The following is a 57,671-nucleotide window of genomic DNA, read 5'->3' as shown; positions in this document are numbered from 1 at the left end:
TTGCAGTGAAGGACAGTGCCGGTAACACGTTTACTGCGCATACTGAACATGATGTGCTGGTGGATACCCATCTCAACGCCGCCATCCATCTCGACAATGTGGCGGGGAACAATGTCATCAATGCCCAGGAGTTTGACCATGTTTCTGTCACCGGCACGATTGACCGGGATACCGATGCACAGCTGGGCGATCATGTGATGGTGACGGTCAACGGCAAGTCGTTCCCGGGTGTGGTTGGTGTGATTAACGGTCACCTGGGTTACGACATTCCCGTTGATAAAGCGTTACTGCATGATGGGAAAAACACCTTTGATGTGAGTATCAGTGCGACGGATAAAGCCGGTAACGCCATCACCGTTCATGACTCACATGATGTGCTGGTGGACACCCATGCCGATGCCAAAATCACTATCAATAATGTCACCGACGATAACCACATCGACTCGCAGGAAGCACGTCATCATCTGACTCATATTACCGGCCAGATTGACAGCGCCGATGTGCATGACAATGAACATATCAATGTCACCATCAACCACAAACATTATGACGTGGTACTGCACGAAGAAAATGGCCATCTGACATATGACGTTCCGGTTAATACCCATGAACTGAATGTCGGTAAAAATAGTGTGGGTGTTTCAGTGATTGCTCACGACGATCATGGCAACACCAACGTTATCCATCAAAAGTCAGATTTCACAATGGATGATCCATCCCATCGTGGTAAGCATGACGTTGATACTTCGGGCAAAGCGCATCATGCAGCGCACGGCCATGATCACGGCTTAAGCAATCTGTTCGATGACAGTAATGATTCGCTTTCTTTCAATCTTAACCATGATGCCAAAGCTCATTCGGGCCGTGACGACGCTAAAGTCTTTACCGGAAAAGATGACAGCAACGAAGCGAAACACGATCTCAGCAGCCTGGCGAAAGAACTGCACGAGAACCCGGACATTACGCACCACATCAGAGGTGGTGATGATCACGGGCAAGGCAAAGGCCTGGCGTCCGCAGCGACACACTTACCGGGTGCACCACACGCGGGTGACGCAGGAACGATGCACGACTCAGGTGGTTCATCGCACTACTCGCTGGATCACTTAATCGCCAAGCCAGAACATTACTCACACTAAATGATAATCACCGCCCTTCACCGGGCGGTGATTTCACATGCCGTACTGGCAATAAAAGAAAGGTACTGGAAATGTATTACGTTCAACGTAATGAAGAAGGGCAACTGACACGGGTTGAGAACGAGCCGTTTACCGGAATGACAGGCGAAGTCTTCACGCAGACGCCTGAAATCACCGCCTGGAATAACGCCCGCAACGTGGTGGATGAAAGCCTGCAACATAAAGAATTGCTGCAACGCAGTGACCTGGAAATGGTCCGCGTTCTGGACGACCTGATTTTCCTGCTGATTCAAAAAGGGGTGATTACGATCACCGACCTGCCGCCGATGGCGCAGGTGAAGCTGATGAATCGTGCGCAGGCGCGCCAGGGGTTGGGTGGGTTAGAGGATCTTTTAAACAGTGATGATCAGGGGATTTTTTAAATAGCCATCATATTTCGAGTTGTGTTGGCGGGGGCGCTACGCTTGCCCGCCCTACGCGCTGGGTTTCGTAGGGTGGATAAGCGAAGCCTCATCCACCATTTTTTTACAGGTTAAAACGGTGCCGGTTCGCCGAGTAGCTGCCCCATCGCGCCATAAATCCCCACTTCTTGCAGCACGCGCAGTTCCCCTTCGGTTTCAACACGCTCGGCAATCAGCGGCAGGTCAATATTGTTGGTTGCGCTGTGTAACACGTCGATAAACAAGCGTTTATCGCTCTCAATATCAATGTGGCGGATATAGCTGGAATCAATTTTCAGGTACGCCAGGCCCCATTGCGACAGGTGCCCAATCATATCGAAGCGGCTACCGAAGTGTTGCAGGCCAAGGCGGCAGCCAAAATGATTTAGCGACTTGATAAATACTTCCATTTGCTCAGGTTCCGGCAGTTGGTTCTCGTCCAGCTCCAGAATTAAACGACCAGCAAGCTGCGGGTTCGTCTTCAGTGGGTTAAGCAGCTGCTTGATAGTCGCATCATTTGCCAGAGAACTTCCTGACAGGCTGAGCGCCAGATAACCCGGATAGTTTTTCAACTGCTTCAACGTCAGATTCAACATCACCCGATCAAGGCGTTGGCTCCAGCCAAACCGGTGGATCCACGGCAGGAAACGACCGGCAGGAATGCTGTTGCCTTTTTCATCCACGATGCGCGACAGCACTTTGTAATGAATCACTTTCTGCGTGTTTTTGCAGTCCACAACCGGCTGGAAGAATAACTGGAACTGCTCTTTGCTCAGTGCATTCTCAAGACGCGTAAACCACAGATGCTGATCTTCATTGGCTGCATCAGTTTGAACCACAGGGAACAGGTTGGTCTGATGCGTGGTATGGGTTTCGGCTTCCATCAATGCGCGGTCGGCCTGAACAATCAGCGACTGCGGGGAATCCCCATAACTAAACGGCACCATTCCCGTATGCGCGACCGGGTTAATGTCAGACATGCCGGTTGCGTAGAAGGCGGCAAGTTGCTGATTGAGCGAGTTCTGCAAAGTCAGCATTTCATTGTGCGTTACGCCAGGGCAAAGCAGGGCGAATTCGCCACCGCGAATACGGGCTAGAATGCTGTCGGCATTGGCATGTTGGTTCTTCACGACATTCATCATATCGGCAACATGCTTCAGCAAGTTATCGGTATGCGGGCCGCCAAAACGCTGGTTCAGGCCACCGAGATCCTGAATGCGCAATAACAGCAAATAGCCTGATGCCGTTTCTTCATCGCTTAAACGGGTCTGCATCTGTAAGTCGAAAGCGCGACGGTTAGCGATACCGGTCTGGCTATCGAGATAGGCTTCATTGTGCAGACGTTCGCTGTGCTCGGCCTGATCTTCAAACAGTGATTTAAGTTTAGCGACCATCAGGTTCATGGCCTCAACAACGCGGCGCAACTCCGGCGTTTTCGGTAAGTCGAGCTGAGTGAGATATTCGCGGCGGGTAATCGCCTGGGATTGTTTGACCATATAATTGAGCGGGCGTAACTGGCGGCGCAAAAGTGCGGCACCCGCCAGAATACAAACCGCTGAACAGGCCAGCATCCACAGCAGGTTCGCCAGCGTGCTTTCCCATAAGCGCTTGATAGCAAACACCGGGTTGCTCAGGACTTCGACGCGAGCCGCCTGCTGCCAGCCCCGCATAATCGTCGCTTCACCGGCTTGCGGTTTCACATTCACCAGGGCGACAAACCAGCCCGGCACTTCGGGAATAGACAACGACGCGCTGCGCTCAAGAATCGTTTTGCCGCTCGACTGATCGATGACACGGATGGCATCGTAGTAGCCGCTATCGAAAATTGAACTGACCATTAACTCGATCATCGCGGGATCGTCAACGTGCGGGGTGAGCGAAAGGCCCAATGCGGTCGCAGCATCCTGCGCGTGAGAAAGCAGCTGGTTATTGTATTGCTCCCGGGAACTTTCGAGATTCACAATAAAACTACCGCTGAAGATGATCAGCATAAATAGAAAGATAGCTATTAGAAGCTGTTTGAAAAGTGACACAGGTTTATCCTATTCATCAATCGGGAATCCTTCTTCCCGCATTTTTTTCAACACATCCTGCCATCGAGAAAGACGCTTACTATCCCCGACACGTTTATTATTCTGACTTCCTGGTAGCCACAACCCGCTATCATTAAATGAATAAACAGGTAATAAATCTGAACGCTGTGTTGCAGGTAAAATGTTATCCGTCAGACTATCAAGAACGATGGGAATCGCATCCGGTGACGCGTACCAGGTTAATACCATATGCGCCCGATTCAGACGTAATGCTTTAACGTAGGTAATACGTAACTTTTCTCCTGAAACACCTAAGTGACGTAATGTGAAATATTTAGCGATAGCATAATCTTCGCAATCTGCTTCGCCTTTGCGCAGCGATTCTACGGGCGTTGCCCAATAATCAGTGCTATTCCAGATTTCAATATCTTCACGGTAATGCAATTGCTGGTTAAAAAAATGATTCACCGCATTTAATTGCGCGAGTTCAGTTTGGCTCCGTTGGTTCAATAACAGTTGCTGCCACGCATTTATACGCTGCTCGCCATCCTTTGTTGCCGGGCCATAGAGCTGATCGGCACGTTGTTGAATGGTCGTGAAATCCCAGGCTGCACGTAAAGAGCCTCCCGCCAATAGTAACAACAGCACACCAGAAAAAATCAGAGGCGCTAATAATCTGGTGCGAAAAAATAACCTGACTGAGTTCAATTACACATCCGAATAGAGCCAATAACTGTTTAGTTTCGCTGTAGGTTTTTCGGCATCACTTTTTGTGTCAGCCACTTGTGAGTCAACTGAGTATTGACGGGGGATTCAAAGATGCGCCCAAGTGTCTTATCTACAAAAGCAACAAACTGTGGGTCTTCCTTCCTCATCATAATGGCATATTTCATTTTTTCACCCACAACGTCCTGGGAAACAGAGAAATCTTCAGGATGCTCATTTTGATTGATAATAGGATACGCCAGGATGTCATCGAGAATGATCGCGGCAGTACGTTTTTGCGCCATCATATCAAACGCATCTTGCACGGTATCTGAAGTGATTATCGAGATACTCAGATGTTTCTCACGGTTCACTCGATTGAACTCTAACAAATCTTTAGAACCGCGCGGCACGCTGACGGTACGGCCTTTTAAGTCTTCAAGCGTATGGATATTATTCTGGCGTAGCGAAATAATACGCATATGGGCGACAAAATAATCAACAGAGAAGGAGACGCTTTTCTTCCGCTCTGGCGCATCGGTGTTAACGCTGCAATCCAAATCTATTTTACCAGAGTTAAGTGAGTTCACGCGTTCGGTAAATAGAGTAGGAATGTAATGAACGGCGAGATTCTTTTTCCCCAGAGAAATACGCAATTCATCAGCAATCATATTGCATAGGGAGATGGTGTACCCGGTCACTTTGCCACCCACATCCCGAAAAGAGAAAGGCTCAAGCTGACGATAACCAATGTTTAACGCATTACTTTCTTTAATATGATCAAGCGTGGCAGAAGTGCCATCGGCCCTGAGATAATTGGGAGCCAATATCAGAGGTAACAATGCCAACGCCCTCAGAAGAACCTTGAGCCCGGTGTTAAATGACTTTTTCATGTTAGTACGCATAAAGTGTTGTAGATGTTGTGAGTTTTTTAAGTTCCGCCGACATTGGAATATTTAGATTAATAGCGTTCGGTGGAATAGGAGACTGGAACCATCGTTGGTACAGTTTCTGAAAATCTTTGCCGGTAATAAGTGTTTTGAGCGTGTTATCGAGAAAATTTTTGAATTCACTGTCATCAAGCGGCAGCAACAAGCCTGCGGGAATCGGTGGGCTTAACGTCTGATCTGATATTTCAAACTCATCAGGCGTCGGGGACATCGCGATCATACCTTTAAGTATCGCCGTACTTGAAATTAAAGCCGGTAACTCACCACTTTGAAGTTCCTGGAATGCACCTTTGTTATTGTTATCAAGCTCAATATTTAAATTGAGATCGTTCGTTCTATTGATGGTGTGGATTTGCTCGACATAAATAGTGCCGCTTTTAACCAGGACACTGTGCCCGGCTAAGTCGTCAATGGTATCGGTATGGTTATTTTTGCGAGTAATGAAACGCGTGCTGGAGAAGAAAAATGGGAATGAGAATTCGGCTTTTTGATGACGCAATTCAGAATAAAAACCAGGGATGCACATGATATCAGTAGCATGATTTTTAATGAGCACGAACTGTGACGCGGTACTGCTTTTTATCCAGCGAACTTTAAGGTCTTTCAGCTTCAGTTTTACTTTGATTGCATCAACGAGTTTATTGCATATATCAATGGAGTAACCCACCGGCCGCTGCCCTTCAATGTATGAAAAGGGAAATGCATCATCCTGATAACCCAGCGTAATTGTCTTTGTCTCGGCTATCTTATCCAGTGTGTTTTTGCTGTGTACGCCATGTGCGTGGCACACCGGAATACTGAGCAAAAAGAGTCCCAAAAACCAGATGACTGACAGGTTTGTAGGGTGGATAAGCGTACGCGTCATCCACCATTTCGGTGAACGGTGTCGGATGGCGTTACACTTATCCGACCTACGAAATAGCCCAGCAAAAAGGGTTTTAACAGACATCGCAGATTTCCCCGTCGATGACTTTATTGCCAAACGTTGGCTCCAGATCTTTCTCAGGTAATGGGCGGCTGTAATAGTAACCCTGTACATTCTGGCAAGAAATTCGGCGCAAAATAGTCCGCTGCTGCTCCGTTTCAACTCCTTCTGCCGTCACGCTCATGCCATATTTCTGGGCAAATTGAATCAGCATTACAACCAGGTACTGGCTGGCACTTTCTTGCTCCAGTTTCATAATCAGGGTGCGGGCGATTTTAATGCGCGTGAACGGATAAATAAGCAGATAATCCAACGCCGCATATCCGGTTCCCAAATCATCCATCGCAATAGAAATACCCATTTCACGAATTTTTCTGAATACCGGCAACGCAATAGACTGATCCAGCTTTTCTGATTCAGTGACTTCAATTTCGAGGCGGTTTGCCGCCAGGCCACTTTGTTTTAACGCATCAACAATAATGTCTATCAGGCCAGGGCCATGTAATTGATAGGCCGAAATATTCACCGCGACTTTGGTGGATTCAGGCCATTTCGCCGCAGCCATACAGGATTGTCGGATAATCCATTCGCCCAAACGAATAATCAGGCCGGACTCTTCCGCAATATTAATGAAGTAATCCGGGAATATCAGTCCCTTAGTAGGATGATTCCAACGGATAAGCGATTCATAACCACAAACCGTTTCATTTTCCAGATCGATAATAGGCTGGTAGTGCAGCACGAACTCATTATTATCAATGCCGTTAATGATTTCCTGATTCACGAACACACTGTTGGTGTGCTTCATCATCATGCCGTCTTCAAAGAAGTGGTAGCAACCGCGTCCGCTATGTTTTGACGCGTACAATGCCAGGTCAGCATTGATCATCAGCGTCGTGGCACTGTTGCCCTGAGAAGGGGCGGTGACAATACCCACGCTACAACTGATGGCGAAAGAGTGGCTACCGTAGGTAAACGGAATACTCAAAGCACGGACGATTTTTTGCGACAGTGCTCCAGCTTCCTGGCAATTGTCTTCCCGCACACTCTGCAAAATAGCAAATTCATCGCCGCCTAACCGCGCAGCAAAGTCCATTGGGCCGAGCAACAATGACAGGCGCTGTGCGACACCGATCAGAACTTCATCGCCCGCCGAGTGGCCGAAGGTGTCGTTGACCGGTTTAAAGTTATCAAGATCGATCAGCAACAAGTTGAAAGACTGCCCGTTTTGATTCATTTCGCGAATGCATTTATCCAGTGCCTGACTAAAAGAAGCGCGGTTCGGGAAGCCGGTCAGCGAATCATGGTGAGCCATGTACTCCATTTTTTGCGACATATCCTGCATTCTTTGCAGGTAATCGCGTTCAACCATCGCAATACGGAGTTTTTCAATCGCTGCTGCTAATCTGCCGATTTCGTCATCCTGATCTAAATAAGGGGTAATAAGGTCGGTTTGCTCGTGGGCAATGCGGGTCAGGGAGTTGATGAGCAACGGTACCGGGCGGAACAGGCGGCGCATAAACAGCGTCACCAGAGCCAGCGTACCTAACAAAATTAGCGCCAGAATGATCAGTGTTTTCTTCAGCATCGCGTCATAGGCGGCATAGAGCTGTTTTTTATTGCCGATGCTGCTGACTAAACTACCCAGAATTTCGCCTGATGGAGTCAGAATAGGCACGGCGCTGATAAAGCAATCCTGGCCGTTAATCGAGGCAAAACCAATGTAGTAATTCCCCAGGACGTCAGTGGCTCTTTGTCCTTTGAAGCTGATTTTTTCTTCTGTTGATTCTGAATTATTGCTGATGCCCTGGAAGCCTTTATCCGGCGTATAAAGGAAAAGCCACGTCGGGTTACGGGTTTGCACCGCGGCCAGAGCTAATACATCGACAGGGTTATAACCGGTTTGAATCACTGAGTCCGGGTCGCCGATTTTGTGCTCCGACACAATGCGTGTGATTTGGCCGGTCGAACTGGTTCCCACCGCGACGTTGGTATAAACATTGCGGACGATATAGGTAATGATTTGCGCATTCGCTTCAGCCTGATGTACCCACTGTTGGTACGAAAAGCTATCAATCAGACCCCAACCCGCACAGGCACCTGCCCCGAAAGCAATAAGGATACCCGCCAGCAAAAACTGGGTTATTTTCCCGGCGATAGAATGGTGCCAACCTTTTACGCTTTTAAGCGAGAAAAAACTTTTAGCCACAGATTGTCGGTTTCCTGATGAATACGAATGACTCATGAATTAATGATTTTAAATTAATTCATTGGTATATAGTGTCTGGCTGTTGCTGTTATGTGAGTTTTTATGAAGAGTGTCAGACGTTGCGTCACCAATAACAAACTATTATGTAACATTACTGATGAGAAAATAAATAAAGACAAAACACGCGGCGGGACTATAGATAACCCGGATAACCAAGTCAATCACAAAAAATAGTGATTAAACGCTAATTGAGCGATTCATTGATTCTCTTTAAGCTTTTCATCAAATAAAGACGTTAGTGACACAGCGACTTTATCTTTCAATTACCATTTTAACGCAATATTATACAATGCTTGCTTGATTTTATTTTCATGATAATCAATGAGTTGTGTGTATTTTTTGTTTGTTGTTTAATAGGATTTTATTATTAAATAATGTCCATTTTTACCTATAAGTAGCAGTTCTTTTTTGAGCGCAAAATGAATACAATTAAAAAGGATTTGAGAATGCCAGCGCGATTTCTTGTTTGTTAATAATTTAAATCATTTAAAATAACCAATGGCGCTTGTTAATTAATTGTTCGTATTTGTTTTGATTTTAATACGTGCGGGATCTTCTTAATATCGTTGTAAATGTTAATTAATTATAACGTTTTTTCTATTTCATTATGTCTTCTGCAATATTTTATCCATTAATAAATATACTCACCATGCTACCTAAATAGCACACTAAGCATAAGCAACGGGTTAAATACTTGGACTCTACAGCCAGCAACAGCACAGCGTATACCAATAAACGGTGGGTTTTCCCGCTGGTTCTCCCGTTCCTGCTTTACTCACTGGCCCAATTGCTCAGTAGCCACCTTATTGTCGATGGACGAGTTCTGGTGGTTTATGACCTGGAACTGGCGGCTATCTCTGCGGTATTGGTGCTATTTGGTTACAGAGCCGTACCCGGCCTGATTCTTCTCTCTGTATTTTCCCTGCTGTTCCGTTCTTCAACCGAATCCTACGAGCTGCTTGGTTACCTGATTGCCGCATTCATCAGTTACTTCTTCTACGCCAGGTTTACAGGCTGGCGCAGTGCATCAAGTTTTGGGCGCATCACGCTCACGACCCAGCGCATTATCTGGCTCTGTCTGTGCAATGCGGTACTCAATACGCTTTTTAGTGAATTGATTTGCCTGCTGACTATGCCGCATACGGGTTCAGGAATGGTTTGCGATCACATTTTTAACGCGGAAACCCTGGTCAGAATCCAGGGGGTGATGAATGGCTGCATCACGGGCATTCCTTTGTTCTACACCGCATTAAGGATTATCTGCCGCCCGAAATACGCCGCAGTCTGCCAGAAGTCAGTTTTGGCCCAGCTATCAGAAAACGTCGGTTACACTCGCTTTTCAGCATGGGCCTTATCGCTACTCATCCTGATGGTTTGTCTGAATATTCCCTTCAAAGACAATATCTTCTTCACCTTCTATAGCCTGATACTGATCTTCCCTCTGATGCTGTGGAGCTCGGTGCGCATTGGCTATATTTTCACGGCTCCGGTCTGGACCGTGATGATGATTGTGCTGGCGAAAAATAATGTGAACTACATCGCAGTCAATGACGACTTCATGTTGCATCAGGTGCTGGTCTCGACGGCTATTTTTATCTTCACGCTCACCATCGTGATTATGGGCGTGCTTGCCCGTTTCAACACTCTACGCATTGAGCAATTGCTGAATATGGGGCTGACGGACCCGATGACCAATATGCCCAATTTGCGGGCATTGAAAGCGGATATTCAGGCGTCGCCAGACTCTACGGTATGCCTGATTCAGGTGCCGGAAATGGAGCTATTTTCGCGTCGCTACGGGCTGCACTTTCGCGCCAGATACCAGAAAAAACTGGCCGAGCATCTGCGCCTTAAACTCAATTTTGATGAGAAAGTCTATTACCACGCGGGCTATGGTCTGCTGCTCAAGCTGGAACAACCCAGCTGGGGAAGACTGAGCATTCTGTACAAATCGGCGAATACCTTTCGCTATTCTCATAACAATCAGCAGCTCGGGTTTCGCAGTGGTCTGGGATATTGCCGGGCCACGCAGTTCTGTAACGATGTCTACAGCCTGACCGGGAAACTGGGAATTGTTTCCGGGCTTTCGCTGGTCAACGGCAAGCCGGAAAACCTCGAGGCGCAGTCCAGCCGTATCCATGAAAGCTATATCGTTGGGCGCACTGATATTCGTACCGTATTGCAGAAAACGCTGGATAACGACGCGTTTGTCTTAATGGCGCAACCGATCGTCAGTACCTGTGGCGAGCCGCGTTACCACGAAATTCTGCTGCGTATGTTAGATGAAGAAGGTCGGTTTATTCCGCCGGATCGTTTCTTACCGGTGGCAACCGAAGCGGGGCTTGCGCCTGATATCGACTTATGGGTTATCAGAAATACGCTGAAAACAATGCAGTTGCATCCGGAACACTGTTTTTCTATCAATCTGGCCCCGGTTACTGTGTGTCGCGCCAGTTTCGTTCATCACGTTCAGTTACTGCTGACGGAGTTCGGCGTCGATCCGCATCGCATTATCTTTGAAATCACGGAAGCGGATGCGCTGTCAGATACCGAACAGTCACAAAATACGGTGCGCTCGCTCAAAAGCCTGGGTTGCCGTGTGGCGATTGATGACTTCGGCACAGGCTTTTCGAGCCATGCTCGCCTGATGGATGTCAGCGCCGATATTCTGAAAATAGACGGCTCGTTTATTCGTGAAATTACCGATAACGAAGTCAGTCATTACATTGTTGAGTCATTTTGCCATGTTGCAAAAATGAAAAATATGCAGGTCGTCGCTGAATATGTTGAGAATGAAAAAATTCAACGCTGCCTGGAAAATATGAATGTTGACTGGCTTCAGGGATATCACATTGGTAAGCCAGTGCCGTTGCTGACGTTGATATAACGACACGCATAAACAAATTCATTAATTAAGCATTCATTTCACATTATTTAGGTAACTGGAAACCCATGCGTAAATTTTTAACAATACAGCGCCCCTCAGATGTGGAAGAAACCAAGGGCAGCGAAAATTTTCTGACATCCTGGCTGCATAAATTACATGTGGGGGTGGCGATGAAGCTAGGGCTGATGCTGGTTGCCTGCATCGCCGTGCTGCTGATTGGCGCATCGTTCCTGTTGTCATCTTATTTAGCTAAACAGCTACAGGATAACGCCCTGGAAGTGTTGCGTTCAAATACGCGTATCTTCCATAACAATATCGTCACCGAATATAAACGCGTTACCCGAGACGCGGAACGTTACAGCAACGTTTATATTAATAACTACCAGAATATGTCTCCGGTGCCGCTGCGTTCATTAGGGACTGAAGAGTTAAAAGCCTTATTAAGCGATACGCGTATTAATGCTCACTTTACCGAATTAACCAGCGTATTTGCCTCGACCTTTATTCGTGAAGGCGAGCAATTTGTTCGTGTCTCCACCACTCTCCAGGGCAAAGAGGGCAAAATAGCGACCGCCACCGTTCTGAGCCATGACAACCCGGCGTTAGCGGGGCTGATTAAAAACAAACCTTATTCAGGCGTGGTGACGTTATATGGCAAACAATTCATCAGCCACTACGAACCTATTACCGATAAATTCGGCCAGGTGGTGGGGGCTGTTGCGATTGGTTTTGACGTTAAACTGGCGCTGCAACCGGTTATTAAAGAGTTACTAGCGGTTCACATTGGTGAAGGCGGCTACGCGTACGTGCTGGATGCGGGGTTCAGCCCCGGCATGATGGTGGCGCACCCAACCCTTGCTAACCAGCATGTAGAAAACATTACCGACGCCCATGGCTACAAGCGCTATGCCGATATTATGGCGCTTAAAAATGGCACGGTTTATTACGAAACCGTGAGCGGTTACGGCGCGGCACCGCGCAAACGGGTGGCGGTATTTGAATATATCGATGGCATCAACTGGATTATTTCCACCACCAGTTATGTCGACGATGTTGCCCGCAGCAGCAATCTGGTGCGCAACAGTCTCTTGATGTTCAGCGTGCTGTTAATGCCGGTGATTTTGATTTTGATTGCCGCCACCAGCCGTATTCTGATTTCACGTCGTTTAAATAAAGTGCTGCGAATTTCGCAATCTATTGCTCAGGGCGACCTGACCGTGAATGTGCAGGTCGATCACAACGATGAGATCGGTGATTTGCTCAGTGCGAACGAAAAGATGCGTCAGTCGTTGCACTCGTTAGTGGGCGGTGTGGTTTCACATGCCCGCCGGGTTCATGAAGCGGCTTTAAATATCACCGAAGCGGTGGATGGCCAGGCCTCGACCAGCGTGGAAACTTCATCTTCAGTGGCAGAAATCACCTCGACGATGGAAGAACTTTCGGCCTCCTCAACGCAAATTGCCGAGCATTCTCGTGCGGTGGTGGATATCGCCAATGTCACGCTTGATGACTGCAACAAAGGCTCCGATTCGATGGGCGAATTGCTCACTCGTATGGCTGATATCGACAGTGACAACCAGCAAAGCATGCGTGAAATCATGATGCTGGGTAACAAGTCCAAAGAGATTAGCCGCGTGATGATTATCATCAATAATGTGGCGGACCAAACCAAACTCATCGCGTTTAACGCAGCCCTTGAAGCGGCAAGTGCGGGTGAATCGGGTAAACGATTCTCGGTGGTCGCCGCAGAAATCCGTCGCCTGGCGGACTCCGTAACGGAATCGACTTTCGAGATTGAGAACAAAATCAGCGAAATTCAGAACTCGATCAACCGCCTGGTGCTCAACGCCGAGAAAGGCAGTAACAGCATTAAAGCGGGCACTAAAGCCTGCAAAGTCAGCGCCGATCGTCTGCATGATATCGTCGCGACCGCCGAGCAAACTTCTACCGCCGCCATGCAGATTTCACTCTCTACGCAGCAGCAGAAAACAGCAAGCAATCAGGTGGTTATGGCGCTACGTGAGATCGTGGTGGCCAGTAATTACACCTCGCAATCGATTAAAGACATTCTGTCTATCAGCCAGGATATGACTCAGCTTTCCAATGAGCTAAATCAGGCCTCACAGTCTTTCAAATTGACGGATGGCCCTGATGTGCAGGCCTAAAATCCGCGTGCTGATCGTCGATCATGGCGGCTCGTCGCGCAATGATTTGATTCGACAGCTTGAGATTAATAAAAGCATCGAAGTGGTGGGGCAATCCGTTCATCGCGAACAAGCGGCGAGCCTGGTGCAAAAGATGGCTCCGCAGCTTCTGGTGCTGACGTTAGGCGCGCCGGGTCGTGAAAACGTCGAAACCGTGGAAACGATTATGGCGACCTGCGCCATTCCAATCATGGTGATGCGTTATTACGCCGATGCGCAGTGGGATGCGGAATTTATCACCCGCGGCGCGTTGGCGGTGGTCTGCAATCCTGGCGAGTCGGTGCAGGCGACGAAAGCGTTACATCGTCAGGTGGAAATGCTGGTGGGAGTGAAGGTGATTCGCCACATTCAGGGGCTACGGCATCATGCAGAAGGGGCGGCGAAAACCGCGCCGATCCCTGAAATCGCTCAACCCCAGCACCACGAATGGCCGTTTGTGCTGGCGATTGCCTGTTCCACGGGCGGCCCGCAGGCACTGAGCAAATTGTTACAGGCGCTACCGGGCATTTTCCCATGCCCGATTATTATCGCGCAGCATATTGCCGACGGTTTCGCGACCAGCATGGTGCAATGGCTGGATGGCATCACCGAGCTGCAGGTGCAACTGGCGCAAGTGAATGACGTTTTAACCGCAGGGCGGGTCTACATTCTGCCGCCTGAACAGCATCTGGTGGTGAAAAAAAACCATCGTTTAGCGGCTGTCGCACGGCAGGCCAGCGATGTCTACCACCCAAGCTGCAACCTGCTGCTGGAGTCCGTGGCTGAGGTTTATCGTGAAAAAGCGGTCGGCCTCATTATGACGGGCATGGGCAGTGATGGTTGCCGGGGAATCGAAGCGATTTTCCAGAAGGGCGGTAAAACGCTGGCTCAGGACGAGGTGACGTCGGTGGTGTTTGGTATGAATAAATTCGCCATTGATAAGAACGTGATCCACAAAATCTTACCGCTGGAGCAGCTCGCCGCGACGTTACTGGCGATGACCCATCCCCGGTATTTTGAAGGTAAACGTTTATGATCCCTAATATTGCCGCCTTTAAAGATCTCATCAAAGACCGCGTCGGCCTGCATTTTTACAACGGCATGGAAGGGTTGCTGAATGCCGCTTTGCATCAGCGCATCTCCGAGCGGGGAAAAGAAAGTAGCGCTGAATATTACGAGAAACTTTGCGTCTCGAGCGTCGAATTCGACAAGCTGTTAAGTCTGCTCACCATCAATGAAACTTACTTTTTCCGCGAGCCGGAAGTGTTGGATATCGTCTGTGAAAAGCTGGTGCCGCGCATGCTTGAGCAGAAGGGCGGCCCGGTACGCATTCTGAGTGCAGGCTGTTCGTCAGGCGAAGAAGCCTACTCGTTGGCAATAAAGCTCCACCAGAAATATCACGATAAATTTGCCCGAAGCGTGGAAATTCACGGCTGCGATATCGACGTTAAAATTCTCGAGAAAGCCCGCGCGGCGAGTTATTCCAGCTACTCGTTTCGCGGCGTTGACCCGCTATTGCAGCAAACGTATTTCACGCGCCATGGGAATCAATTTCAGTTACACGATGTGATCCGCGAAAAAGTGACGTTCCATCGCTCGAATATTGTCAAAGAACAACTCCAACCCCAATTCGACATTATCTTGCTGCGCAACGTCTCCATTTACTTTGATGTCGAAACGCGGCGACTGCTGCATTTTAATTTGCTGAACATTCTGCAACCCGATGGCGCGCTGTTCTTTGGGAATGCGGAAACGCTCGCCAATAATTTTGGCATCTTAAAACTTAAACAAGAGAGCGGGCATTTCTATTTCTGCCAGCCGAAAACATCGCGCCTCCAGCCTCCGGCGGCAAGCGTTACACCCAGGATTATCACGCCGGTGATTCCGGCCCAGGCCCCTTTTGTGGCCGCATCGGTTCCCTCCGTGCAGCAGTGCGATAGCTGGATTAAAAAGGCGCTCGCGTGTGTGGCTGACAAACGTTTTGTCGAAGCAGAAGAGTGGATTAGCCAGGTGCTCGATAGCGATATTGATAACCAGGAAGCGTTGGTGATTAAAGGCGCGATTGCGCTGGAAAAATGCGAGTTCGAACAAACCGCGCTCAGTGCGCAGCATGTCCTCGAACTTGATGAATGGTCAGCGGAAGCGAAAATGCTGCTGGGCCTGGCCATGATGTGGCAGCACCACACACAACAGGCGATTGCCTGGTTTAAACAGGTGGTTTATCAACAGCCTGGGTATTGGCCCGCGCATTACTACCTGGCGGAAATGTATCGGCAAAGTGAATTGCATCGCCCGGCGCAGCGAACCTACCGCATCACACTGCAATTACTCAACGCGGAAATGAACAATACGACGGCCAACGCCAGTTCGTTGCGGCTGCCCTTGTCGTTCCCGAGTAATTCGTTTCGTTTTCTTTGTGAACATCAGTTGGCGCAGTTCACCAGTCAGGATGGGATTTAGAGAACCGTATGGCAATCGATCTTAAAAAATTTGTGCTGCGCTTTATCGATGAAGCAAACGGCCATTTGCAGACCGTGAAAGAAGGGGCGTTTTCGCTCTCATCGGGTGAAAACGTTGATGCACAAATCGGTGAGATGTTCCGTGCAGCCCATACCCTGAAAGGGGGCGCGCGAATGCTGAAACTGCAAAGCATCGCCGATGTCACCCATCAGCTTGAAGAGATCTTAAGCGAGCTGCGCGATAAGAAACTCGAACCCGACCAAAACCTCGGCACGCTGATTCTACAGGCCACGGATGACATCTCCAGGCAACTCGACCAGTTGACCGCCAGCGAAGGCACTAACAAACTGCCCCCGGCTGATGAACAATTGTGTGAGCGTCTGGCGCGTGCCAGCCGTGGCGAAATGGGCGACGAACCTGTGCAGGCAAAAGCCGCACCGGCGGAAAAACCCGTTGTGGCGCTCGATATCGCAGACAGCGGACTCAAACAAGCCGGATCGGTGCGCGTCAAACTCGAAAAGCTCGATGACCTGATTAATATTCTCGGGGAAGTGGTTGCCAGCCATGACCGCCTGGAGCAGCAGGTTCAAAGCCTGTCGAACATTGGGCCGCGCCTGGCACATATGGATGCCGACCAACTCCGCCAGGAAATCCTGCAATTTAGCCGCCAGCTAAAAGAAGATTTCCAGGTTCAGCATCTCCAGATGTACGAACTGTATGATGTCGCCACCACGATTCGCATGCTTCCGGTTTCCATGCTGTTCGAGCCTGTTTCACAGCAGGTGCGTGAACTTGCGGCTTCGCTCAATAAGCAGGTGGACTGCCGGATTCTGGGCGGCGAAGTGGAAATTGACCGGCAGTTAATCGACCGACTTTCTGAGCCGTTAACGCATCTGCTGCGCAACGCAGTCGATCACGGGCTTTGCGAAGCACCAGAGCGGCTGGCCGCCGGGAAATCGGCGCGCGGCACTATCACATTGACCACGCAGCAAGACGGACGCGGTATTTTGTTGCGTGTCGAAGATGACGGTCGCGGCCTGGATTACCCGGCGATTCGTGCCAAAGCGGTCGCTCGCGGCCTGGTGAGTGCCGATGTGGTTGACCAGCTTTCAGATCTGGAATGTAACGAGCTGATTTTCCACCCCGGTTTTTCGACCAGCAAAATTGTCACGGAGCTTTCGGGACGCGGCGTAGGGCTGGATATCGTTCGTAAAACTATTGTCACCGATTTGCAAGGCACGCTTCAGGTTCACAGCCGCCCAGGCCAGGGCACCACCTTTATTATCAGGTTGCCGATTTCACTGGCGATGATGCGCATTTTGCAGTTTGAGCAGCAAAACCACCTGTTTGGCCTTGCGGCGCAATATGTGGTCGAAGTGGTGAAATGTTCTCGCGAAGAGATTCGCGATATTGCTGACCGCCCGGCCATCATTCTGCATAACGAGTTTATTCCGGTGATTTCCGCCGCCGAGATCCTGCGTATTAATGACCGACACGGCAGCCAGACCCCTACGCCCGTGGCGACCAGTTTGCTGCTGATCATTATTCAGAATCAGTTCGGCAAGATGGCGATGCTGGTGGATAACCTGCTCGACGAACGCAACATGATGATAAAGCCCCTGCCGAAACATATGCAGCACCAGGCTCTGGTCTCCGGCATGGTGCTCACCGCGGATAACCAACTGGTGAGCGTTTTGCAGGTACCGGTGCTGATGGAAATGGCGCAAAAGCAGGGGCAACCAAGGGCGGCTGCGCGTAAACCAGAAGTACGACAAAACTCCTGGCATGTGCTGATCGTCGATGACTCCCTGAACACCCGTGAAATTGAGAAAAACGTGCTGGAAGCGCACGGTTATCAAGTCACGCTCGCTGAAGATGGATTCTCAGGTTTACAAAAAGCGCGCTTAACGCAATTTGACGCCGTTCTGACGGATGTCGAAATGCCAGTAATGGATGGATTCTCACTGACTAAAGCACTTCGCGCTGAAGAAAATTATCAACATATTCCGATAATTATCGTCACCTCCAGGGCAAAAGAAGAAGACCGCCGCCGTGGCATTCAGGTCGGCGCGGATGCTTACATCGCCAAGGGTGATTTTGAGCAAGATAGTCTTATAGAAACATTAAAGATGCTGTTGTGCTGACGGCGCTAAGTGAGAAAAAAATGCGTGTTTTATTAGTAGATGACGATTTGTTTTCGGCGGAGTTGGCTGCGGTATTTCTGGAAATGAGCGGTTATGAAGTGATTATTGCCGAAAGTGCGATGACGGCGTTAGCCAATCTGGACTCGGACAGCGAAATCAGTCTGGTCATTAGCGATTTCCATATGCCGGATATTACCGGCCTGGACTTGTTAGAGATGCTGCGTGCCAACGGCTGGAAAAAACCGTTTATTTTACTCAGCGCCAGCGAGATGACCGATATCACCATCATTCCTGATTGCTGGGTGAAGAAAGACGAGAATATGGCTGAAAGATTAGTGGCCGTAGTGAATGAAATTCTCAACCCAGACGTAGCTGCTCAATAAATTAAAAAATCATGATGAATCAACAATTGACGCAAAATACGATGAACACCGCGCAGGATAAGATCGCCCGTTTACGCCAGCGATTTTTGCAGCGTATTCCCGAAATGCTGAAACAAGCGGACGCTCTGCTGGCGAAGTTGACGGCTGCACCTTTGGATGCGGACAATAAACAATTACACCTTTTACTGCACAGCATCCACGGGACCAGCGCTTCGTTTGGCTTCACCAAAATAGCCAGTCTGGCGGCGGAAGGTGAGCATATGTTGGTGAGCAATACGCTTCCCGATTCGCTTTACCACAAGCTAAAAGAGTTAGTTCAGCAGCTTTATGCCTTAACCGAAGAGCAGGCGGAAAGCGCACGGCGCGGCGGGGATTCACTCGTGAAATTCCCGATAGCAGCTTCAAGCCAGGAAGAAGTGGCGATTAACCGCACCATTAAGCCGGTTTACCTGTGTGACGATGAAAGCGAGCAGGCCGAGCTGCTGGCGACGCAACTGCGCTGCTTTGGCTTTATCTGTTATGTGTTTACCAACACCGCTGATTTCACCAAGGCCGTTATCTCGCAGCCGCCTTCGGTGGTGATTATGGATGTGAGTTTCCCGGAACACGCCTACGGTGGCCCGCTGGCGATGTCAGATTTGAAAAAGAAAGTCGGCACACCGTTCCCGGTGCTTTATCTTTCCTGCCACAGCCATTTCCATGCCCGCATCAATGCCATTAAAGCCGGGTGCGACGGCTATTATGTTAAGCCCGCTTCCACCACCGATTTAGTCCAGGAACTGCATCGATTAACGCAGCCTTCGCTGAAAAAACCGTATCAGGTTTTGTTGATTGATGACGAGCCGGAAGTCGCGCAATACAACGCTGAAATGCTGCGCATGGCTGGCATGGAAGTGCATGTTCTGACACAAATTCCTCATTTGCTGAACGTGCTGAACACCCATCCGATTGATATCGTGCTGATGGATTTCCACATGCCGGATTACAGCGGCGAAGAGTTGACGAAACTTATCCGTCAAATCCCGCAGCACATCGGTTTGCCGATTGCGTATTTGTCGAGCGAAACCAATAAAACGACTCAATTCGGGGCGATGAGCACTGGCGCTGAAGATTTTATTATCAAGCAGGCCGACCCGCAGGAGCTGATAAATGCGGTGTCGATTCGTGCGGAAAGAATGCGTACCCTGCGGGCGCGCATGTCGCAGGACAGCCTGACCGGGCTGTATAACCACTCGACCACCACGCATTATCTGGAAAGCGCCATTACCGAATCGAACTACAGCGGTATTCCGTTTAGCCTGGTGATGGTCGATTTGGATCACTTCAAAAGTATCAATGACACCTACGGCCACGTGGCGGGCGATCAGGTTATTTTGGGAATTTCGCAGCTGTTTTCTCATCGCTTACGCAGCACGGATATTGTCGGGCGTTACGGCGGGGAAGAGTTCGCGATAATTATGCCTGCGACCACCAAAGAGCAAGCGGCGGCAGTGGTTGAAAGACTGCGTCAGGGCTTTGAAAAAATTCACTTCTCGGTGAACCAGACCCGCTTTAGCAATACCTTCAGCGCAGGCATTGCCTCCTGGCAGCCGGGCGACAAAATAGAAAGTATCCGTGAGCGTGCCGACCAGGCTCTGTATTGCGCGAAGCAGCATGGGCGCAATCGCTATTGCCTCGCCGATGATAAGGACGTCGCATGAGCGAGCAACTGGAACATATTTTAAGTCACTATCAAGACGAAAATCGCGAAATCACCAACGTTGATGAACCGCAATGCAGCCTGGTGTTATTCAAACTGGCTGAGAAGAAATTCGCCTTTTACGGCTCGCAAATCAAAGAGATTATGGCAGAACGCCCGGTATCGTGGGTGCCTGGTTGCCCTCCTTCTCTGGAAGGGGTGATTAATTACCGGGGACGCGTTGAATCTGTGATTAATATTAATCAGCTGCTCGACACACCTGCAACGGACGCGGGTAAACGCACCATTCTGATTGGCCGTGGCCAGAAAATGCAAAGCGGTATTCTGGTCGATAAGTTAATTGATGTGCTGGAGGTTGCCGAGAGCCAGATTCACCCGGCAGCGGACAATTTATCGGCCACTATGCAGAAAATCGTGGTCGGCATTGTGCCTGTCGGTTCCGAATATTTTGCGTTACTGGACCTGGATTTAGTCTTCGCACGTTACCTGGAAACCAGCGGCTATGACTCAAGGGCTTAGTCTTGCGGCGGTGCGAATCACGCTGGGAAACCAGCGCTTCTATATTCCTGCCACTCAGGTACAGCGCTGTTCATTGGTGGTTTATGAAGCCGAAGACATTCCGCGCTTAAGCCAATGGTTAGGGTTGCCTGACGAACCCGAAGAAGGGATGCATCTGCATCTGATTGTTCCAGCAAGTAATGTGGAGCAGGGGTGGTATTTGTGGGGGAAACTGGAGAATGTGCAGTTATCGCCGGGAGATATTTATCCTTTGCCTGAATTATTAAAGCCGTGCTGCCAGCTACCGGCGCTCAGGGCTTTGGTGTGGGATGAGGGATTTAGTGGGTTATTGAGTTGGCCTGTGGGATCGTCCCTGGGGAATCTATAAGTCTTGTTGTTTTCCGTCCACCTTTACGTTATTCGATCCCACATAAATCTGCGAACGGTGAACGTGCCAGGTGGATAACGACATCCCCCTGGCGACCCCGTCGCCCGGTGATTAAATTGCCGCTGCGCGGTAAACCCCAGCTTACCCCCAACATCAGGGTCGTTCGCGACTCGTTCCCTACGATCGCTCTCTTTCGCTGCTCCCGGCAGCTCAACCCTGACTTATGGGGAACACTGGGGCAATTTATACCGGGAACAAGGTCAAAACCGGCTCGGTGTGGCCTTCGGGTTTTGACGTTGACCTTTTGTTCCGGCTTCAATCGCGCCGCTTTTTACCCTTCAGTCGGGGTCACGTGGTCGGGAACCACGTGAGAGAGCGATCGTCGGGAACGAGTCGCGAACGACCGCGAATGTTGGGTGAAAAACGGTGTTTACCGCTTGCGGCGATTGATTTGCCGGGAGTCCGGGTTCTTAGGGTGGCGACGGTGGCCACCCTAAGTCGTTCACCGTTGATGGATCTATATAGGATCTGAGAACTTTCGGGTGAACGGAATATCACCATACCGCCATAGGTGCCCCCTCAAATGCCATAAATGGCAGCGGAACTCACATCCAAAATATGCTAAAAGTGCTCATCTGAGTTCGCCTCCCCGAGTTAACGAAAAAGGGTTATCTGCTTTATGTCTGACAATCTTATCGAGCGCATTTCCACCGCGTTAGAATCTGAATACACGCTTGAAGGACTTGTCCGACAGTTGCTTGAGATGCTCGAACTGGTGACTAATATGGAGTCCACTTACCTGACTCGTATTGAACCGGACGGCAGTTTTCAGCACATTCTTTTTGCCCGAAATACCCGCCAGATGCAGATTCCTGAAGGCCTTTCAGTGCCGTGGGGCGATACGCTTTGCAAGCGTGCAATGGATGAAGGCAAGCGTTACACCAGCGATGTGGCAAAAGTCTGGGGAGATTCGCAGGCGGCGAAAGCATTGGGGATCACGACGTATGTCAGCACCCCGGTGACGCTCGCAGATGGATCTTTATATGGCACGCTGTGCGCGGCCAGTTCGGAGCATCGCATTTTGACTGACCGCAGCGAGCAAGTGCTGCAACTCTTTGCGCAGCTGATTGCGCAGCAGATTCAGAATGAACAGCTTTTGCAGCAGTTACAGCAGGCCAATGCCGCGCTCACGACCGCCAGTTACACGGATGAGCTGACCGGTTTGCCCAACCGCCGCGCGGTGTTTGAACAGTTACCCAAACTCTTTTCTCAGGCCCGCGACGACGCCCGATTTGTGCTGCTGGCGTTTGCTGATCTGGATGATTTTAAAGAGATTAACGATATCCACGGCCATGAGGCTGGGGACGACTTCTTGTGTGAAATAGGCCAGCGTTTGCAAAAGGGAACGCGCCCTGACGAGATCATCGGACGCGTCGGCGGCGATGAATTTATCGTGGCGGGATTTGGGCCGTCAAATACTGACGAAGCACAACATGCTGCGCAGGCATTCAAAATTCGCCTCTCGAACTTGCTGACCGGCGAGTTTCAGCTACATTCCAGTGTGATTAATTATGCAGGCCCGAGTATCGGTGTCGTCGCGGTCAATCCGGCTGAGACTGACCACGATACGGCTTTGCGTGAAGCCGATACGGCGATGTATGTCGAAAAGGCGCATCGTCGGGGCTTTTAAACATTCCTGGTTAGCAGTCAAACGTTGCGGAGAAAACAATGAAAGATGTCGTCATCGTGGGAGCGGCACGCACGCCCATCGGCTGCTTTCAGGGGGCGCTTTCCCCGCGCAGCGCCTCGGAGCTGGGAAGTGCAGTAGTGAAAGCCTTGCTTGAACGCAGCGGTGTGAGCGAGCAGGAAGTCGATGAAGTTATTCTTGGGCAGGTTTTGACGGCAGGCGCCGGGCAAAATCCGGCGCGACAGACCGCACTGAACAGCGGTTTACCCTGGTCTGTTTCTGCCATCACCATCAATGACGTGTGCGGATCTGGCCTTAAAGCGCTGCATCTTGCGACCCAGGCCATTCAATGCGGCGAGGCTGATGTAGTGATTGCGGGCGGGCAGGAAAACATGAGCCGCGCGCCACATGTGTTAGCCGATAGCCGAAACGGCGCGGGGTTAGGCAATTCCCAACTCATCGACAGCCTGGTTCACGATGGCTTGTGGGACGCGTTCAATGATTACCACATGGGCGTCACCGCTGAAAATCTCGCTCGCGAATACGGTATTAGCCGTGAAAGCCAGGATGCTTACGCGCTGGCTTCACAACATAAAGCGCGGGCGGCAATAGATGCCGGGCGTTTTAAAGATGAAATCGTCCCGGTGGCGTTTGAGTCGAATAGCGGAAAACTGGTGATTGTTGATACTGACGAACAGCCACGTACCGATGCCAGTGCCGAAGCCCTGGCACAATTACGCCCAACCTTCGATATTCAGGGAAGCGTGACAGCAGGAAATGCCTCTTCAATTAATGACGGCGCCGCAGCGGTGTTAATGATGAGCGCCAGCAAAGCCGAAGAGCTGAATTTACCGGTTCTGGCACGCATTCGGGCTTTCGCCAGCGTTGGAGTGGATCCCGCCTATATGGGGATTGCGCCAGTGACGGCGACTCAGCGTTGCCTTGAGCGAGCAGGCTGGACGCTGGAAGAGCTTGATCTTATCGAAGCCAACGAAGCCTTTGCGGCCCAGGCGCTTTCAGTAGGTAAAATGCTGGAATGGGACGAGCGCAAAGTGAATGTTAACGGTGGTGCGCTAGCCCTGGGGCACCCAATCGGTGCGTCGGGCTGCCGAATTCTGGTGTCTCTGGTGCATGAAATGATCAAGCGAGACGCCAAAAAAGGACTGGCGACGTTGTGTATTGGCGGCGGGCAGGGTGTTGCCCTGGCAATTGAACGAGATTAACAGTACCCATCATTCTTAAAGCGCAAGCGTAGGTCGGATAAGCGCAGCGTCATCCGACAAAACTAACCAGCGTAAATTAAAGCCTTCCGTCAGGAAGGCTTTTTTCTTTTATATACATCACACTTTCACCCCTTTTTATTTAACTGCGTCACATATTTTTATTCATTTCTTAATTTTATTATTAAGAAATCCGGCGATTTAATTTTATTTAAGTCGGGTTGTATTGCTGTGTAAATAAACTTAAACATCGTTGAAATGCTTTTTTAAAAGTGTTTTTGGCACTTTTAATGTGATGCCTGTCGTCAAATGTCAGGCTTTGATGTTTGTTTTGTTGATAGTCGTCACGAATATTGCCATGTGTGTATTTTGACATAAACATTTACGATCCCGATCACTAAAATATTGTTCATTTAAAAATAAAATCCAGTTTCATAATAATGAAACGATATTTCAATGAGGGATTAGAAACATGTTGAAGAAAACTCTGGGTCTGGCAATGTTGATTGGTGCTTCTTTTGCAGCACAGGCTGTAACCGTCGACTTACGCCATGAATACATTGACGGTGGTAAGACGGATAAAACCAACGCTGACCGCGTCTCAGTTTCGCATCGTTTTGCAAATGGTTTTGGTTTCTCTGTTGAAGCGAAATGGAAATCAGGCGGTGATAATACCGATCAGCCATTTGCTGATTTCATCGGTAATGGACATGAAGAAGCGATTAGCTGGCAATGGAAAGCCAATAAAAACTTCTCGTTAACACCAGGTTTTAATATTGAAAGTAATGACAGTCGTACTATTTATAAGCCAAACTTGCGCGCACAATATAGCTTCGACAATGGTTTCTATGTCGCAGTCCGCTACCGTTATGACTACACCCGTTACCCGGCAAGCGCGAATAAAGAAGATGATAAAGTGAACCGTGGTGATGCGTGGGCTGGTTTTGTGATGGGTGACTGGCGTACAGAGCTGAACTACGTTTATGCGCGTAGTGAAGAAGGTAACGCACGTAATAATAACAAACCTTATTCTCAAGAATATAATGTGAAGTTAGCTTATAAACTGGATAAAAACTGGGCTCCATATGGTGAAGTCGGCAACGTCGGTGTGAATGACCGTGACGATCGCCAGACCCGTTTACGCGTCGGTGTGGCATACAGCTTCTAATAGTGCATTAATAACTTCATTCATTAATACCCTTTCAAACAGCCTCCGCCTTTGCGGGGGCTTTTTTATATCTTAATTATGTTGGGTGTTAATTGAAGTACAAATAATATAAAAAAGCCCTCTCTTTATGAGAGGGCAAGGCCTACACAGGGCACACTATATTTCTATCAGGCGGAAATTAATTCTGGGTTCGCAGGCATTTTTGCAATATACAGTGCCGGTTTACCGTCTTTATCTGAGCTAAACAATATTGCGCTGTCGTCAGGAGTAAATGAAGGATGTGGGTGCGTCACCTGGCGGCTATTAGCAAATGTCGCCCAGGAAGTATCGTGACGGGCAACGCGGAAATAAGCTTTCTTCGCCACGTCGAATGCATACAGATAAGGATCGTTATCGATGGTATAACCGCTGGTATCTTTAACATCGACTGGCGTGCCTGAGCCATCGCCTACCAGTAACGTACCGTCAAAGTTGCTCATCAAATGAGAACATGCAGGCATCTGCATCACTTCTTCGTTAATTCCGGTGTCCGGGTTGTAGCTATAAATAGTTCGGCCTTGCTGGCCTTTCAGATAAGAAACGTACATCAGCGATGAGCCGTTTGGTACCCAGAATTCATGGGTGCAGCTTTCGCCTTCGGCGTGTTCTTTAACTTTACGCACGTTGCTGCCGTCTTCGTTGACCATCCACATCCGCGCATCGACCAAATCATGCGGGCCTTCGTGGCAGAACGCGACAGTGTTGTCATCGAACGGGCGATAAATCGGGTGACCGAGCCAGTTTTTTTCCTGATGAATAACGGCGCTTTCGCCGGTTTGCAAATCAACGCGCAGTAAGCGGCAATTTGGGCCTTTGTGGAAGAAGTCATGGAAGATTTTCCAGTCGTTCAACGGAACCCAGTCGTCTTTGGAAATTTCGATACCGACTAATTTGGTGCAATCGCTGTTCGCCACCCAGGTGCCGTAACCCACCCAATCTTCCGGTACGCGATACACTTCGCGTTCTACCAGGGTTTCAAGATTGACTTCCAGTAGCGTGCGCTCGTTCTTCACATAATAGAGGGATTTGTCATCCGGAGAGAGGAAGCCACCAAACGTGTTGTCGCCCGTTCCTTCAGTCAGTTGCACCGCTTCGGCGGCTGCGATATCCAGCAGATAGTAGTTCCAGTTGCCGTCAAATTCACCAGCAAACAGGAGTTTACTGCCATCCTGAGTAAAGCATTTTTGATAGAAGTAATTACGATGACACGTTACTTCCGGTGGCGTTAAGCGGGTGACTTCGACGCCTGTGTCTGGGTCCTGGCTCACTTCATAAACCAGTTTAACCCGCATACCTTTAGCCATGATGCTCTCCTTTGAATAACAAACCGTATCCGGTGAAATTAATGCTCGAACTTACGGTGTTAATTTATCAAAACATTGTTTCAATATGTGTGATTGCATTCACTAAACGGTAACACCGTGAGCAATACTTCCAGCAGACTTATGGGTTTTTAGGAAATTGCAGGTGTAACCGTGATCGGAATATCAAATTTGAAAACTATCTCTCAAAAGTTGAAACATCGTTTCATTTATAATTGAAAAGAGGTTTCAACAAGATTAGTATTAGCTCATCAAAGATTACGGAACACTGTTTTTACCGTAAGTGATTTTATGAATGGCGCAGTTAGCGCAGACAAATTTTCCCCGAGATGCTTGCGCTAACAGCAAGCCCGTATAAAAAAGGAAACCTACATGATTTTGGATTCGTTCTCCCTGGAAGGTAAAGTTGCTGTTGTGACGGGTTGTGATACTGGCCTGGGCCAGGGTATGGCTATCGGTCTGGCAGAAGCGGGCTGTGACATCGTGGGTATCAACATTGTTGAGCCAACTGAAACCATCGAGCGCGTGACCGCGATGGGCCGTCGCTTCCTGAGCCTGACCGCTGACCTGCGTCAGATTGATGGTATTCCGTCTCTGCTGGAGCGTGCGGTTGCTGAGTTCGGCCAAATCGACATCCTGGTGAACAACGCGGGTCTGATTCGTCGCGAAGACGCTATCAACTTCAGCGAAAAAGACTGGGACGACGTGATGAACCTGAACATCAAGAGCGTGTTCTTTATGTCTCAGGCTGTGGCTCGCCAGTTCATTGCTCAGGGCAAAGGCGGCAAAATCATCAACATCGCTTCTATGCTTTCTTACCAGGGCGGTATCCGCGTTCCTTCTTACACCGCATCTAAGAGCGCGGTGATGGGCGTGACCCGTCTGCTGGCGAACGAGTGGGCGCAACACGGTATCAACGTGAACGCTATCGCCCCGGGTTATATGGCGACCAACAATACTCAGCAACTGCGTGCTGACGAAGAGCGTAGCGCGGCAATCCTTGAGCGTATCCCAGCGGGTCGTTGGGGTCTGCCAGAAGATCTGAAAGGTCCAATCGTGTTCCTGGCATCAACCGCTTCTGATTACATCAACGGTTACACCGTTGCGGTTGATGGCGGCTGGTTAGCGCGTTAATTTAGGATTGATGTAAACGGTGGATGGCGCTGGCGCTTATCCACCCTACAAAATCCAATTCTTTCGGTAGGTCGGGCAAGCGTAGCGCTCCCGACAAACGGAAACGAAATAGAAACCTCCTGAAATCAGGAGGTTTTTTTATATCTATACCCTCGCTAAATACAGCGCAGGCATGCCTTCTTCGTCAGAGGTGTAGAGCACCCATTGGTTATCCGGGCTAAACGACGGATGTGGATGTGTCACCTGGCGGTCACCATCCAACACTTTCCAGGAGGTGTTGTGGCTACAAACCGCTTTCTGCGTTCCTTTCTTAAGATCGAATACCCAAATGAAGGGATCGTTAAGATCGATATTTCCCGTTTTATGCGGTGCGCCGTCACCGACAACCAGCGAGCCGTCGTGGTTGCTCATTAAATGTGAGCATGGCGGAATGGTACGCAGTTGACGATTCTCCAGCGTTTGCGGGTCGGCGCTGCATAAATAGCGGTGCGCATCGCCTTCTTTATGCGCGACGTAATAGAGAGCAGACCCGTCCGGTACCCAGAATTCATGAGTAAAACTCTCACCTTCCTGATGCTGGCGAACTTTGCGCAGATTGCTGCCATCCTGGTTAATGAGCCACATGCGGGCATCGATTGCATCACGCGGGCCTTCGTGGCAAAACGCGACGGTATCGTCGTCGAACGGACGGTAAATCGGATGGCCCAGCCAGCGTTTTTCTTGCAGGATGACTTGCTGCTCGCCGCTGTTTAAATCAATACGAATCAAACGGCATTCCGGATTCGTGAAATAGAAATCACGGAATTTTTGCCAGGTGGTGAGCGGTGACCAGTCGCTCTTTTTGATTTCAATCCCCACCAGTTGGCTGCAATCAGAATTCGCCACCCAAGTGCCGTAAGCCACCCATTCGTCATCGACTTCATACACGACGTATTCTTCGAGCGACTCCAGATCGACGCGGCGTAGTTGGCGGGTATTTTTCACATACCAGAGTGAGCGGTCGTCAGCCGACAAAAATCCGCCGAAGGTGTTGTCGCCTTCGCCTTCCGTTAGCTGCGTGGCAATTTGCTTATCTAAATCCAGCGCATAATAATTCCAGTGCCCTTCGAACGCGCCGCCGAAAATCAGCCGCTGCCCGTCGTGACTAAAACATTTTTGATAGAAATAATTGCGATGACAAATGATGTGCGGGGGCGTTAAACGAAGCACTTCCGTACCGGTTTCCTTGTCGCGTCGGGCGCGGAAGGAAAGTTGAATTTTCTTACCTTTAGCCATAACGATTCTCCTGAGAAATCTAAAAAAAATGCCCCGCCACGCGATGAAACGGGCAGGGCATGAATTTCAATACTTAGGCTGAATAATTAGCGCATTGCGCGTTTCAGAATACGATTACCCTGGCGTTCAAATTCTGCTGCCGTTTCTTCTACGGATTTCTGGCCATAGTCGATGTACTGCAAAGAAGTCCCGAACAGGGAAACAATCTGCGGATCGTCAAAGTATGGCGATGTCGACAGTTTGTTTGGCAGCGATTGTGCCAGTTTCAGGCCCGCAACCGCCGGGTCGTTATCTTTGATCACGCCATCGGCCGTTAATTGTGTCACCGCCGCTTTACTCAACGGTACGCCACGCTCCAGACCCAGCGCTTCAACGCCTGCTTTTTCGTTCAGCAGGAAGTTGATCAGCATCGCGGCTTCTTTTGGATGCTTAGTCGTTTTGCTGATTGAGAACATCTGCGCAGGTTTGAAGAACAGACCGGCATCCGTTGCACCTGGCAGCATTGGGTAAGAACCCAGCTCAAGTTTTGCTGGTGGTTTCAGGTTGTCGGAATACTTGTTAATGGTGGAGTTCCACATGTAAGTCCCCGCCCATTCGCCTTCAATCCACGGCTTCATTTCGTACATGTTGCTCTTACCAAATGACGCATAGTATTTGGTGTCAGGCATCACGTGGCTATCAATGAGTTTTTTGTACATGCCAAAGAACTCGACCCACTGCTCTTTGCTGTAGCCAAACTGCTTTTTCGCCGTGTCGATTTCAGGAATGTTGTATTTCTGGACCATGTAAGAGCGCAGCAGAGAAAGCGTATCCTGGTGTTCTAACACCACCGGGAAGTACTGTTTTCCCAGTTTGCTTTCAAAGGTTTTGCCCGCTGCCATCAACTCCTCCCAGGTTTTAGGGTATGAGATGCCAGCCTTTTTCCAGGTTTCGTCGTTGAAATAGAACACGCGCGCGGTCACGGAAATTGGGATACCGTTCAGCTTGCCGTCAACCGTGGTGGATTGCAGTTCTTTCGGATCAAATTGCGCCAGATCCAACTCGCCCTTCACGGTATTCAGGTCGTAGAAGCCGGTGCCGGTTTTAGAGAAAATCGGCAGCCAGTTCCAGTTCGTTTGCATTACGTCCGGCTCAGTGCCGCCCGCGATTTGCGTAGTCAGACGGGACAAGTGGCCGTCCCAACCGGTGTATTCCGACTTCACTTTAATATTCGGATGTTGTTTCTGGAACTCTTCCACCGCTTTCAGTGTGACCTGATGGCGGCCATTACCGCCCCACCAGGACATACGTAAATCCACATCATCTGCCGCGAATGCAGAGCCGGCAGCCATTGCTAAGGTAGAGGTAATCAGGGTACTTAACAGCACTTTTTTCATTATCATAGACTCCTGTCAGAGTGAGATGTTTTGTTCTGTTTTAGCGTCGAAAATATGACATTTTTCCATGTCAAACTTGAAATACACCTTGCGGTGAAGGCCTTTCTCAATCATTGGCTTAGCTTCATCGGAAGGGATGCGGCAGGTCATTTCAAAATCAGCTACTTTCAGGTAGATGAAGAATTCGTGGCCCATATTCTCTACACGCACCATTTCACCGCTTGAATGGCTTTCAGCGAACGGTTCATCAGAGATTGAAATAAACTCAGGACGGATACCGAAGAAAATGTCCTGATCTTTGTACTGCGCACAGCGCGATTGCTGACGCTCGTTCAATGCCAACGTATCGTTGCCGACGCTAATTTGCAGACGGCCATCTTTCTCGATCAGTTTGCTCGGGCGAATGTTCATTTCTGGCGCACCGATAAAGCCCGCCACGAACATATTTTTTGGGAAGTGATAGAGGTTATCTGGCGTATCCACCTGCATGATGTGGCCCAGTTTCATCACGCAGATACGGTCGCCCATGGTCATCGCTTCGGTCTGATCGTGGGTAACGTAAACGGTGGTCGCGGGTTTGCCGCTCTTCTTGAGCTGTTTGTGCAGGTCGGAGATACGAATACGCATCGACGCGCGCAGCTTGGCATCAAGGTTGGATAACGGTTCGTCAAATAAGAATACATCCGGTTTTTTCACAATCGCACGGCCTACGGCCACACGTTGTGCCTGGCCGCCAGAAAGCTGACGCGGCAGGCGGTCCATCAGCTCATCCAGCTCAAGGATTTTCGCTGCTTCATTCACCTGGGACTCTATTTGCTGTTTTGGCAGCTTGCTCAGTTTCAGGCCGAACGCCAGGTTTTCGCGCACCGTCATGTGAGGATAGAGCGCGTAGTTCTGGAACACCATCGCGATACCGCGAGATTTAGGGGCCAGATTGTTCACCACGCGGTCGCCGATTCTGACTTCACCGCCGCTGATGGTTTCAAGACCCGCCAGCATACGCAGGGTGGTTGATTTCGCGCAGCCAGATGGGCCGACGATAACCATAAACTCACCGTCTTCAATTTTCAGGTCGATACCATGAACCGCCTGGAAGCCGTTGGAGTAAACTTTTTGCAATTTGTTGAAAATAACTTCAGCCATGATATTCCCTCACTTAACCTTTAATTCCGCTGCTGGTCACGCCTTGTACGAAGTAGCGTTGAGCCAGGAAGAAGATGATGATCGATGGCAGAATGGAGATGCTCGCCATTGCCAGAATTTCGTTCCATGGAGCGCCTTCAGTCACGTCGATAGACATTTTGAGCGCCAGTGCAATTGGGTATTTGTCTACGCTGTACACATAAATCAGCGGCCCGATAAAGTCGTTCATTGACCACATGAACTGGAACAGGGCGACAGAGATAATGGCCGGTTTCAGAATCGGCACTACCACATACCACAGCACCTGGAAGGAGTTACAGCCGTCAATTTGCGCGGCTTCTTCCATATCACGTGGCACGCCACGCAGGAACTGGATCAACATGAAGACAAAGAATCCCTGGGTTGCGAATGCCATTGGCAGCCACAGCGGCAGATAGCTATTCAACATGCCCATTTCACGGAACATCAGGTATTGCGGGATTAACAGCACGGTGCTTGGCAGCAGCATGGTGGTAATCAACGTTGCGAACCAAAACTTCTTAAACGGGATATCAAAACGGGCGAAGCCGTAAGCGACAATCGTTGAAGAGATAATGGTCAGCAGCACTTTGGGAATCACATACTGCATGGTGTTCCACATGTAGTGGCCAAAGGTGTACTCAGTACCGGTTTTCCAGCCGTTGACGAAGCCGTCGCTGGTTGGGTTTGACGGCCACAGACCGAGCGTGGTGAAGATCTCATGGTTCGGTTTAAACGCCGCAGAGAACATCCACACCAACGGGTAGAGCATCAACAGACCGACAATAATCAGCACGATATAACGGATGGTGCGGCTGATTTTTTCACGGCGCAAAGTACGCGCAATCTCTTCTTCTGCAAGGTCCGTCGCATTTTTAGCCGCTAGCTGGCTTGGTTGGATATCAGCCATTTTTGCCTCCCTTATCTGCGGAGTAGAACACCCAGTATTTCGATGACTTAAAGGCGATGGAGGCAAAGACCGCCACGACCAGGAACAGTACCCACGCCAGTGCTGCGCCATAACCCATATCGAAGTATTTGAACGCTGTGTCGTAGATATAGAGCGAGAATAAGTAGGTGTAGTGAGTCGGGCCGCCGCCGGTGATGATGTACGGTGCGGTAAACTCCTGGAACGCCTGCGTGGTCTGCATGATGAAGTTGAAGAAGATGACTGGCGTAATCAAAGGCACGGTCACTTTCATGAACATCTGCCATTTAGACGCACCGTCGATCATCGCGGCTTCATACTGTGATTGCGGAACGTTTTGCAGTGCCGCCAGGAATATAACCATCGCAGAACCGAACTGCCAGACACGCAGCAACGTAACGGACATCAGCGCCAGCGAAGGTTCACCCAGCCAGTTCACCGGGTCCAGACCGAACACACCAATAAAGCTGTTCAGCAGGCCGTCGATAGCAAACAGTGCGCGCCACAAAACTGCGATGGCGACAGAGCTACCCAGAATTGACGGAATGTAATACGCAGTACGGAAGAAGCCGATGCCGCGCAGTTTAAAGTTCAGAACAAATGCGATGCCGAGTGCGAATGCGAGTTTTAGCGGAATGGTTAAAAACACATACGCAAAAGTCACACCCATGGATTTCCAGAAGAGCGAATCTTCGGTCAACATGTAGCGATAGTTCTCGATACCGTTAAATACCGGCGGGTTCATCAAATCGTACTCAGTAAAACTGAGGAAGAAAGATGAAACAAACGGGAAGGCAGTAAAGACTAACAACCCTATTATGTAGGGGGAAATCCATGCCAATCCCAGCATTCTGTTTTCATTCATACATATTCATTCCCTGGTAATTGATTGATATTAAAATATTAAATCACCGTTACAGTTGCTCATCATCCATATCGTTTTATAGATTTCATAAACATCCGAACCATGGTTCCTGATTTGTAAAACAGCGTTTTAAATAATCTTATTACGATTTGTAACTGAGTCATTCGATTAATAGCGGAAATGTGATCAAAGTCGAAACGCTGTTTCGATTGTTTGATGTGTGTGGCGTTTTTGGGGCGATGGGTAAAACTTAAAGTTGAAAAAATGATGATAAAGACAGAATTGAATGATCGTACGAACTCTTATGGATAGCGATGATTAAGCCGATGTCAGTTATTAGCTTTTGAATTTATTTTCATACGAATCAATGTGTTGGTGTCTACGTTAAAGATGGGAAATTCTAATTTATTTCAGTGTGGAAAAATAACGGAATGGAAATTTAACTTAGTGTGGAATAAAGCTCTTGTCACTCAGACCAAAATTAATCTGTATCTGCTTTTAAGCAATGCCGTCAGCTTTGTCACTACATATATTAATGTCACAAATGAATGAGCGGCTCCCGACCCTGGAGCGACTCATTCATTGGAGGATTACTTCAGAAAATCTTCGCGCATTGGGGTGAAGGTATCAAGCAAAGTACCCGCTTGCAGGCAAACGCAGCCGTGCATCACATGCGGTTCTTTATACAGTGTGTCGCCCGCGGTAACGCGATGAGTTTCTTCGCCAATGGTGAATTCAAATTCACCTGACAGCACATAAGTCAGTTGTTCATGCGGGTGGTTGTGCATCGGGCCGATAGCGCCTTTTTCAAAATTAACCTGTACCGCCATCATTTTACCGTCATGCGCCAGAATACGGCGGCTCACGCCCGCACCTAAATCTTCCAGTTGAGTATCTTTAATAAAGGTGAACATTTCTCGATCCTTAGTTATGTGAAACATTGTTTCATTTAAATAATCGTATCCTGAAAAGTTCAATTGCGATAGTTCACCCCCGTGTTTTGTAAGGCCGATCACGCTTTCACGTTTTGTCGTCTCTCTGATATAACCAATGGAATAAATACGAACAGGTGAAACGTGATGAAAACAATTGGCTTGCTGGGAGGGATGAGTTGGGAATCGACTATCCCTTATTATCGTCTGATTAATGAAGGAGTTAAAAACCGTTTAGGGGGCTTACACTCCGCAAAGATCGTGCTGCACAGCGTGGATTTTCATGAAATCGAAGCCTGCCAGGCCAGTGGTGAATGGGATCGGGCGGGGGATATGCTGGCGCAAGCGGCACTGGGCCTGCAAAAAGCGGGTGCCGAAGGCATCGTGCTGTGTACCAACACCATGCACAAGGTGGCGCATCATATTGAATCACAGTGCGATCTGCCATTTTTACATATCGCAGATGCGACCGGCCGTGCCATTACGGCACAAGGCGTGAATCGGGTTGCGCTACTCGGCACGAAATACACCATGGAGCAGGATTTCTACCGTGGTCGCCTGACGACTGAGTTTGGTATCGAATCCTTAATCCCTGATGAACCGCAGCGTTTGCGCATTAACCAGATAATTTTTGAAGAGCTGTGCCTGGGCAAAATCGCCGCCGAGTCGAAGCAGTATTATCAGCAAGTTATTACCCAACTTCAGGAACAAGGCGCGCAGGGCGTGATTTTCGGTTGCACTGAAATCGGCTTGTTGCTTAATCAACAAGATTGCCCGCTCCCGGTATTCGATACCGCGGCTATTCACGCCGCTGATGCGGTCAATTTCATGTTGGCTGAGTAATATTTTTTTAGTTCATATTTCAAGTAATCTGGCGGCTGAGTTCACTCTCCCGCCTTTTGTTATTTCTGCAATCTGGAGTCAATCCCATGCCTGTTTCCTTACTCGCGCTGGCGATGAGTGCGTTTGCCATCGGCACGACGGAGTTCGTTATTATGGGTCTGTTGCCCGACGTAGCAGGGGATCTGTCGATTTCTATTCCTGCGGCGGGATGGCTGATTAGTGGCTATGCGCTTGGCGTGGCAATTGGCGCACCGATCATGGCGCTGCTCACGGCAAAATTACCGCGCAAACTCTCACTCATCTTGCTGATGGTGATTTTCATCGTCGGTAACATTCTGTGCGCGCTGGCGCTGAATTATCACTTCCTGATGCTGGCTCGTATTATTACCGCCCTGTGTCACGGTGCTTTCTTCGGCATCGGCGCAGTTGTGGCAGCAAGCCTGGTGGCACCTAATCGCAAAGCCTCGGCAGTGGCACTGATGTTCACAGGTCTGACGTTGGCCAACGTGCTGGGCGTGCCGATTGGCACCTGGTTTGGGCAATTGTACGGCTGGCGCTCGACGTTCTGGGGCGTGGCAATCATTGGCGTGGTGGCGTTTATTGCGCTGATTGTCAGTTTGCCATCGCAAAAAGAGGAAACTCCGCCAAACCTGAAACGCGAAGTCAGCGCGCTGGCGAATGGCAAACTGTGGCTTTCACTGGCAATGACGGTCTTTTTTGCCGCCGCGATGTTTGCTCTGTTTAGTTACATTGCGCCAATGCTATTGCAGGTGACGGGCGTGACCCATCAGGGTGTAAGCTGGACGCTTTTCCTGATAGGAGCGGGTCTGACGGTGGGAAATATTTTGGGCGGGCGCCTGGCCGACTGGAAAGTTTCTTTCAGTTTGATCCTGAGTTTCAGCCTGATTGCTATTTTCTCGCTGCTGTTCCGCTGGACCAGCCACGGCCTGTGGCTGGCTGAAATTACGCTGTTTCTCTGGGCGATGGCGGCATTTGCGACGGTTCCCGCGCTGCAAATCAACGTGGTTCTGCACGGCAAAGATGCGCCAAATTTAGTTTCGACGCTTAATATTGCCGCATTTAACGTCGGCAACGCATTAGGTGCCTGGGTTGGCGGCTCTGTTATTGCGCACGGTTTCGGACTGACGGCGGTTCCGGTCGCGGCAGCAGGGCTTGCGGCGATTGGCCTGGCTATCTGCTTGATTAATTTCAGCAATGGCACCGGGCATCAGCACCCGGCGACAGAGCATTAAATCAGGCATCCAGCAGCGCATTTAGCGGCTCGATATAAACCCGCATATTGGTTTGTAAGTGCTCGCTAAAAGCGCTAACCAGCGCGGAAGCAGGGCGGTGCAGGGGGCGAATCAGGCTCACGGTAAACGGCACCGCCACGCTAAAGCGCCGCGCAACAACGCCGCTTGAGGCGTAATCCAGAGCCGTCAACGGATTGACGACCGACACGCCCACTCCGGCCCGCACCATCGCACAAACCGAGGCTGCGCTGTGTGTTTCCATCACCATGCGCCGCTTGACGTCGTGCTCCTGAAACAGTGAATCCAGCAACTGGCGATAGCTGTCGGTGCGCGAAAGGCTGATGTAGTTTTCCCCGGCAAAATCTTGCGGCGTGAGTATTTTTTTATGGGCGAGAGGATGGCTTGCGGGCAACACGCAGACTTCGTTGAGCGTCAGCAACGTCTGGCGTTCGGTTCCGGCGGGCGTCACGGTATTTTCGGTCAACCCTAAATCGTGGCGCTGGGCAGAAAGCCACTCTTCTAACAGCGGTGATTCTTGCGGCACGATATTGAGACTCAACTCAGGGTAACGCGCCAGAAACGGCTGCACTAACACCGGCAGAAAAGATTGTGAAAACACCGGCAGGCAGGCAATGGACAACTCGCCCTGGCGGAATTCACGCAGACTTTCGGCGGCATTCAGAATTCTGTCCAGGCCATACCAGGATCGCTGCACTTCTTCAAACAAGCGTAAGCCCTGCACGGTGGGATGTAACCGCCCGCGGCTACGTTCAAATAATTGCAGGCCAATCAGCTTTTCAAACCGCGCCAGCTCGCGGCTGACGGTCGGCTGCGACGTATGCAGCAGCCCTGCAGCTTCAGTCAGATTGCCGGCGGTCATCACCGCGTGGAAAATTTCGATATGGCGTAAGGTTATTGAGGGCATAACGTTCTCCTGTTTCCATATCAGTTTTGCATAGACTCGAGAGAAATCGATATTTTTTCTTCACTTCGCGGTATGGCGTAATACAAAAAAATGAAATGTTGCCGGAGCCACCATGCCACGCCCACTCAATAACACCGATACCGCGCTGAATGCGCAAAACCTGCTGGCATTGCCCGCGGAATTTGGCTGCCCGGTCTGGGTTTATGATGCTGAGATTATTCGCCAGCAGATTGCCCAATTGCGCCAGTTTGATGTGATTCGTTTTGCGCAAAAAGCGTGTTCTAACATTCACATTCTGCGTCTGATGCGCGAGCAGGGCGTGAAAGTGGATTCGGTTTCAGAGGGGGAAATTGTCCGTGCTTTGGCGGCGGGCTATAACCCGGTTGAAAACAAAGACGATATCGTATTCACCGCCGATATGATTGACCCATCGACGCTGGCGCTGGTGGCTGAACAGCAGATTCCGGTGAACGCGGGTTCTGTCGACATGCTGCAACAGCTTGGTGAAGTGTCGCCCGGCCATCGCGTCTGGCTGCGCGTTAATCCTGGTTTCGGTCACGGCCACAGCCAGAAAACCAACACCGGGGGTGAAAATAGTAAACACGGCATCTGGCATGCAGATTTGCCGCAGGCGTTAGAAGTTATCCAGCGCTACAAACTGCAGCTGGTGGGCATTCATATGCACATTGGTTCCGGCGTGGATTATGGTCATCTCGAACGCGTTTGTGGCGCGATGGTGCAGCAGGTGATTGATTTTGGTCAGGATCTGGAAGCGATCTCCGCAGGTGGTGGTTTGTCCGTTCCGTATCGTGAAGGTGAAGAAACCATCGACACTAATCACTATTACGGCCTGTGGAATGCGGCGCGTGAGAAAATCGCCCAGCGTCTGGGACACCCGGTGAAACTGGAAATCGAACCGGGCCGTTTCCTGGTGGCAGAATCCGGCGTTCTGGTGGCGCAGGTGCGCTCGGTTAAAAATATGGGTTCGCGCCACTTCGTGCTGATTGACGCCGGGTTTAACGATTTGATGCGTCCGTCGATGTACGGCAGCTATCACCATATTTCCGCTCTGGCAGGGGACGGACGTGAACTCGCCGCACTCCCGCAGGTAGAAACTGTAGTAGCCGGGCCGCTGTGTGAATCGGGTGATGTGTTTACCCAGCTCGAAGGCGGCAAAGTGGAAACGCGTGCGCTGCCGCCAGTGCAAGTCGGTGATTATTTAGTGCTGCACGACACCGGCGCGTATGGTGCTTCGATGTCTTCCAATTACAACAGCCGCCCGTTATTGCCTGAAGTGTTATTTGATAATGGCGCGGCGCGACAGATTCGTCGCCGTCAGACCATTCAGGAATTGCTGGCATTGGAAATGTAATACGGACCTGGGCCGACTGACTCGCGTAACACCAGTTTGCCGACAAACGGCGGGATAGCTTTAAGCGGCTCGCCGTTTGCCAGTTTTATCGCCTGATCGATTGCCGTGGTGATCATGCTGTCGATAGGCAGATAAACGCTGGATAGTGCGGGTTCGAGCCACTGCGCGCTCGGCGCATCATCAAAACCAAACAACGAAATATCCTGCGGAATCCGCACTCCAGCCTGATGCAGCGCCTTTGAAGCGCCCAGCGCCATATCATCGTTACAGGCAAACAGGGCGCTAAATGGCACCTGGCTTTCCAGTAATTCCTGACACAATTTATGGCCAAGCACCATGCTTGAATCGCCATATTTCACTCGGTCTTCGTTAAAAGCGATGCCATGTTTTTGCAATGCTTTTCTGTAACCCATCAGACGTGCCTGGCCGGTTGGCGTCGAAATGGGCACGGTAATGCAGGCGATATCTCGATGGCCTTGCTCAATGAGATAATCGGTCGCCTGAAACGCAGCATCTTGCTGTTCAAAGAAAACGCAGCGATCGCGCGCCTGGCTAACATCGCGGTTAATCACGACCAGCGGGACTTTGATGCTATTCATTAGCGACAATAAAGTCCGCTCGTTCATAAAGCGGGTGTACAGCACGATGGCATCGCAATGGCGATCGACCAGCATTTGCACGGCTTCCAGCTCTTTTTGCGGCGTATCGTGTCCATCGGTGACAATCAATTGCTTGCCCCAGACTTCCGTCTGTCGTGAGGCTTGTTGCAACAGGCGGCCAAAGTAGAACCCGTCAAAAGTCGACACCACCAAACCGACGCTATTACTGCTACGGTTCGCCAGCGATCGCGCCAGAAAATTAGGGCGATAGCCCAACTCTTCCATGGCGGTAAACACCTGCTCGCGGGTGCTCTCTTTAACTTGCCCAATTCCGTTAAGCACGCGTGATACCGTTGCTTTGGAAACGCCTGCGCGTAGCGCGACATCCAGCATTGTTACCATCAATTCATTCCTGATTAAGACGCTTGCCGCGTGGTCGCATAATGGCGCTAGTTTATCACGCTGTGATGATGAAACATGGCGCTAACAGCAATTGTCGTGCCGGATCACGCTTTTGAATGATTCAGGCAACTTATATTTATTTGGTATACCAGATTATCCATATTGGAATTCCAATGTAACAATGTGGGACGTTTATCACGGAAATGTTACGGAGTTGGTTCTATTTTTGGCATACCAAATCGGTCGTCTTCCATCGCTTTGAATAATAAAAAAACGACAACACTGAGGTATACCCTATGGCTTTGCAGGAAAAGTTAATCGACTCTCTGGGAAGTTTTGCCACTAAATTCAATAGCTACCGCTATATTATGGCGATCAAAGCTTCATTCATTACCCTAATGCCGGTGATTATCGTCGGGGCATTTTCGGTCCTCATCTCGAATATGGTGTTGGATCCTAAAAACGGCCTCGCCAGTTTTTCTGCACTGTCATTTCTCGCCCAACTCAAGCCGATTACCGCGGCGATTAACTACGCCACGCTTAACTTTTTAAACATTGGCGCGGTGTTCCTGATTGGTATCGAATTAGGCAGAATCAACGGCATCAAAAGTCTGTTCCCTGGCTTGCTGGCGGTTATCTGCTTTATTTGCGTGACGCCAACCACCATCGAAATGATGGTCGATGGGCAAATGCATATGGTGAAAGACATTCTGGCGCGCCAGTTTTCTGACACCCGCAGCCTGTTCCTTGGCATGTTTATCGCTATTTTGTCGGTGGAAATTTACTGCTGGCTGGAAAAGCGCGAAGGGCTGAAGATCAAAATGCCTGACACCGTTCCGCCTAATGTTTCTGCCTCTTTCTCAGCACTGCTCCCCTCGATCATTACCGTTACCGCCATCGCGACTTTCGGTTTTATTTTCCACCAAACTACCGGCATGTACCTGTATGACGCGGTGTATCAGGTGGTGCAGCAACCGCTGGAAAAAGTGGTGCAAAGCCTGCCGGGAATTTTGCTGCTGATGTTTGTCGCACAGCTGTTTTGGGTTATTGGGATTCACGGTAATCAGATGATCAAACCTATCCGCGAGCCGCTGCTGCTCGGGGCGATTACCGTCAACATGAGCGCGTTCGAGCAGGGCAAAGAGATCCCTAACATCATCACCATGCCGTTCTGGGATGTGTATATGAGTATTGGCGGTTCCGGTTTAACGATTGGGCTGCTGATTGCGGTGATGATTGCGACGAAGCGCAAAGAGATGAAAGAAATCGCCAAGCTCTCTTTCGGCCCAGGGATCTTCAACATTAATGAGCCGGTGATTTTTGGTATGCCGATTATGCTCAACCCTATTCTGGCTATTCCTTTCATTATTACGCCGCTGGTCACCGGCACTATTGGCTACTTCGCAACGGCAATGGGTTTTGCCGGTAAAGCTGTTGTGATGGTGCCATGGACCACGCCGCCATTGATTAACGCCTGGCTTTCTACCGCCGGTTCGATGGGCGCGGTCGTCACGCAACTGGGCTGTATTCTGGTTTCGGTTCTGATTTACCTGCCGTTTGTGAAAATAGCCTCGCGCCGTGCTGAACAAGCGCAGTTACAGGCCGAACAGCAGCAACTTGCCAAAAACGTGTGAGGAAGGCATGAGCAACGTAAAAATCACTATTCCAGCAGATTTTATACTCGGTGCTGCGGCATCGGCCTGGCAAACCGAAGGCTGGAGCGGCAAAAAAGAAGGGCAGGATTCCTGGCTCGACGCCTGGTACAAAAACGACAGACATGTATGGCATGAAGGCTACGGCCCGGCGGTCGCGACGGATTTTATCAATCGCTACCGCGAAGATGTGGCGTTGATGAAACAGGCGGGATTAACGCACTACCGCACCTCTATCAACTGGTCGCGCTTTTTCACAGACTATGAAAATGGCGTAGTCGACGAGGAATATGCTCAGTACTATGACAACTTGATCGATGAAATGCGCCGCAACGGCATCGAGCCGATGATTTGTCTTGAGCACTATGAATTGCCAGCCGTTTTATTTGAAACCTACGGCGGTTGGGCATCGAAGAAAGTGGTCGAGCTTTTTGTCTTGTATGCTGAAAAAGTGTTTGCCCGTTACGCGCATAAAGTGAATCGCTGGTTTACGTTCAACGAGCCGATTGTGGTGCAAACCCGCGTTTATCTTGATGCGTTGCGCTGGCCGTATGAGCAAAATACCCATAAGTGGATGCAGTGGAACCACCACAAAAACCTCGCCACGGCGAAAGTCGTGAAGCTTTTCCGCGAAAAAGGCTACAGCGGAACCGTTGGCTGTATTCTTAATCCAGAAGTGACTTATGCGCGCTCCAGCGCTGACCATGACCAGCAAGCGGCGCAGATATACGATCTGTTTTACAACCGCGTGTTTTTAGACCCGCTGGTGCACGGTGAGTATCCGCAGCAGCTTATCGAACTGCTGGAAAAACATGATATTAAGTGGGATTACACCGAGCAAGAGCTGGCGATTATCCGGGAAAATACCGTCGATGAACTGGGTATCAACTTATATTATCCACATCGCGTAAAAGCGCCGTCCCGCGCCTGGAACCCCGAGACGCCATTCCATCCTGCTTATTATTACGAGCCGTTTGAGTTGCCAGGCAGGCGGATGAATAAGTCGCGTGGCTGGGAAATCTACCCCCGTATCGTTTATGACATGGCGATGCGGATAAAAACGGAATATCGCAATATTGCGTGGTTTGTCGCAGAAAGCGGAATGGGAACAGAAAACGAGGCGCAATTCCGCAATGCTGATGGCGTGATTGAAGATGATTATCGTATCGCGTTTATCAGCGAGCATTTGTACCAGACGCTGCGCGCTCGGGAAGATGGCGCTAACTGCCAGGGCTATATGTTGTGGGCGTTTACCGACAACGTATCGCCGATGAATGCCTTCAAAAATCGCTATGGATTGATTGAAATTAACCTGCAAAACAATCGCGAGCGACGGGCGAAAAAATCTGCGCATTGGTATCGGACGCTGGGTGACACTCGCACGTTGCAGCTCAACATTGATGATGAATGGAAATAATTGGGTACAGAATTTGATAAGCTAGCGGGTATAAATCAGCGTCAGAACTTAATGGCGCTGAGAATCAACAAATGCGGGTGATATCGTGGACAAGGTAGTACTTTCGCCAGAAAAAAAACAATACCAGGAAATTGGTGAGGATCTACGCGCGCAAATAATGCAGGGGCTGTATCCAGTCGGTTCACGTTTGCCGCCTGAACGTAATATTGCTGAAACTTATGGCGTCAGCCGCACGATTGTTCGTGAAGCGTTGCTGATGCTCGAACTGCAAGGCACAGTGGATATTCGCCAGGGTTCGGGTGTGTATGTCATGCGCGTTCCGGCAGAAAATGAAGCGGAAGAAGAAGCCTTTTTCAGCAGCGATATTGGCCCGTTTGAAATGCTCCAGGCGCGTCAGTTGCTGGAAAGTAATATTGCGGCATTCGCCGCAAAAATGGCGACCAAAGCGGATATCGACAACCTTAAGAGAATTCTCGAGCAAGAGCAGCGTGCTATCGCGATAAACGATCTGAGCCAGGATAACTGCAAGATGTTCCACCTGGTTCTGGCGGGCGCTTCGCAAAACCAGATGTTGCTGGCGACGGTGGAAAGTATCTGGCGCCATTTAGACAGCAGCCCATTGTGGCAACAATTACGGGCGCATATTGATACACGCAGCTATCGCCTGAAATGGCTCGGGGACCTGCAAACTATTCTGGCAGCGCTGCGCCGCCGCGATGTGATGGGTTCATGGCAGGCGATGTGGCAGCATTTAGAAAACGTCAAAAACAGCCTGCTCGAGCAATCTGATTCCGATGCGCCCGATTTCGACGGCTATCTTTTCGAGTCCGTTCCCATCTTCCAGGGGAAGCTGATGTGAAAATTCTCCCGCTGTATGCGATGCCGCAATATGCCGGGCAGGTCACTGACTGGATATGGCAGGCGTTTGGCACTGCTGACAGCCGGGGCTTTTTCGCGTCAATTGTGGCGACCAGCCAGCGGGAAGGGCAGTTGCCTTTAACTTTTGTGGCGGTTGAAGGTGAGAAACTGGTTGGAACGGTTGGGTTATGGCGCTGCGATTTAATTAGCCGCCAGGATCTTTATCCGTGGTTAGCGGCGTTATATATCGATGAAAACCAGCGCGGACGTGGGCTTGGGGCGAAGCTGCAACAGCACGTTATTGAACACGCTCGCGCGCTGGGTTATCCACAGCTTTATCTTTATTCAGCGTGCAAAGATTACTACGAGCGTTTTGGCTGGGAATATATCGGCGACGGGCTGGATTACCCGGATAAAGTGGTTCATCTTTATAAATACGTGCTTTAAACATTTACCACACACTAATTAAGGTTTAGAAACAATAGTTTTGCATATTTCTGGCTTACTGGCGTAATACAGTCCAGGAACGTCCCCTTCCTCGTCACATAACGTGTAATCTAACGCCATTAATCCCAGAGGGATTATCCATGATATGACCATGAAAAATACGAAGCATGCAAGGCTAAACAATCCCCAGATAGTGCCAATAAGCGTTCCTTTTTTTAGTCGTTCAACACCTTTTTGCAAAATTGTGCTGAATGCGAAAAAGAAAAGATAAATATAAGTGGGTGTTACTCCAATAGCGGTGATGATTTTCCCATCATAAATAATAATATCACTCAGTGTTATCAATGCGTAAATGCGATATTCCTCAATAAAAAATATAGTGGAATATATCATAACCAAGGATACAGCCATTAAAAACACCCCAGCCAGCTTAAAACTTACCCATTGTAATTTAGTATATGGTCTCATTTCTTTTCTATCATCATACAAAGTTGCGGATCAGTCACATAGTACACTCGGAGTTTATCCTTATGGCAGGAAGTGTAATGTAACATCAATAACACAATAGGGATTAGATAGGATGCGACTAGCCCTAAGGCAAAAGAGAGTATGCTAAATACCCCCCAAATCTGTCCAATTACCGTTCCTTTTTTTAGAGGTGCAATTCCTTTATTTAAAACTGTACGGAGGGCAAAAAAGAACATGTAGATAACCATAGGTATGCCTCCAAGGCAGATAATAACTCTTCCATTGTATGTTATGATATCACCGAGTGTAATTAATGAATTGATGTCATAAAACTTATAGAAATAAGCCACTAGATAAATGAGGGCCATACTGGCCATCATAAGAAATATCCCCGAAAATTTAAATAGCAACCAGCGCAAGGTAGTGTATTCTTTCATACTTAATACCCTCTACCTGGTAGTGGAGTCAAATATGGAGATAAATGTTGGTAGTCCCAGGAACTCATTTTTTGTTGCTCATTTAATGCTTGTTATATTTTATTTTTGAGTTCTGCAGAAAACCCCAACTCATTATCCAGAATGTTAAGCCCTATATTCAGTGCAATGCCTATAAATATTACAAGAATGGCCGTACCAACTATTGGTGCACTAATCACTGTAAATATGCCACCCGCAATCCCAATCACAACACTTGAAACAATTATTTTTGCTACGTCCATTGTAATATCAACCAGTAAATCTTTTAGGTGATAATCAGATTTAAATATAAATTCAATCACACGAAAGGCTAAAGAGGCGTAAATACAGAACTTCGTTCCTTTTACAAGAGCAGACCCAAAGCCACGCATACCAATAGCCATTTCAAGCATTTGTGGGTTTGTTGCCCCATAACGGGTGCCTGTCAGTATGCGACGCAGGCCAGCATATCCAGTGATTTTAATGTATGCTTTGCCATTAATTACATATTCTACGGCTTTTATTTTTAGACAATTAAAGTTAAAAACTAATTTTCCCGTAGGGCTGTAGTAAGTGGTTAATTTGCTAAGGGTGCGAAATCCATCCAGGCCATCTTTAATATTCCCAGGCCCTAATCGATAGGAGAAGAAATAATCTAAATTACCAAGTAATTCATCTGATACCCCCTGCGCTTCCTCAATAGTTAGCAACATGATGTATCGGCTTTCAGTAATAAAATCACCATTGATAGCCGCCATATCACGCAACACTGGATTCATACTTGGATAGGTTTGAAATTGATGCTCGTCGCGCAAGTAATCATGTGGCTTATTCTTTGAATCTCTTAATTCAGACATGACAACCTCCTTATTTATCAAAACTGATATTTAAAATACGCGATCATTCCACAGACTGTACGCACTGGTCCCTGCATCACAATGTTCCCAGGTTATCGTTTCATAGCTGAAGGTGATTTTTTCCTGGGGTTCGGCTCCGTTATCCAGAAGATTGTGAGGTACAATGAATTCATTATGCGAAATTCGAGCTCCTGTAAGTTTGATTTTATAATAAAGCTTATTCATCCCAATCCGGTTGGTACGGTATAAATCCAGATCGCAGACAAGCATTTCATTATCATTGATCGCTTTGGCTAATAAAGGTGAAGATTTATCAATCGGCTTAATGATCACCATTTCATGATGATTGACGTTTTGTGCTCGGGACATTGAATGAGTGACGGCATAAACCATAATCTGGTCAATGTGAGTGATTTGTGCTTTGTTACCAATAGAATCTAATGATGAGCATCCAGCAGAGATCAGGCCTTGCGTTTGACCATTTATGGTTAAATAGGCTAAGTTTGACATATCATTCCATTAATATCATTGATGTGATTTATATGATAAAGATTTGCAAGTTTATTAATCTGAAATCCTGGTCTCAATATAAATAAAATGCAACCATAATATTTTGGAAGGTTTTGCTACTTTATTTTGCTTTGTTATATGTTTTATTAATTAACAATTAATCTGGTATTTAAAGTGCGAATGAATAAGGTCGCTTATTCTTTTCAGCCAGAGGTTTTATCTGGCTGATTTCATTTTCTTTACTCGCCCGAATAGGCAATCACCGAATGCCGCCGCACAAGTGTTGGGCTAAACATATGCGTGATTTCGGGTAATTCACGTTTTTCAGCCAGCGCCAAAGCCAGTTCTGCGGCCTGTTCAGCCATGGTAATGATCGGGTAACGCACCGTTGTCAGACGTGGGCGAACGTAGCGTGAAATCAACACGTCATCAAAGCCAATCAGTGAAATCTCTTTCGGGACATCAATGCCGTTATCATTAAGAACGCCCATTGCACCTGCGGCCATGGAATCGTTGTAACAGGCAATCGCGCTAAAGTTCTTTCCGCGCCCCAGCAGTTCCGTCATTGCCTGCTCACCACCGCTTTCATCCGGTTCACCATAAGTCACTAAGCGATCATTAATCGGTAAACCGTGTTCGGTTAGCGCGTCGTAATACCCTTGCAAACGATCCTCGGCATCGGAAATCTGGTGGTTGGAACACAAGTAGCCAATTTTAGTATGGCCTTGTTGAATCAGATGGCGGGTTGCAAGCCACGCGCCATAGCGGTCATCCAGCGCGACACAACGCTGCTCAAAACCCGGCAAAATTCGGTTGATCACCACCATGCCGGGCATTTGTTTCATTAAAGAAATGAGTTCTTCGTCAGGTATTTTTTTCGCATGAACAACCAGGGCTGCGCAGCGGTGGCGAATAAGTTGTTCAATCGCCTGTCGCTCTTTTTGTTCATTGTGATAACCGTTGCCGATCAGCAAAAAGTTGCCGGTGCGATAGGCGACTTGTTCTACGGCTTTTACCATTGCGCCAAAAAACGGATCGGAGACATCTCCCACAATCAGGCCAATGGTTTCAGTGGTTTGCTGCGCAAGTGCGCGCGCATTCGCATTAGGATGGTAATTCAGCTCTTCCATCGCGCTGCTTACCGCCAGGCGTGATGCATCACTGGCTTTGGGGGAATCATTTATGACACGTGATACCGTGGCGACAGAAACGCCTGCCAGTTTTGCTACATCCTTAATTGTCGCCATCGAAGATTTTCCTGAGTGGGTAAGCGTTTACACAGTTTTAAGTGTTACGGAAAAGCCGCGTTACTTCAAGGGCGCAACTGTCGTCAGCGTCGCAAACCTCTCTAAAAAGAAACCAAATTCAGTGTAATCGTTACACATACCAGCACCACGAAAATCAAGCGTAGCGGTAGAAGGTGGCATGTTATGGATTTTTAAAGATTTCAGAGTAAATTTTTGCTTACAGTTTGCATCGCGCTGTTGCTATTTCGCCATGGCGAAAAGTGACCAGGCACTGCTACATTTGAAGTCCCAGAGGTATTGATAGGTGATGTCAGCATCTAATGCTGATCACATGAATTACACCAACCTGCGCGGATGCGCAGGTTTTTTTTGTCTAAAAAATGGCAGCCTGTAACAAGACGCGATGTTTTAAACACCTGGTTGCACTTTCCGCTAATTCCCTTGCTTTTTCTCACTGGTAGCCTTGCGCTGACTGCGCCACAATTCAAGTCCCAGAGGTATTGATTGGTGAGAATTCTAGTTACGTTGTTAAGTAAATTCTTTGCACCGACCTGCGCAGATGCGCAGGTTTTTTTTGCCTTTTTTTCAGACTTTGCATTCACCCAAACTATCGCTCCTTTCCATTTAGTCATGTAATCTCCCACTACACTTAAGTACCTGCGGCTTATTCATGACAAAGGGAGTTGCTATGCTATTTGGTTTTTTCCGTGCACTTTTTCGTATTCTGTTCAGAGTGCGGCTATATGGCTCGCAGCAATCTCTTTCTCAGCCACGCGTCCTGATTGTTCCAAACCACGTTTCCTTTATTGACGGTATTTTGCTGGCGCTATTTTTACCTGGCCGGCCAGTGTTTGCTGTCTATTCATCTATTAGTCAGCAGTGGTACATGCGCTGGTTAAAATCGTTGATAGATTTCGTGCCGCTTGACCCAACCAAACCGATGTCGATTAAACATCTGGTGCGGCTGGTGGAGCAGGGCCGTCCGGTGGTTATTTTCCCTGAAGGGCGAATTTCTGTGACTGGCTCATTGATGAAAATTTATGAAGGCGCCGGGTTTGTTGCCGCAAAATCAAACGCGACCGTTATTCCCATCCGTATTGATGGCGCTGAGCTGACATTTTTCAGCCGCCTGAAAGGCCTGGTAAAGCGCCGTTTGTTCCCACGTATCAGCCTGCATATTCTGCCGCCGACATCCGTTCCGATGCCAGAAGCTCTACGCGCGCGTGAACGCCGGAAAATGGCAGGGGAAATGCTGCATCAGATAATGATGGAAGCACGAATGGCAGTACGCCCGCGTGAAACATTGTATGAGGCATTGCTTGCTGCGCAATATCGTTACGGTGAGCGAAAAAACTGTATCGAAGATATTAATTTCAAGCCGGATACTTATCGCAGTCTGCTGACCAAGACCTTGTTTGTCGGGCGTATTTTGAATAAATACAGTGCGCCGGGCGAAACGATCGGCCTGATGCTACCCAATGCGGCTATCAGCGCGGCGGTGATTTTTGGGGCGTCGTCCCGTGGGCGAATTCCGGCGATGATGAACTACACCGCGGGCGTGAAAGGGCTGACCAGTGCGATTACAGCCGCACAGCTCAAGACGATATTTACTTCGCGTCAGTTTCTCGACAAAGGCAAATTATGGCATCTTCCCGAGCAGCTCACGCAGGTTCGTTGGGTCTTTCTGGAAGACTTAAAAGCCGATGTCACGTTGGCGGATAAGCTCTGGATCTTCGCGCATTTACTGATGCCGCATCTGGCCCAGGTAAAACAACATCCAGAAGACGCCGCAATGGTGCTGTTTACTTCCGGCTCGGAAGGCAATCCAAAAGGTGTGGTGCACAGCCATAAAAGTTTGCTGGCGAACGTGGAGCAAATTCGCACGATTGCTGATTTTACTGCGAACGATCGTTTTATGTCTGCGCTGCCGTTGTTCCACTCTTTCGGCCTGACAGTCGGGTTATTTACGCCGCTGCTGACCGGTGCCGAAGTGTTTCTCTACCCAAGTCCGTTGCACTACCGCATTGTGCCGGAGCTGGTTTACGACCGTAATTGCACTGTGTTGTTTGGCACCTCTACATTCCTTGGCAACTATGCGCGTTTTGCAAATCCTTACGACTTCTTCCGCCTGCGTTATGTGGTGGCGGGTGCGGAAAAACTCCAGGAAAGCACCAAACAACTTTGGCAGGATAAATTTGGCCTGCGAGTGCTGGAAGGCTACGGTGTGACTGAGTGCGCGCCCGTGGTTTCTATCAACGTTCCGATGGCCGCAAAAGTCGGCACCGTTGGGCGTATTCTGCCAGCGATGGATGCCAGATTGTTATCAGTACCGGGAATTGAAGAAGGTGGGCGGTTGCAACTGAAAGGGCCGAACATCATGAAGGGCTACTTGCGAGTGGAAAACCCCGGTGTTCTGGAAGCACCGAGCGCTGAAAATGAACAAGGCGAGGTGGAGCAGGGCTGGTACGACACGGGCGATATCGTCAGTTTCGATGAACACGGTTTTTGTGTGATTCAGGGGCGCGCAAAACGCTTTGCCAAAATTGCCGGTGAGATGGTTTCGCTGGAAATGGTAGAGCAACTGGCGCTCGGAGTTTCACCAGAGAAAATGCACGCTACGGTCATTAAAAGCGATGTGGCAAAAGGTGAGGCGCTGGTGATGTTCACCACGGATAGCGAACTGAATCGTGAAAAACTGCTGCAATATGCGCGCGCGAATGGGATCCCAGAACTGGCGGTGCCGCGTGATATTCGTTTCATGAAACAGTTGCCGGTTCTTGGTAGCGGCAAACCTGATTTTGTCAGTCTGAAAACGCTGGTAGACCAGCCGGAGACAGAGCATGCGTGATAATGCCGTAAACGATACCTCCATTTGGTCCAGAGGTATGATGGCAGTAACCTGCGCGCAATTTTTATCAGCGTTTGGTGATAACGCATTGCTGTTTGCCACGTTGGCAGTGCTGAAACAGCAGTTTTACCCCGACTGGAGCCAGCCTGTTTTGCAGATGGTTTTTGTTGGTGCTTATATTTTATTTGCCCCGTTTGTCGGACAGGTCGCAGACAGTTTTTCCAAAGGGCGAGTGATGATGTTTGCCAACAGTCTCAAACTGGCTGGCGCAGCGGTAATCTGTTTCGGCTTTAATCCCTTCGTCGGCTATACGCTGGTGGGGATTGGCGCAGCATCCTATTCGCCCGCTAAATACGGGATTTTAGGTGAACTGACCACGGGCGACCGTTTGGTGAAAGCCAACGGCCTGATGGAAGCCTCGACCATTGCCGCGATTTTACTTGGTTCAATGGCAGGTGGTGTGCTGGCCGACTGGCATATTGTGGCGGCGCTTGGCGTTTGTGTGTTGGTGTATGCCGGGGCGGTTGTCGCCAACATATTTATTCCAAAACTTGCTCCTGCTCGCCCTGGTCAGTCATGGCGCTTTACCCCGATGACGCGCAGTTTTTTTACGGCTTGCCGAACGCTTTGGCAAAACGGTGAAACTCGCTTCTCGTTAGTCGGCACCAGCTTGTTTTGGGGGGCGGGCGTCACGCTGCGCTTCTTGCTGGTGTTGTGGGTACCGGTTGCTCTGGGCATTACTGACAATGCGACACCAACGTATCTGAATGCCATGGTTGCGGTAGGGATTGTGGTGGGGGCAGGGGCTGCGGCGAAACTTGTGACGCTCAAAACCGTCGCACGTTGTATGCCTGCCGGGATCTTAATTGGTGTCGGCGTGTTGTTCTTCTCGCTGCAACACACACTGCTGCCGTCTTATATGTTGTTGGTACTGATTGGTGTTCTGGGCGGGTTCTTTGTGGTGCCGCTCAATGCGCTGCTTCAGGAACGCGGCAAACATTCCGTCGGCGCAGGGAATGCGATTGCGGTGCAGAATCTCGGCGAAAATACCGCGATGTTGCTGATGCTTGGGCTTTACTCGCTGGCGGTAAAAACCGGCGCGCCGATTGTCGGAATTGGCATTGGTTTTGGCGCAGTGTTTGCGCTGGCGATTGGCTGGCTGTGGGTTTGGCAGATTCGGCAGAAATAGTTTTCTCCTCTCCCAAAGGAGAGGAGATTTTCACATCACGGTGCCGGATAAGTATAAATCCGGTTCACCGCTTCTAACTCTTCAAGAACATCTTCACTCAAGTCCAGATGCAGGCTCTCAAGGTTGGTTTTTAACTGCTCAAGCGTGGTCGCGCCTAAAAGCGTGCTGGCGACAAACGGCTGACGGCGTACAAACGCCAGCGCCATTTGCGCCGGGTCGAGATTATGACGCTTAGCGACATCGACATAAGCTGCAACCGCATGCTGAGTTTGCTCGCCGCTGTAGCGCGTGAAACGGCTAAACAGCGTGTTGCGTGCGCCAGCAGGTTTCGCCCCATTCAGGTACTTCCCGGTCAGCGTACCGAAGCCCAGGCAGGAATAAGCCATCAATTCGACACCTTCGCGCTGGGTAATTTCAGCCAGTCCCACTTCAAAGCTGCGATTCACCAGACTGTACGGGTTCTGGATGGTAACGATGCGTGGTAAATCATGCTTTTCAGCCAGTTGCAGGTAGCGCATCACACCCCACGGCGTTTCATTGGAAACACCGATATAGCGGATTTTCCCGGCACGCTGGAATTCGGTCAGTGCTTCGAGCGTTTCCAGCAGAGTGACCGGGACGGCGTTATCGGTCCAGGTGTAGCCCAGTTTGCCAAAGCAGTTGGTGGCACGTTGTGGCCAGTGAACCTGGTAAAGATCGATATAGTCGGTTTGCAAACGCTTCAGGCTGGCATCCAGCGCATCACGGATATTGCGGCGATCCAGAATTTGGTTTGGGCGAATGCCGGCATCGTTGTTGCGGCTTGGGCCGCTGACTTTGGTGGCGATAACCAGCTTTTCACGATTAGCGCGCTGCTTTAACCAGTTACCGACGTAGGTTTCTGTTAACCCCTGGGTTTCCGGGCGAGGTGGCACCGGGTACATTTCTGCCACATCAATGAGGTTTACGCCCTGATGGACGGCGTAATCAAGCTGTGCATGAGCGTCGGCTTCGCTATTTTGCTCACCAAACGTCATGGTTCCCAGCCCTAGCGTACTTATTTCAAGAGAGCTGTGGGGGATACGGTGATATTGCATAGCCGCTTTCCTTATTCTTCTGACTTATCAGCCAGGCACGCGCCCGACAAAAAATGGACTATAAACATGGCAGAGGGGAAGCAAAAGCGGAAGGGGGTAAGCGAAGAAAAAGTGTTACAGGCCAGCGAGGCGCCGACCTTTATATGCTGGATTTATTAACGTTCGATAATTTGTGAAACATCATCGCGGTTGATCTGCATCTCGTTGCCTTGCTGATCGCGATAACTCACTAAACCCGTGTCATCATCGACCTGCGGTTTTCCGTCAGTCAGAATCATACGGCCATCTTTGGTTGCCATCACGTAATCGCTGCTACAACCTGAAACCGCAAATGCCAGACCGACAGCGGAAATTAGAACTGCCCATTTTTTCATCATTATTCGCCTCGTGTGGTATGGAATGACATATATAGTCTAGTAATAACTCGACAAAGCGCAGAAGGTAAGCAGTAAATTCTTAAAAGAAACAGAGGGGAAGCGAGAGCACCTCCCCTGAGACGGTTAAAGCGGGTTCTTTTTGTTGCGGATAAGATTCAGTGTTTCTACGGCAATTGAGAAGAACATCGCAAAATAGATGTAGCCTTTCGGCACATGAATATCGAAGCCTTCCAGAATCAGTGTAAAGCCGACCAGCAACAAGAATGACAGCGCCAGCATTTTTACCGAAGGGTGGCGTTCTACAAAATCACCAATCGATTTGGCAGCAAACATCATGACCATCACCGCAATCACAACCGCTGCCATCATAATGAACAGATGATCGGACAGACCTACTGCGGTAATCACCGAGTCCAGGCTGAAAATAATATCCAGCAGCATGATTTGCACGATAGCGCCGAAGAAAGAGTGAACGTTTGTTTTTAGGCTCTCTTCTTCACCTTCGATGGACTCGTGAATCTCTTTGCTCGCCTTCCAGATTAAGAACAAACCGCCCAATGCCAAAATAAGATCTCGTGCCGAGAATTCATGGCCCATTACGGAAAACAGCGGGTGAATTAAGTGCGTCATCCAGGCAATAGACGCCAGCAAGACCAGACGCATTATCATCGCCGCACCGAGCCCAAGACGGCGTGCTTTCGCCTGCTGCGCTTTAGGCAGCTTCGCCACAACAAGAGAGAGGAAGATGATATTGTCGATACCCAGTACGATTTCGAGAATCGTCAGAGTGCCTAGCGCCATCCACGCGTTAGGATCGGTAACCCATGCAAACAACATTAAAAAAATCCTGCCTGAAAATTTAAAACGCCAATTATAAACGCCAGCTTAGAACTGGGTGCAAGTTAAATGAATCTACAACGAGAAATGATTAGCCAGTAAAGCGGCGGTAAAGTTCTTTTTCAGGTAAAAACCGCGAGGTAACGTCAGAATTGGTGCGCCATCTGCCCCGATGGCATCGGTTAGCGCCTTGCTGTTAGCCGCTTTTGGGCGCAACTGTAGAACTTCACCATGGCGGGCCGTGATGCGCTCAACTTGCCCGAGCACAATCAAATCCATCAACTCTTCCCAATCCATGCGTAACTGTTGCTCTTCTTCTTCGGACGGTGCCCACAGCAACGGTGTGCCGATATGCCGCTCAGCAAGCGGGATTTGCCGTTCACCTTCGACAGGGATCCACAATACGCGTTTCAATTTGTGGCGCACATGGCTGGTTTCCCAAACCACTCCGGTGTTACCGGTGAGTGGCGCAACACAGACAAACGTAGTTTCCAGCGGGCGACCGAACCTATCCACCGGGATAGTTTTAAGCTCAATCCCCAATGCGGCGAAATCTTGCTCAGGTTTGCTTCCGGCGCTGGCACCCAGCCAAAGTTCAAGCAAAACGCCGATCCAACCTTTGTCGCGCTTAAGATCGTTTGGGATCGACAAGTTGGCCAAAGCCGCTAACTCACCCAGCGTAAAGCCGGCCAGCTTCTGGGCTTGGGCCAGTAAAATCTGTTCATTTTCTGGAGGGTTAAGTAATGGACGTAGAGCTTGCATTGTGCCTGGCTGTTGATCGGTTAAAAAATAAGCGTGGTTTACCCACAGTGTGGAAATAGTTTAGCGTGTCGGGGATAAGAATGACAATCTACTGATTTTGAATCATTTTTATCGATTAAAATTGTCATATCTGAATCCTGCAAAAACCTTTTCCCATTCTGGTCACCGGGAATGAACAGGATCTTACACCGGGTTATCCACAGAAAAATGGGATAACTGGTAAAAAAGCTCACTACTGGTTCGATTTACAGCCTTGACTGAGGGGTGAAACCCATTTTTTCACCAGATTGTGACTAACTTGTTGGCACAATCTGTGGATAAAAACGTCATTGGTCGATCTTTCATCAATCGAAGATCTCCATATGTGATGATCATCACGCTACAAGGCTGGAAGAGAATTGATGTTGATTTATTTCATTGAAATTAATCAATATTTTATTTGTGCTTTGAAAGCGTATTTTAGAGTTATCCTAAGTTGTCCCGAGAGTATTAGGTAGTTCTTCACAGTTATATCCACAGAAAAAGTGAATAAACTGCCGGTTCCAAATCCACTAATGTTTATAACTCGGTCAAATTTTGTGAGTTATTCAAATGTTATTCCTTCAGGCAACCGTTACACAGTGGTTTACCGTCTAGCGCTTGTATGAAACAATCGCCCTAATCTAAGTTTGTTTTGAGGTAGTCCGGTGATCGATGATGATGGCTACCGCCCGAATGTTGGTATCGTAATCTGTAATCGGCAGGGTCAAGTGATGTGGGCCAGGCGTTTTGGTCAACATTCCTGGCAGTTTCCGCAAGGTGGCATCAATCCTGGCGAATCCCCGGAACAGGCAATGTACCGGGAACTTTTCGAGGAAGTGGGGTTACAGCGAAAAGATGTCCGAATACTCGCCTCGACCCGAAACTGGTTACGTTACAAGTTACCTAAACGTTTGGTGCGTTGGGACACAAAGCCGGTTTGTATCGGCCAGAAACAAAAATGGTTTCTCTTGCAGTTGATAAGCAGCGATAACGATATCAATATGCAAACCAGCAGTACCCCAGAGTTTGATGGCTGGCGTTGGGTCAGCTATTGGTATCCGGTTCGTCAGGTCGTCTCGTTTAAACGCGATGTGTATCGTCGGGTGATGAAAGAGTTTGCAAGCGTCGTAATGCCGCTACAGGAAGTTACGCCACCACGTAATAACGCGCCTGCATGGCGACGTAAAAGAGGTTAATTCACGCGAAAAATGCTCACCCGTTTGCGAGAAATAGTCGAGAAGGTTGCCAGCGCCCCGCGCCTCAATGAGGCGCTGGATATTCTGGTTACAGATATCTGCCTTGCGATGGACACCGAGGTATGCTCGGTTTATCTCGCAGATCATGACCGGCGTTGCTTTTACCTGATGGCGACGCGCGGCCTTAAAAAGCCGCGCGGTCGAACCATCACCCTCGCATTTGATGAAGGCATTGTCGGGCTGGTAGGGCGCCTTGCAGAGCCGATAAACCTTGCCGATGCGCAAAAACACCCAAGTTTTAAATATGTTCCCGCTGTAAAAGAGGAGCGTTTCCGCGCGTTTCTCGGGGTTCCTATTATTCAGCGACGCCAATTGTTGGGCGTGCTGGTGGTTCAACAGCGTGAGCATCGTCAATACGATGAAAGCGAGGAGTCCTTCCTCGTCACACTCGCCACTCAAATGGCAGCCATTCTTTCTCAATCACAGTTAGCCGCGTTGTTTGGCCAGTATCGCCAGACGCGAATTCGGGCATTGCCTGCATCGCCAGGGGTGGCGATTGCCGAAGGTTGGATGGACTCGACGCTCCCATTAATGGAGCAGGTATCTGAAGCGTCAACGCTTGATACCATACTTGAGCGTGAGCGCCTGACCGCTGCCCTTGAAGAGGCTTCCAATGAATTTCGTCGCTACAGCAAACGCTTTGCGGCGGGAGCGCAGAAAGAAACGGCAGCAATTTTTGACCTCTATTCACACCTGTTAACCGATGCCCGCCTTCGCCGTGAACTGTTCGACGAAGTAGATAAAGGCTCTGTTGCTGAATGGGCGGTTAAAAAAGTCATCGAAAAGTTTGCGGAACAGTTCGCAAGTTTAAGTGACAGCTACCTGAAAGAACGAGCAGGCGATTTACGCACGCTGGGTCAGCGTTTGTTATTCCATCTCGATGACACCATTCAAAGTCCCAATACCTGGCCTGAACGTTTTGTATTGGTGGCGGACGAGTTATCCGCAACAACACTTGCCGAACTTCCGCAAAATCGCCTTGTTGGGGTGGTGGTGCGCGATGGTGCGGCAAATTCCCATGCTGCAATTATGGTGCGGGCGCTCGGCATTCCAACCGTTATGGGCGCTGATATTCAGCCTTCAGTGCTGCATCGCCGCACATTGGTTGTCGATGGTTATCGTGGTGAATTGCTCGTTGACCCGGAAACGGTGTTGTTGCAGGAATACCAGCGTCTCATCACCGAAGAGAACGAACTGACTCGTCTGGTTGAAGACGACGTTGATAGCCCTGCCGCGCTGAAAAGCGGCGAGCGCGTCCAGGTCATGCTGAATGCAGGTCTTAGCCCGGAGCATGAGCAGCAACTTGGCGGCCGTATCGATGGAATTGGTCTATATCGCACCGAAATTCCCTTTATGCTGCAAAGTGGTTTTCCGTCAGAAGAAGAACAGGTCGCCCAATATCAGGGCATGTTGCAGATGTTTAACGAAAAACCGGTCACGCTGCGAACGCTTGATGTCGGTGCTGATAAACAACTGCCGTACATGCCTATCAGTGAAGAAAACCCGTGTCTGGGCTGGCGAGGCATTCGCATCACGCTGGACCAACCGGAGATTTTCCTGGTGCAAGTGCGCGCCATGCTGCGTGCCAATGCTGCGACCGGCAACCTGAGCATTCTTCTGCCGATGATCACCAGCATTGACGAAATTGATGAAGCGCGTCGCTTGATTGACCGTGCGGGGCGTGAAGTGGAAGAGGTGCTCGGTTATGAACTGCCTAAACCGCGTATTGGTGTGATGGTTGAAGTCCCTTCCATGGTCTTTATGCTGGGGCATCTTGCCAGCCGTGTTGA

50 protein-coding genes (2 of these 50 running past the window's edge) are annotated in these 57,671 nt (G+C 49.4%); 26 read left to right on the top strand and 24 right to left on the bottom strand.

Annotation, left to right across the window (positions count from 1 at the left end; genetic code table 11):
• On the top strand, positions 1–1,139 hold the 3' end of the coding sequence (locus tag M2371_RS11855) for a retention module-containing protein (RefSeq protein WP_259267795.1). The gene continues 11,662 nt to the left of window position 1, outside the view; 1,139 of the gene's 12,801 nt are visible here — the last part of the coding sequence; its start codon lies off the left edge, out of view; its stop codon occupies positions 1,137–1,139.
• 71 nt (positions 1,140–1,210) lie between these two features.
• Complete coding sequence (locus M2371_RS11850; RefSeq protein ID WP_034498144.1) at positions 1,211–1,561, top strand: hypothetical protein; 351 nt, start codon at positions 1,211–1,213, stop codon at positions 1,559–1,561.
• A gap of 110 nt (positions 1,562–1,671) precedes the next feature.
• Here the strand turns inward: M2371_RS11850 and lapD are convergent, their stop codons facing one another.
• From lapD to M2371_RS11825, 5 genes are all read right to left on the bottom strand, one after another.
• Positions 1,672–3,612 carry a cyclic di-GMP receptor LapD gene (lapD, locus tag M2371_RS11845; protein ID WP_259267794.1) on the bottom strand — a complete coding sequence of 647 codons (1,941 nt, stop codon included), beginning with the start codon at positions 3,610–3,612 and terminating at the stop codon, positions 1,672–1,674.
• Positions 3,613–3,621: 9 nt separating this feature from the next.
• Positions 3,622–4,260 (bottom strand): cysteine protease LapG, encoded by a 639-nt coding sequence (gene lapG, locus M2371_RS11840; protein ID WP_259267793.1) that lies wholly within the window; start codon positions 4,258–4,260, stop codon positions 3,622–3,624.
• 89 nt (positions 4,261–4,349) lie between these two features.
• Entirely contained in the window at positions 4,350–5,210 is an 861-nt protein-coding gene (locus tag M2371_RS11835) for a transporter substrate-binding domain-containing protein (protein ID WP_259267792.1), read from the bottom strand.
• Position 5,211: 1 nt separating this feature from the next.
• Positions 5,212–6,216 carry a transporter substrate-binding domain-containing protein gene (locus M2371_RS11830; protein WP_259267791.1) on the bottom strand — a complete coding sequence of 335 codons (1,005 nt, stop codon included), beginning with the start codon at positions 6,214–6,216 and terminating at the stop codon, positions 5,212–5,214.
• Entirely contained in the window at positions 6,206–8,401 is a 2,196-nt protein-coding gene (locus M2371_RS11825; RefSeq protein WP_259267790.1) for a bifunctional diguanylate cyclase/phosphodiesterase, read from the bottom strand. Before M2371_RS11825 ends, M2371_RS11830 begins: the two co-directional genes overlap by 11 nt.
• 754 nt (positions 8,402–9,155) lie before the next feature.
• Between M2371_RS11825 and M2371_RS11820 the strand changes: the two genes are divergently transcribed.
• From M2371_RS11820 to M2371_RS11765, 12 genes are all read left to right on the top strand, one after another.
• A complete protein-coding gene (locus tag M2371_RS11820) occupies positions 9,156–11,348 on the top strand; it encodes an EAL domain-containing protein (protein WP_259267789.1) in 2,193 nt (730 codons plus the stop codon).
• Positions 11,349–11,413: 65 nt separating this feature from the next.
• Positions 11,414–13,513 (top strand): methyl-accepting chemotaxis protein, encoded by a 2,100-nt coding sequence (locus M2371_RS11815; RefSeq protein ID WP_259267788.1) that lies wholly within the window; start codon positions 11,414–11,416, stop codon positions 13,511–13,513.
• Entirely contained in the window at positions 13,500–14,567 is a 1,068-nt protein-coding gene (locus M2371_RS11810; protein WP_259267787.1) for a chemotaxis protein CheB, read from the top strand. Before M2371_RS11815 ends, M2371_RS11810 begins: the two co-directional genes overlap by 14 nt.
• Positions 14,564–15,991, top strand: a complete 1,428-nt coding sequence (locus M2371_RS11805) for a CheR family methyltransferase (RefSeq protein WP_259267786.1) — start codon at positions 14,564–14,566, stop codon at positions 15,989–15,991. Before M2371_RS11810 ends, M2371_RS11805 begins: the two co-directional genes overlap by 4 nt.
• 8 nt (positions 15,992–15,999) lie before the next feature.
• Positions 16,000–18,135: a response regulator gene (locus tag M2371_RS11800; RefSeq protein WP_259267785.1), complete on the top strand. Its 2,136-nt coding sequence runs from the start codon at positions 16,000–16,002 to the stop codon at positions 18,133–18,135.
• Between the two features lie 20 nt (positions 18,136–18,155).
• Positions 18,156–18,518, top strand: a complete 363-nt coding sequence (locus M2371_RS11795) for a response regulator (protein WP_259267784.1) — start codon at positions 18,156–18,158, stop codon at positions 18,516–18,518.
• Between the two features lie 11 nt (positions 18,519–18,529).
• A complete protein-coding gene (locus tag M2371_RS11790; protein WP_259267783.1) occupies positions 18,530–20,218 on the top strand; it encodes a diguanylate cyclase in 1,689 nt (562 codons plus the stop codon).
• Entirely contained in the window at positions 20,215–20,736 is a 522-nt protein-coding gene (locus M2371_RS11785) for a chemotaxis protein CheW (RefSeq protein ID WP_034498131.1), read from the top strand. The genes M2371_RS11790 and M2371_RS11785 overlap by 4 nt, the downstream gene beginning before the upstream one ends.
• Positions 20,720–21,103 (top strand): hypothetical protein, encoded by a 384-nt coding sequence (locus M2371_RS11780; protein ID WP_034498129.1) that lies wholly within the window; start codon positions 20,720–20,722, stop codon positions 21,101–21,103. Before M2371_RS11785 ends, M2371_RS11780 begins: the two co-directional genes overlap by 17 nt.
• 679 nt (positions 21,104–21,782) lie before the next feature.
• A complete protein-coding gene (locus M2371_RS11775) occupies positions 21,783–22,793 on the top strand; it encodes a sensor domain-containing diguanylate cyclase (RefSeq protein WP_172893338.1) in 1,011 nt (336 codons plus the stop codon).
• Positions 22,794–22,831: 38 nt separating this feature from the next.
• A complete protein-coding gene (locus tag M2371_RS11770) occupies positions 22,832–24,013 on the top strand; it encodes an acetyl-CoA C-acetyltransferase (protein ID WP_034498126.1) in 1,182 nt (393 codons plus the stop codon).
• A 469-nt stretch (positions 24,014–24,482) separates the two neighbouring features.
• Positions 24,483–25,178 (top strand): oligogalacturonate-specific porin KdgM family protein, encoded by a 696-nt coding sequence (locus M2371_RS11765; RefSeq protein WP_034498124.1) that lies wholly within the window; start codon positions 24,483–24,485, stop codon positions 25,176–25,178.
• Positions 25,179–25,345: 167 nt separating this feature from the next.
• On the opposite strand, the gene M2371_RS11760 is transcribed toward M2371_RS11765, so the two are convergent.
• On the bottom strand, positions 25,346–26,521 hold the full coding sequence (locus tag M2371_RS11760) for an oligogalacturonate lyase family protein (protein ID WP_172893339.1): 1,176 nt from the start codon (positions 26,519–26,521) through the stop codon (positions 25,346–25,348).
• A 390-nt stretch (positions 26,522–26,911) separates the two neighbouring features.
• Here M2371_RS11760 and kduD point away from each other — a divergent pair, with 390 nt between their 5' ends.
• Positions 26,912–27,673 (top strand): 2-dehydro-3-deoxy-D-gluconate 5-dehydrogenase KduD, encoded by a 762-nt coding sequence (gene kduD / locus M2371_RS11755; protein ID WP_034498120.1) that lies wholly within the window; start codon positions 26,912–26,914, stop codon positions 27,671–27,673.
• Positions 27,674–27,817: 144 nt separating this feature from the next.
• Here the strand turns inward: kduD and M2371_RS11750 are convergent, their stop codons facing one another.
• The 6 genes from M2371_RS11750 to M2371_RS11725 all read right to left on the bottom strand — a co-directional run bounded on the left by M2371_RS11750 (position 27,818) and on the right by M2371_RS11725 (position 34,192).
• Positions 27,818–28,948 carry an oligogalacturonate lyase family protein gene (locus M2371_RS11750; RefSeq protein WP_259267782.1) on the bottom strand — a complete coding sequence of 377 codons (1,131 nt, stop codon included), beginning with the start codon at positions 28,946–28,948 and terminating at the stop codon, positions 27,818–27,820.
• 86 nt (positions 28,949–29,034) lie between these two features.
• Positions 29,035–30,324, bottom strand: a complete 1,290-nt coding sequence (locus tag M2371_RS11745; RefSeq protein WP_172893342.1) for an ABC transporter substrate-binding protein — start codon at positions 30,322–30,324, stop codon at positions 29,035–29,037.
• Between the two features lie 15 nt (positions 30,325–30,339).
• Positions 30,340–31,467: an ABC transporter ATP-binding protein gene (locus M2371_RS11740; protein WP_172893343.1), complete on the bottom strand. Its 1,128-nt coding sequence runs from the start codon at positions 31,465–31,467 to the stop codon at positions 30,340–30,342.
• Positions 31,468–31,480: 13 nt separating this feature from the next.
• Positions 31,481–32,395, bottom strand: coding sequence for a carbohydrate ABC transporter permease (locus M2371_RS11735; protein ID WP_172893344.1), 915 nt, complete (start codon positions 32,393–32,395; stop codon positions 31,481–31,483).
• On the bottom strand, positions 32,388–33,278 hold the full coding sequence (locus M2371_RS11730) for a carbohydrate ABC transporter permease (RefSeq protein WP_034498111.1): 891 nt from the start codon (positions 33,276–33,278) through the stop codon (positions 32,388–32,390). The genes M2371_RS11735 and M2371_RS11730 overlap by 8 nt, the downstream gene beginning before the upstream one ends.
• A gap of 590 nt (positions 33,279–33,868) precedes the next feature.
• A complete protein-coding gene (locus M2371_RS11725; RefSeq protein ID WP_172893346.1) occupies positions 33,869–34,192 on the bottom strand; it encodes a cupin domain-containing protein in 324 nt (107 codons plus the stop codon).
• Between the two features lie 165 nt (positions 34,193–34,357).
• On the opposite strand from M2371_RS11725, the gene M2371_RS11720 reads away from it, so the two are divergent.
• Both M2371_RS11720 and M2371_RS11715 read left to right on the top strand, forming a co-directional pair.
• A complete protein-coding gene (locus M2371_RS11720; RefSeq protein WP_259267781.1) occupies positions 34,358–35,053 on the top strand; it encodes an aspartate/glutamate racemase in 696 nt (231 codons plus the stop codon).
• Positions 35,054–35,139: 86 nt separating this feature from the next.
• Entirely contained in the window at positions 35,140–36,306 is a 1,167-nt protein-coding gene (locus tag M2371_RS11715) for an MFS transporter (RefSeq protein WP_172893348.1), read from the top strand.
• A gap of 1 nt (position 36,307) precedes the next feature.
• Here the strand turns inward: M2371_RS11715 and M2371_RS11710 are convergent, their stop codons facing one another.
• Positions 36,308–37,231, bottom strand: a complete 924-nt coding sequence (locus M2371_RS11710) for a LysR family transcriptional regulator (RefSeq protein WP_172893349.1) — start codon at positions 37,229–37,231, stop codon at positions 36,308–36,310.
• A 112-nt stretch (positions 37,232–37,343) separates the two neighbouring features.
• On the opposite strand from M2371_RS11710, the gene lysA reads away from it, so the two are divergent.
• Positions 37,344–38,603: a diaminopimelate decarboxylase gene (gene lysA, locus M2371_RS11705; protein WP_259267780.1), complete on the top strand. Its 1,260-nt coding sequence runs from the start codon at positions 37,344–37,346 to the stop codon at positions 38,601–38,603.
• Here the strand turns inward: lysA and M2371_RS11700 are convergent.
• Positions 38,576–39,604, bottom strand: coding sequence for a LacI family DNA-binding transcriptional regulator (locus tag M2371_RS11700; protein ID WP_034498097.1), 1,029 nt, complete (start codon positions 39,602–39,604; stop codon positions 38,576–38,578). The two genes, lysA and M2371_RS11700, sit on opposite strands and share 28 nt — an antisense overlap.
• 296 nt (positions 39,605–39,900) lie before the next feature.
• Here M2371_RS11700 and M2371_RS11695 point away from each other — a divergent pair, with 296 nt between their 5' ends.
• The 4 genes from M2371_RS11695 to M2371_RS11680 all read left to right on the top strand — a co-directional run bounded on the left by M2371_RS11695 (position 39,901) and on the right by M2371_RS11680 (position 43,978).
• Positions 39,901–41,238 carry a PTS sugar transporter subunit IIC gene (locus tag M2371_RS11695; RefSeq protein WP_172893352.1) on the top strand — a complete coding sequence of 446 codons (1,338 nt, stop codon included), beginning with the start codon at positions 39,901–39,903 and terminating at the stop codon, positions 41,236–41,238.
• 7 nt (positions 41,239–41,245) lie between these two features.
• A complete protein-coding gene (locus M2371_RS11690) occupies positions 41,246–42,673 on the top strand; it encodes a glycoside hydrolase family 1 protein (RefSeq protein WP_259267779.1) in 1,428 nt (475 codons plus the stop codon).
• 85 nt (positions 42,674–42,758) lie between these two features.
• Positions 42,759–43,532: a GntR family transcriptional regulator gene (locus M2371_RS11685; protein WP_172893354.1), complete on the top strand. Its 774-nt coding sequence runs from the start codon at positions 42,759–42,761 to the stop codon at positions 43,530–43,532.
• On the top strand, positions 43,529–43,978 hold the full coding sequence (locus M2371_RS11680) for a GNAT family N-acetyltransferase (RefSeq protein ID WP_259267778.1): 450 nt from the start codon (positions 43,529–43,531) through the stop codon (positions 43,976–43,978). Before M2371_RS11685 ends, M2371_RS11680 begins: the two co-directional genes overlap by 4 nt.
• 18 nt (positions 43,979–43,996) lie before the next feature.
• Here M2371_RS11680 and M2371_RS11675 read toward each other — a convergent pair whose 3' ends face one another.
• The 6 genes from M2371_RS11675 to M2371_RS11650 form a co-directional block, all read right to left on the bottom strand.
• On the bottom strand, positions 43,997–44,389 hold the full coding sequence (locus tag M2371_RS11675) for a hypothetical protein (RefSeq protein ID WP_259267777.1): 393 nt from the start codon (positions 44,387–44,389) through the stop codon (positions 43,997–43,999).
• A gap of 53 nt (positions 44,390–44,442) precedes the next feature.
• Entirely contained in the window at positions 44,443–44,883 is a 441-nt protein-coding gene (locus tag M2371_RS11670) for a DUF1240 domain-containing protein (RefSeq protein WP_259267776.1), read from the bottom strand.
• 92 nt (positions 44,884–44,975) lie between these two features.
• Entirely contained in the window at positions 44,976–45,758 is a 783-nt protein-coding gene (locus M2371_RS11665) for a hypothetical protein (protein WP_259267775.1), read from the bottom strand.
• A 30-nt stretch (positions 45,759–45,788) separates the two neighbouring features.
• Complete coding sequence (locus M2371_RS11660) at positions 45,789–46,268, bottom strand: Hcp family type VI secretion system effector (RefSeq protein ID WP_259267774.1); 480 nt, start codon at positions 46,266–46,268, stop codon at positions 45,789–45,791.
• A 239-nt stretch (positions 46,269–46,507) separates the two neighbouring features.
• Positions 46,508–47,515, bottom strand: coding sequence for an HTH-type transcriptional regulator GalR (gene galR, locus M2371_RS11655; RefSeq protein ID WP_034498080.1), 1,008 nt, complete (start codon positions 47,513–47,515; stop codon positions 46,508–46,510).
• Positions 47,516–47,832: 317 nt separating this feature from the next.
• Positions 47,833–48,147: a hypothetical protein gene (locus tag M2371_RS11650; protein WP_259267773.1), complete on the bottom strand. Its 315-nt coding sequence runs from the start codon at positions 48,145–48,147 to the stop codon at positions 47,833–47,835.
• A 56-nt stretch (positions 48,148–48,203) separates the two neighbouring features.
• On the opposite strand from M2371_RS11650, the gene aas reads away from it, so the two are divergent.
• Positions 48,204–50,363, top strand: coding sequence for a bifunctional acyl-ACP--phospholipid O-acyltransferase/long-chain-fatty-acid--ACP ligase (gene aas / locus M2371_RS11645; RefSeq protein ID WP_259267772.1), 2,160 nt, complete (start codon positions 48,204–48,206; stop codon positions 50,361–50,363).
• The gene (lplT, locus tag M2371_RS11640) at positions 50,356–51,552 is read left to right on the top strand and encodes a lysophospholipid transporter LplT (protein WP_259267771.1); all 1,197 of its coding nucleotides are present in this window, start codon (positions 50,356–50,358) and stop codon (positions 51,550–51,552) included. Before aas ends, lplT begins: the two co-directional genes overlap by 8 nt.
• A 35-nt stretch (positions 51,553–51,587) precedes the next feature.
• Here lplT and M2371_RS11635 read toward each other — a convergent pair whose 3' ends face one another.
• The 4 genes from M2371_RS11635 to mutH form a co-directional block, all read right to left on the bottom strand.
• Positions 51,588–52,628 (bottom strand): NADP(H)-dependent aldo-keto reductase, encoded by a 1,041-nt coding sequence (locus tag M2371_RS11635; protein WP_259267770.1) that lies wholly within the window; start codon positions 52,626–52,628, stop codon positions 51,588–51,590.
• 155 nt (positions 52,629–52,783) lie between these two features.
• The gene (locus tag M2371_RS11630; protein WP_034498072.1) at positions 52,784–53,002 is read right to left on the bottom strand and encodes a YgdI/YgdR family lipoprotein; all 219 of its coding nucleotides are present in this window, start codon (positions 53,000–53,002) and stop codon (positions 52,784–52,786) included.
• 126 nt (positions 53,003–53,128) lie between these two features.
• Positions 53,129–53,842, bottom strand: coding sequence for a TerC family protein (locus tag M2371_RS11625; RefSeq protein WP_034498070.1), 714 nt, complete (start codon positions 53,840–53,842; stop codon positions 53,129–53,131).
• A gap of 75 nt (positions 53,843–53,917) precedes the next feature.
• The gene (mutH, locus tag M2371_RS11620; protein WP_034498068.1) at positions 53,918–54,604 is read right to left on the bottom strand and encodes a DNA mismatch repair endonuclease MutH; all 687 of its coding nucleotides are present in this window, start codon (positions 54,602–54,604) and stop codon (positions 53,918–53,920) included.
• A 686-nt stretch (positions 54,605–55,290) separates the two neighbouring features.
• On the opposite strand from mutH, the gene rppH reads away from it, so the two are divergent.
• A complete protein-coding gene (gene rppH, locus M2371_RS11615) occupies positions 55,291–55,821 on the top strand; it encodes an RNA pyrophosphohydrolase (protein ID WP_034498067.1) in 531 nt (176 codons plus the stop codon).
• A 12-nt stretch (positions 55,822–55,833) separates the two neighbouring features.
• Positions 55,834–57,671 carry the 5' portion of a phosphoenolpyruvate--protein phosphotransferase gene (ptsP, locus tag M2371_RS11610; protein ID WP_115627433.1) on the top strand. It continues 409 nt past the right edge of the window, so the window shows 1,838 of its 2,247 coding nt (coding positions 1–1,838); it begins with the start codon at positions 55,834–55,836; its stop codon lies beyond the right edge, outside the window.

The organism is Buttiauxella sp. BIGb0471 (assembly GCF_024807715.1).
In the GTDB taxonomy this organism is placed as follows: Bacteria; Pseudomonadota; Gammaproteobacteria; order Enterobacterales; family Enterobacteriaceae; genus Buttiauxella; species Buttiauxella agrestis.
Note: the sequence above shows the minus strand (reverse complement) of the source record. Positions and strands in the feature narration are given on the sequence as shown.

Coding starts and splice junctions, on each gene's coding strand:
- M2371_RS11850 (WP_034498144.1), top strand. CDS start 1,211: ATGTATTACGTTCAACGTAATGAAGAAGGGCAACTGACACGGGTTGAG.
- M2371_RS11670 (WP_259267776.1), bottom strand. CDS start 44,883: ATGAAAGAATACACTACCTTGCGCTGGTTGCTATTTAAATTTTCGGGG.
- M2371_RS11695 (WP_172893352.1), top strand. CDS start 39,901: ATGGCTTTGCAGGAAAAGTTAATCGACTCTCTGGGAAGTTTTGCCACT.
- M2371_RS11710 (WP_172893349.1), bottom strand. CDS start 37,231: ATGCCCTCAATAACCTTACGCCATATCGAAATTTTCCACGCGGTGATG.
- M2371_RS11795 (WP_259267784.1), top strand. CDS start 18,156: ATGCGTGTTTTATTAGTAGATGACGATTTGTTTTCGGCGGAGTTGGCT.
- M2371_RS11835 (WP_259267792.1), bottom strand. CDS start 5,210: ATGAAAAAGTCATTTAACACCGGGCTCAAGGTTCTTCTGAGGGCGTTG.
- M2371_RS11720 (WP_259267781.1), top strand. CDS start 34,358: ATGAAAACAATTGGCTTGCTGGGAGGGATGAGTTGGGAATCGACTATC.
- M2371_RS11700 (WP_034498097.1), bottom strand. CDS start 39,604: ATGGTAACAATGCTGGATGTCGCGCTACGCGCAGGCGTTTCCAAAGCA.
- lysA (WP_259267780.1), top strand. CDS start 37,344: ATGCCACGCCCACTCAATAACACCGATACCGCGCTGAATGCGCAAAAC.
- M2371_RS11650 (WP_259267773.1), bottom strand. CDS start 48,147: ATGACTAAATGGAAAGGAGCGATAGTTTGGGTGAATGCAAAGTCTGAA.
- aas (WP_259267772.1), top strand. CDS start 48,204: ATGCTATTTGGTTTTTTCCGTGCACTTTTTCGTATTCTGTTCAGAGTG.
- M2371_RS11780 (WP_034498129.1), top strand. CDS start 20,720: ATGACTCAAGGGCTTAGTCTTGCGGCGGTGCGAATCACGCTGGGAAAC.
- lplT (WP_259267771.1), top strand. CDS start 50,356: ATGCGTGATAATGCCGTAAACGATACCTCCATTTGGTCCAGAGGTATG.
- M2371_RS11750 (WP_259267782.1), bottom strand. CDS start 28,948: ATGGCTAAAGGTAAGAAAATTCAACTTTCCTTCCGCGCCCGACGCGAC.
- M2371_RS11660 (WP_259267774.1), bottom strand. CDS start 46,268: ATGTCAAACTTAGCCTATTTAACCATAAATGGTCAAACGCAAGGCCTG.
- M2371_RS11765 (WP_034498124.1), top strand. CDS start 24,483: ATGTTGAAGAAAACTCTGGGTCTGGCAATGTTGATTGGTGCTTCTTTT.
- galR (WP_034498080.1), bottom strand. CDS start 47,515: ATGGCGACAATTAAGGATGTAGCAAAACTGGCAGGCGTTTCTGTCGCC.
- M2371_RS11675 (WP_259267777.1), bottom strand. CDS start 44,389: ATGGCTGTATCCTTGGTTATGATATATTCCACTATATTTTTTATTGAG.
- M2371_RS11735 (WP_172893344.1), bottom strand. CDS start 32,395: ATGGCTGATATCCAACCAAGCCAGCTAGCGGCTAAAAATGCGACGGAC.
- M2371_RS11810 (WP_259267787.1), top strand. CDS start 13,500: ATGTGCAGGCCTAAAATCCGCGTGCTGATCGTCGATCATGGCGGCTCG.
- M2371_RS11815 (WP_259267788.1), top strand. CDS start 11,414: ATGCGTAAATTTTTAACAATACAGCGCCCCTCAGATGTGGAAGAAACC.
- M2371_RS11775 (WP_172893338.1), top strand. CDS start 21,783: ATGTCTGACAATCTTATCGAGCGCATTTCCACCGCGTTAGAATCTGAA.
- M2371_RS11770 (WP_034498126.1), top strand. CDS start 22,832: ATGAAAGATGTCGTCATCGTGGGAGCGGCACGCACGCCCATCGGCTGC.
- M2371_RS11800 (WP_259267785.1), top strand. CDS start 16,000: ATGGCAATCGATCTTAAAAAATTTGTGCTGCGCTTTATCGATGAAGCA.
- M2371_RS11745 (WP_172893342.1), bottom strand. CDS start 30,324: ATGAAAAAAGTGCTGTTAAGTACCCTGATTACCTCTACCTTAGCAATG.
- M2371_RS11630 (WP_034498072.1), bottom strand. CDS start 53,002: ATGAAAAAATGGGCAGTTCTAATTTCCGCTGTCGGTCTGGCATTTGCG.
- mutH (WP_034498068.1), bottom strand. CDS start 54,604: ATGCAAGCTCTACGTCCATTACTTAACCCTCCAGAAAATGAACAGATT.
- M2371_RS11715 (WP_172893348.1), top strand. CDS start 35,140: ATGCCTGTTTCCTTACTCGCGCTGGCGATGAGTGCGTTTGCCATCGGC.
- M2371_RS11690 (WP_259267779.1), top strand. CDS start 41,246: ATGAGCAACGTAAAAATCACTATTCCAGCAGATTTTATACTCGGTGCT.
- M2371_RS11760 (WP_172893339.1), bottom strand. CDS start 26,521: ATGGCTAAAGGTATGCGGGTTAAACTGGTTTATGAAGTGAGCCAGGAC.
- kduD (WP_034498120.1), top strand. CDS start 26,912: ATGATTTTGGATTCGTTCTCCCTGGAAGGTAAAGTTGCTGTTGTGACG.
- M2371_RS11635 (WP_259267770.1), bottom strand. CDS start 52,628: ATGCAATATCACCGTATCCCCCACAGCTCTCTTGAAATAAGTACGCTA.
- M2371_RS11790 (WP_259267783.1), top strand. CDS start 18,530: ATGATGAATCAACAATTGACGCAAAATACGATGAACACCGCGCAGGAT.
- M2371_RS11665 (WP_259267775.1), bottom strand. CDS start 45,758: ATGTCTGAATTAAGAGATTCAAAGAATAAGCCACATGATTACTTGCGC.
- M2371_RS11730 (WP_034498111.1), bottom strand. CDS start 33,278: ATGAATGAAAACAGAATGCTGGGATTGGCATGGATTTCCCCCTACATA.
- M2371_RS11785 (WP_034498131.1), top strand. CDS start 20,215: ATGAGCGAGCAACTGGAACATATTTTAAGTCACTATCAAGACGAAAAT.
- M2371_RS11805 (WP_259267786.1), top strand. CDS start 14,564: ATGATCCCTAATATTGCCGCCTTTAAAGATCTCATCAAAGACCGCGTC.
- M2371_RS11830 (WP_259267791.1), bottom strand. CDS start 6,216: ATGTCTGTTAAAACCCTTTTTGCTGGGCTATTTCGTAGGTCGGATAAG.
- M2371_RS11625 (WP_034498070.1), bottom strand. CDS start 53,842: ATGTTGTTTGCATGGGTTACCGATCCTAACGCGTGGATGGCGCTAGGC.
- M2371_RS11725 (WP_172893346.1), bottom strand. CDS start 34,192: ATGTTCACCTTTATTAAAGATACTCAACTGGAAGATTTAGGTGCGGGC.
- M2371_RS11740 (WP_172893343.1), bottom strand. CDS start 31,467: ATGGCTGAAGTTATTTTCAACAAATTGCAAAAAGTTTACTCCAACGGC.